This is a genomic window from Streptomyces sparsogenes subsp. cuspidosporus, assembly GCF_039532705.1.
GTDB lineage: Bacteria > Actinomycetota > Actinomycetes > Streptomycetales > Streptomycetaceae > Streptomyces > Streptomyces sparsogenes.
On sequence record NZ_BAAASD010000030.1, the window covers coordinates 55,566 to 111,959 of the forward strand.

General features: G+C 71.8%; 43 protein-coding genes and 2 pseudogenes (1 of these 45 cut by a window edge). 21 read left to right on the forward strand and 24 right to left on the reverse strand.

Features of this window, described 5'->3' with window-relative positions:
* Positions 1 to 760: the 3' portion of an RNA polymerase sigma-70 factor gene (locus ABFY07_RS28815; RefSeq protein ID WP_346177300.1), read on the forward strand. It extends 185 nt beyond the left edge of the window; 760 of the gene's 945 nt are visible here — the last part of the coding sequence; its start codon lies beyond the left edge, outside the window; it ends in the stop codon at positions 758 to 760.
* 75 nt (positions 761 to 835) lie between these two features.
* On the forward strand, positions 836 to 2,074 hold the full coding sequence (locus tag ABFY07_RS28820) for an NAD(P)/FAD-dependent oxidoreductase (protein ID WP_346177301.1): 1,239 nt from the start codon (positions 836 to 838) through the stop codon (positions 2,072 to 2,074).
* On the opposite strand, the gene ABFY07_RS28825 is transcribed toward ABFY07_RS28820, so the two are convergent.
* Positions 2,055 to 2,510: a GNAT family N-acetyltransferase gene (locus tag ABFY07_RS28825; protein WP_346177302.1), complete on the reverse strand. Its 456-nt coding sequence runs from the start codon at positions 2,508 to 2,510 to the stop codon at positions 2,055 to 2,057. The two genes, ABFY07_RS28820 and ABFY07_RS28825, sit on opposite strands and share 20 nt — an antisense overlap.
* A gap of 31 nt (positions 2,511 to 2,541) precedes the next feature.
* On the opposite strand from ABFY07_RS28825, the pseudogene ABFY07_RS28830 reads away from it, so the two are divergent.
* Positions 2,542 to 2,893, forward strand: a pseudogene (locus ABFY07_RS28830) (MBL fold metallo-hydrolase); the annotation flags it as partial.
* Positions 2,894 to 3,173: 280 nt separating this feature from the next.
* Here ABFY07_RS28830 and ribD read toward each other — a convergent pair.
* Both ribD and ABFY07_RS28840 read right to left on the reverse strand, forming a co-directional pair.
* Positions 3,174 to 3,923, reverse strand: a complete 750-nt coding sequence (gene ribD, locus ABFY07_RS28835) for a bifunctional diaminohydroxyphosphoribosylaminopyrimidine deaminase/5-amino-6-(5-phosphoribosylamino)uracil reductase RibD (protein ID WP_346177303.1) — start codon at positions 3,921 to 3,923, stop codon at positions 3,174 to 3,176.
* 33 nt (positions 3,924 to 3,956) lie between these two features.
* Positions 3,957 to 5,153, reverse strand: a complete 1,197-nt coding sequence (locus ABFY07_RS28840) for a helix-turn-helix domain-containing protein (protein WP_346177304.1) — start codon at positions 5,151 to 5,153, stop codon at positions 3,957 to 3,959.
* A gap of 177 nt (positions 5,154 to 5,330) precedes the next feature.
* On the opposite strand from ABFY07_RS28840, the gene ABFY07_RS28845 reads away from it, so the two are divergent.
* The 4 genes from ABFY07_RS28845 to ABFY07_RS28860 all read left to right on the forward strand — a co-directional run bounded on the left by ABFY07_RS28845 (position 5,331) and on the right by ABFY07_RS28860 (position 7,095).
* Positions 5,331 to 5,756 carry a hypothetical protein gene (locus tag ABFY07_RS28845; protein WP_346177305.1) on the forward strand — a complete coding sequence of 142 codons (426 nt, stop codon included), beginning with the start codon at positions 5,331 to 5,333 and terminating at the stop codon, positions 5,754 to 5,756.
* Positions 5,753 to 5,950, forward strand: a complete 198-nt coding sequence (locus ABFY07_RS28850; protein WP_346177306.1) for a hypothetical protein — start codon at positions 5,753 to 5,755, stop codon at positions 5,948 to 5,950. The genes ABFY07_RS28845 and ABFY07_RS28850 overlap by 4 nt, the downstream gene beginning before the upstream one ends.
* 455 nt (positions 5,951 to 6,405) lie before the next feature.
* Positions 6,406 to 6,531 carry a hypothetical protein gene (locus tag ABFY07_RS28855; RefSeq protein WP_346177307.1) on the forward strand — a complete coding sequence of 42 codons (126 nt, stop codon included), beginning with the start codon at positions 6,406 to 6,408 and terminating at the stop codon, positions 6,529 to 6,531.
* Between the two features lie 66 nt (positions 6,532 to 6,597).
* Positions 6,598 to 7,095, forward strand: coding sequence for a hypothetical protein (locus ABFY07_RS28860; protein ID WP_346177308.1), 498 nt, complete (start codon positions 6,598 to 6,600; stop codon positions 7,093 to 7,095).
* Between the two features lie 21 nt (positions 7,096 to 7,116).
* Here the strand turns inward: ABFY07_RS28860 and ABFY07_RS28865 are convergent, their stop codons facing one another.
* The 6 genes from ABFY07_RS28865 to ABFY07_RS28890 all read right to left on the reverse strand — a co-directional run bounded on the left by ABFY07_RS28865 (position 7,117) and on the right by ABFY07_RS28890 (position 14,520).
* Positions 7,117 to 8,382, reverse strand: coding sequence for an MFS transporter (locus ABFY07_RS28865; RefSeq protein WP_346177309.1), 1,266 nt, complete (start codon positions 8,380 to 8,382; stop codon positions 7,117 to 7,119).
* Entirely contained in the window at positions 8,379 to 9,548 is a 1,170-nt protein-coding gene (locus ABFY07_RS28870) for a PLP-dependent cysteine synthase family protein (protein ID WP_346177310.1), read from the reverse strand. Before ABFY07_RS28870 ends, ABFY07_RS28865 begins: the two co-directional genes overlap by 4 nt.
* Positions 9,549 to 9,679: 131 nt before the next feature.
* Positions 9,680 to 10,111 carry a hypothetical protein gene (locus ABFY07_RS28875; protein ID WP_346177311.1) on the reverse strand — a complete coding sequence of 144 codons (432 nt, stop codon included), beginning with the start codon at positions 10,109 to 10,111 and terminating at the stop codon, positions 9,680 to 9,682.
* Positions 10,112 to 10,270: 159 nt separating this feature from the next.
* Positions 10,271 to 11,050 carry a DUF4232 domain-containing protein gene (locus tag ABFY07_RS28880; protein WP_346177312.1) on the reverse strand — a complete coding sequence of 260 codons (780 nt, stop codon included), beginning with the start codon at positions 11,048 to 11,050 and terminating at the stop codon, positions 10,271 to 10,273.
* A gap of 142 nt (positions 11,051 to 11,192) precedes the next feature.
* The gene (locus tag ABFY07_RS28885; protein ID WP_428837023.1) at positions 11,193 to 13,226 is read right to left on the reverse strand and encodes an AfsR/SARP family transcriptional regulator; all 2,034 of its coding nucleotides are present in this window, start codon (positions 13,224 to 13,226) and stop codon (positions 11,193 to 11,195) included.
* Between the two features lies 1 nt (position 13,227).
* A complete protein-coding gene (locus tag ABFY07_RS28890; protein WP_346177313.1) occupies positions 13,228 to 14,520 on the reverse strand; it encodes a M18 family aminopeptidase in 1,293 nt (430 codons plus the stop codon).
* Between the two features lie 198 nt (positions 14,521 to 14,718).
* On the opposite strand from ABFY07_RS28890, the gene ABFY07_RS28895 reads away from it, so the two are divergent.
* Both ABFY07_RS28895 and ABFY07_RS28900 read left to right on the forward strand, forming a co-directional pair.
* The gene (locus ABFY07_RS28895) at positions 14,719 to 15,609 is read left to right on the forward strand and encodes a TNT domain-containing protein (RefSeq protein WP_346177314.1); all 891 of its coding nucleotides are present in this window, start codon (positions 14,719 to 14,721) and stop codon (positions 15,607 to 15,609) included.
* Positions 15,610 to 15,665: 56 nt separating this feature from the next.
* Positions 15,666 to 16,151 carry a hypothetical protein gene (locus tag ABFY07_RS28900; protein WP_346177315.1) on the forward strand — a complete coding sequence of 162 codons (486 nt, stop codon included), beginning with the start codon at positions 15,666 to 15,668 and terminating at the stop codon, positions 16,149 to 16,151.
* Positions 16,152 to 16,221: 70 nt separating this feature from the next.
* Here ABFY07_RS28900 and ABFY07_RS28905 read toward each other — a convergent pair whose 3' ends face one another.
* Positions 16,222 to 18,048: an acyl-CoA dehydrogenase gene (locus tag ABFY07_RS28905; RefSeq protein ID WP_346177316.1), complete on the reverse strand. Its 1,827-nt coding sequence runs from the start codon at positions 18,046 to 18,048 to the stop codon at positions 16,222 to 16,224.
* Between the two features lie 158 nt (positions 18,049 to 18,206).
* Between ABFY07_RS28905 and ABFY07_RS28910 the strand changes: the two genes are divergently transcribed.
* Positions 18,207 to 18,704, forward strand: a complete 498-nt coding sequence (locus ABFY07_RS28910) for an SseB family protein (protein ID WP_346177317.1) — start codon at positions 18,207 to 18,209, stop codon at positions 18,702 to 18,704.
* Between the two features lie 112 nt (positions 18,705 to 18,816).
* Positions 18,817 to 19,788, forward strand: a complete 972-nt coding sequence (locus tag ABFY07_RS28915) for a pirin family protein (protein ID WP_065962192.1) — start codon at positions 18,817 to 18,819, stop codon at positions 19,786 to 19,788.
* A 93-nt stretch (positions 19,789 to 19,881) separates the two neighbouring features.
* Here the strand turns inward: ABFY07_RS28915 and ABFY07_RS28920 are convergent, their stop codons facing one another.
* Together ABFY07_RS28920 and ABFY07_RS28925 are read right to left on the reverse strand one after the other, a co-directional pair.
* On the reverse strand, positions 19,882 to 22,341 hold the full coding sequence (locus ABFY07_RS28920; RefSeq protein WP_346177318.1) for an SdrD B-like domain-containing protein: 2,460 nt from the start codon (positions 22,339 to 22,341) through the stop codon (positions 19,882 to 19,884).
* 526 nt (positions 22,342 to 22,867) lie between these two features.
* A complete protein-coding gene (locus ABFY07_RS28925) occupies positions 22,868 to 25,294 on the reverse strand; it encodes an SdrD B-like domain-containing protein (RefSeq protein ID WP_346177319.1) in 2,427 nt (808 codons plus the stop codon).
* A gap of 543 nt (positions 25,295 to 25,837) precedes the next feature.
* On the opposite strand from ABFY07_RS28925, the gene ABFY07_RS28930 reads away from it, so the two are divergent.
* Positions 25,838 to 26,530, forward strand: coding sequence for a hypothetical protein (locus ABFY07_RS28930; protein ID WP_428837024.1), 693 nt, complete (start codon positions 25,838 to 25,840; stop codon positions 26,528 to 26,530).
* Positions 26,531 to 26,537: 7 nt separating this feature from the next.
* Here ABFY07_RS28930 and ABFY07_RS28935 read toward each other — a convergent pair whose 3' ends face one another.
* A complete protein-coding gene (locus ABFY07_RS28935) occupies positions 26,538 to 27,881 on the reverse strand; it encodes a right-handed parallel beta-helix repeat-containing protein (protein WP_346177321.1) in 1,344 nt (447 codons plus the stop codon).
* 66 nt (positions 27,882 to 27,947) lie between these two features.
* Between ABFY07_RS28935 and ABFY07_RS28940 the strand changes: the two genes are divergently transcribed.
* A complete protein-coding gene (locus ABFY07_RS28940) occupies positions 27,948 to 29,108 on the forward strand; it encodes a Dyp-type peroxidase (RefSeq protein WP_346177322.1) in 1,161 nt (386 codons plus the stop codon).
* Between the two features lie 118 nt (positions 29,109 to 29,226).
* On the opposite strand, the pseudogene ABFY07_RS28945 reads toward ABFY07_RS28940, so the two are convergent.
* Together ABFY07_RS28945 and ABFY07_RS28950 are read right to left on the reverse strand one after the other, a co-directional pair.
* Positions 29,227 to 29,592 (reverse strand): annotated as a pseudogene (locus ABFY07_RS28945) (hypothetical protein).
* 867 nt (positions 29,593 to 30,459) lie between these two features.
* Complete coding sequence (locus ABFY07_RS28950; protein WP_346177323.1) at positions 30,460 to 32,718, reverse strand: ATP-binding SpoIIE family protein phosphatase; 2,259 nt, start codon at positions 32,716 to 32,718, stop codon at positions 30,460 to 30,462.
* Positions 32,719 to 32,837: 119 nt separating this feature from the next.
* On the opposite strand from ABFY07_RS28950, the gene aspS reads away from it, so the two are divergent.
* Together aspS and ABFY07_RS28960 are read left to right on the forward strand one after the other, a co-directional pair.
* The gene (aspS, locus tag ABFY07_RS28955) at positions 32,838 to 34,685 is read left to right on the forward strand and encodes an aspartate--tRNA ligase (protein WP_346177324.1); all 1,848 of its coding nucleotides are present in this window, start codon (positions 32,838 to 32,840) and stop codon (positions 34,683 to 34,685) included.
* 98 nt (positions 34,686 to 34,783) lie between these two features.
* On the forward strand, positions 34,784 to 35,587 hold the full coding sequence (locus ABFY07_RS28960) for a L,D-transpeptidase family protein (protein ID WP_346177341.1): 804 nt from the start codon (positions 34,784 to 34,786) through the stop codon (positions 35,585 to 35,587).
* A gap of 105 nt (positions 35,588 to 35,692) precedes the next feature.
* On the opposite strand, the gene ABFY07_RS28965 is transcribed toward ABFY07_RS28960, so the two are convergent.
* The 4 genes from ABFY07_RS28965 to ABFY07_RS28980 form a co-directional block, all read right to left on the reverse strand.
* Positions 35,693 to 36,166: a carboxymuconolactone decarboxylase family protein gene (locus ABFY07_RS28965; RefSeq protein WP_065962214.1), complete on the reverse strand. Its 474-nt coding sequence runs from the start codon at positions 36,164 to 36,166 to the stop codon at positions 35,693 to 35,695.
* A gap of 103 nt (positions 36,167 to 36,269) precedes the next feature.
* A complete protein-coding gene (locus ABFY07_RS28970) occupies positions 36,270 to 36,716 on the reverse strand; it encodes a DNA-binding response regulator (protein ID WP_346177325.1) in 447 nt (148 codons plus the stop codon).
* 86 nt (positions 36,717 to 36,802) lie between these two features.
* Positions 36,803 to 38,560, reverse strand: coding sequence for a methionine--tRNA ligase (gene metG, locus ABFY07_RS28975; protein WP_346177326.1), 1,758 nt, complete (start codon positions 38,558 to 38,560; stop codon positions 36,803 to 36,805).
* Positions 38,561 to 38,815: 255 nt separating this feature from the next.
* Positions 38,816 to 40,891, reverse strand: a complete 2,076-nt coding sequence (locus ABFY07_RS28980; protein WP_346177327.1) for a vWA domain-containing protein — start codon at positions 40,889 to 40,891, stop codon at positions 38,816 to 38,818.
* 239 nt (positions 40,892 to 41,130) lie between these two features.
* Between ABFY07_RS28980 and ABFY07_RS28985 the strand changes: the two genes are divergently transcribed.
* Positions 41,131 to 43,206, forward strand: a complete 2,076-nt coding sequence (locus ABFY07_RS28985; RefSeq protein WP_346177328.1) for a PhoX family protein — start codon at positions 41,131 to 41,133, stop codon at positions 43,204 to 43,206.
* Positions 43,207 to 43,395: 189 nt separating this feature from the next.
* Here ABFY07_RS28985 and ligD read toward each other — a convergent pair whose 3' ends face one another.
* Positions 43,396 to 44,400 (reverse strand): non-homologous end-joining DNA ligase, encoded by a 1,005-nt coding sequence (gene ligD, locus ABFY07_RS28990; protein WP_346177329.1) that lies wholly within the window; start codon positions 44,398 to 44,400, stop codon positions 43,396 to 43,398.
* A 274-nt stretch (positions 44,401 to 44,674) separates the two neighbouring features.
* Between ligD and ABFY07_RS28995 the strand changes: the two genes are divergently transcribed.
* Positions 44,675 to 45,733: a LysR family transcriptional regulator gene (locus ABFY07_RS28995; protein ID WP_346177330.1), complete on the forward strand. Its 1,059-nt coding sequence runs from the start codon at positions 44,675 to 44,677 to the stop codon at positions 45,731 to 45,733.
* Positions 45,734 to 45,761: 28 nt separating this feature from the next.
* Here the strand turns inward: ABFY07_RS28995 and ABFY07_RS29000 are convergent, their stop codons facing one another.
* The gene (locus ABFY07_RS29000) at positions 45,762 to 46,820 is read right to left on the reverse strand and encodes an endonuclease/exonuclease/phosphatase family protein (RefSeq protein ID WP_346177331.1); all 1,059 of its coding nucleotides are present in this window, start codon (positions 46,818 to 46,820) and stop codon (positions 45,762 to 45,764) included.
* Positions 46,821 to 47,008: 188 nt separating this feature from the next.
* On the opposite strand from ABFY07_RS29000, the gene ABFY07_RS29005 reads away from it, so the two are divergent.
* Positions 47,009 to 47,668, forward strand: coding sequence for a 3,4-dihydroxy-2-butanone-4-phosphate synthase (locus ABFY07_RS29005; protein WP_346177332.1), 660 nt, complete (start codon positions 47,009 to 47,011; stop codon positions 47,666 to 47,668).
* 99 nt (positions 47,669 to 47,767) lie between these two features.
* On the opposite strand, the gene ABFY07_RS29010 is transcribed toward ABFY07_RS29005, so the two are convergent.
* A complete protein-coding gene (locus ABFY07_RS29010; RefSeq protein WP_346177333.1) occupies positions 47,768 to 49,306 on the reverse strand; it encodes an ATP-dependent DNA ligase in 1,539 nt (512 codons plus the stop codon).
* Positions 49,307 to 49,447: 141 nt separating this feature from the next.
* On the opposite strand from ABFY07_RS29010, the gene ABFY07_RS29015 reads away from it, so the two are divergent.
* Entirely contained in the window at positions 49,448 to 50,821 is a 1,374-nt protein-coding gene (locus ABFY07_RS29015) for a PP2C family protein-serine/threonine phosphatase (RefSeq protein WP_428837025.1), read from the forward strand.
* Here the strand turns inward: ABFY07_RS29015 and ABFY07_RS29020 are convergent.
* Positions 50,808 to 51,287, reverse strand: coding sequence for a DUF7144 family membrane protein (locus ABFY07_RS29020; protein WP_346177334.1), 480 nt, complete (start codon positions 51,285 to 51,287; stop codon positions 50,808 to 50,810). The two genes, ABFY07_RS29015 and ABFY07_RS29020, sit on opposite strands and share 14 nt — an antisense overlap.
* A gap of 162 nt (positions 51,288 to 51,449) precedes the next feature.
* On the opposite strand from ABFY07_RS29020, the gene ABFY07_RS29025 reads away from it, so the two are divergent.
* On the forward strand, positions 51,450 to 54,200 hold the full coding sequence (locus ABFY07_RS29025; protein ID WP_346177335.1) for a SpoIIE family protein phosphatase: 2,751 nt from the start codon (positions 51,450 to 51,452) through the stop codon (positions 54,198 to 54,200).
* 120 nt (positions 54,201 to 54,320) lie between these two features.
* On the opposite strand, the gene ABFY07_RS29030 is transcribed toward ABFY07_RS29025, so the two are convergent.
* The gene (locus tag ABFY07_RS29030) at positions 54,321 to 54,905 is read right to left on the reverse strand and encodes a TetR/AcrR family transcriptional regulator (protein WP_346177336.1); all 585 of its coding nucleotides are present in this window, start codon (positions 54,903 to 54,905) and stop codon (positions 54,321 to 54,323) included.
* A 280-nt stretch (positions 54,906 to 55,185) separates the two neighbouring features.
* Between ABFY07_RS29030 and ABFY07_RS29035 the strand changes: the two genes are divergently transcribed.
* Positions 55,186 to 56,394 (forward strand): sensor histidine kinase (locus ABFY07_RS29035; protein ID WP_346177337.1); only part of this gene is annotated, 1,209 nt, incomplete at its 3' end.

Here is a 56,394-nt window from a genome sequence, read left to right on the forward strand (position 1 = left end):
CACCAATCTCTGCCTCAATCAGCTCACCTCTGCGCGCGCCAGGCGTGAAACCTACGTGGGGCAGTGGCTCCCGGAGCCGGTCCTGGCCGGGGACCGGATGCTCGGCCCGGCCGACACCGTCGAGCAGCGCGAGTCGGTCTCCCTCGCGATGCTCACCCTCATGGAGCGGCTGTCGCCCAATGAGCGCGTGGTGTACGTGCTGCGCGAGGCGTTCGGGTACCCGCACCGCGAGATCGCGGAGATCCTCGACCTCACCGAGTCCAACTGCCAGCAGATCTACCGGCGTGCCAAGCAGCACCTCACCATCGACCGGCCCCGTACGGAGGTGGACGCGGCCGCCGCGCGGAAGATCGTCGAGGAGTTCCTCACCGCGGCCCTCAGCGGCGACACCGAGCCCCTGATCCGGCTGCTCACGGACGACGCGGTCGGCATCGCCGACGGTGGTGGCCGGGTCCGGGCCCGCAGGAGCCTGGTCGTCGGCGCGCTCGACCTCGCGCGATACCTGTCCGGGGTGCTCCGGCCGACCGAGTCCAAGCGAACACTCGTGGGCGGCAGCCTCGCCTTCCACGCCGCCGTCGTCAACGGCGGTCCCGCCGTGCTGGTGGAGGTCGAGGGGCGGGTCTACGGCGTCCTCGGCATCGAGGCGACCCCCGACGGCGTCGCGGCGATCCACATCCAGGTCAATCCCGACAAACTGGAGCGCATCACGCGTCAGTGGGTGGCCTCCGGCCCCCACCCCCCGCTCCCGGTCACATGGTGACCCACATCACGGTCCTCGCCTGTCAGGGTTCGCGCGGCTGTCCGGTTCAGGAGGTGAATCGGAGAGGAGCGAAACATGAAGCACCGCATTGTCGTCCTCGGAGCCGGGTACGCCGGAGCCGTCACCGCCGGTCGCCTCGCCAAGCGGCTGCACCGCGACGACGTCGAGATCACCCTCGTCAACGCGGACCCCGACTTCGTCGAACGCGTGCGCCTGCACCAGCTCGCGAGCGGGCAGGACCTGCCGCGCCGCCCGCTGCGCGAGGTCTTCGCGGGCACCGGCGTGCGGGTCAGGGCGGCGCGGGTCACGGCGGTGGACGTGGACCGCAAGACCGTCGAACTCGTCGATGAGCAGGGCGCGGGCACCCTCGCCCACGGCCCGCTCGCCCACGGCCCGCTCGCCCACGACAGCCTCGCCTACGACACGCTGGTGTACGCCCTCGGAAGCACCGTCGCCGACAACGGCGTCCCCGGTGTCGCCGAGCACGCCTACGACGTCGCCGGGAAGCAGTCCGCGCTGCGGCTGCGGGCGCGCCTGGCCGAGGTGGCGCCGGGCGGGACCGTGCTGGTCGTCGGCGGCGGCCTGACCGCCATCGAGGCGGCCGCCGAGATCGCCGAGGCCCACCCGGAGCTGCGGGTCGCCATCGCCGCGCGCGGCGGTGTCGGCGACTGGCTCAGCGACAAGGCCCGGCGTCACCTGCGCGGCGCCTTCGACCGGCTCGGCATCACGGTCCACGAGCGGGCCGACATCACGCGCGTCGGAGCGCACGGCGTGGTCGTCGGCGCGGCCGGGGAGATCCCGGCCCAGGTGACCGTGTGGACCGCGGGCTTCACCGCCCACCCGCTCGCGGCCGCCACCACGCTGGAGGTGTCCGACACCGGGCGGATCGTCGTCGACGACACCATGCGCTCGGTCTCCCACCCCGATGTGTACGCCGTCGGCGACGCCGCGTTCGCCCAAGGGGCGGGCGACAAGCCCCTGCGGATGGGCTGCGCCACGGCCAACCCGATGGCGTGGCTGGCCGCCGACGCCCTCGCCGCGCGCCTGACCGGCCGCAAGGTACCCCGGACCACGATCGGCTACGCCGCCCAGTGCGTCAGCCTCGGCCGCCGCGACGCCATCGTCCAGCGCGTGACCTCCGACGACCGACCCACCTCCACCGTCCTCACGGGCCGGACCGCCGCCCGCGTCAAGGAGTTCATCTGCGCGTCCACGGCCTGGGGACTTCACCACCCGACCATGTTGGTGCCGAGCCGCCGCCGGCACCTCGCGAGCGGCCGCGGATCGGAAGCGGTCACAGCTTCCGCGTCATGAACGTACTGTTCGGGTCGGGCCGGTAGTCCGCGAACGGCTCGCAGGGGACGAACCCGAACTTCTCGTACAGCTTCCTGGCCGGCAGGAAGAACTCGGCCGACCCGGTCTCCAGACTCAGCCTCGTGAAACCCATGCGCTCGGCCTCGGTGATGATGTGCTCCAGCAGCAGGGACGCGACCCCGCTCCGCGTGCGCGCCGCCTTGGTGCGCATCGACTTCAGTTCGGCGTGGCCCGCGTCCAGCTTCTTGAGCGCACCGCAGCCCACCAGGACGTCACCGTCCCGCACCACCCAGAACGTGATGTCGGGCTCGCGGAGGGCGTCGAGGTCGAGCGCGTGCTTGCTCTCCGGAGGCGAGAGGGACCGCATCTGCCGGACGTGCTCGTCGAGGAACTCGGCTGTCTCGGGTCCGGAGAGGTCGTCTGTCTCGATCTTCATGCTCACTCGCCCTACTCTCTGGACTCCCCGGATGACCGGTCTCCGTCTCACCGTCCTGGGATCCGCGACGCCCCTACGCGAGCGTGGACAACCCCTGCTCCGGCTATCTGATCTCCAGCGGCCACACCCGCCTCTGGGCGGACGCGGGCAGCGGCACGCCGGCGCAACTGCAGCGGTACGCCCGGCTCGACGAGGTGGACGCGATCTGGATCTCCCACCTGCACGCCGACCATAGCGCGGACCTGCTGACCGCCTACTACGCGGCGCTCTACGCGGACCTCCGGCTCGCCGCCCCCATCCCCCTCTACGGGCCGCCGGGCATCGCCGAGCGGCTGGCCCACTACCTGACCAACGGCCCGCGCCGCAGCCCGACCAGTGCCTCGGCCAGTTTCGGCAGGTAGGCCATCGGGCTCACCTCCGCGAGCACCCGATAGGCCTCGACCTGCCGGTCGACGCTCAGGTAGCCGGATCCGAGCAGGATTGAGCGGGCCCTGAGGACATCGTCCTGGTCAACCCTTTCGGCGGGATTCATGACGATGATTCTGAGAGCCGGAGAAGAGGCCGGACAAGGCCGCTGAGCTGTGCGATCGGTCCTACGAAAAAGGCCGCTGAGCTGTCATGATGGATATGAATTCAGTTTCCGGCGGCTGTTCGGACACTCGCCTACGGCGACCCCGACAGGGCCCCGCGATCGGCCGACCGCCGCGGGCGGGCGATCAGCCGGATGTCAGGGCCTGATCTCGCGACGTCCAGCAGTTCGCACCGCAAGATGTCGTCCATGGTCTCGATGGTGCCGCCCTGGAGCGCGCTCTTACCACGGCCGAGGAGCGCGGGCGCGATGTAGGCGATGATGCGGTCGACCAACCCGGCCGACACGAATGAGGCGGCGAGAGTGGGACCGCCTTCGAGGAACATCCCGCGCACCCCCCGGGAGGACAACTCCCTTAGCAGCGCGTCGAGGTCCAGGCCCTCCTTCGCGCGCGGGAGCTGGACGACGGTCGCGACGCCGTCGAGGTGCGTGGCGTCCGCGTCCTCCGCCACGGCGATGATCGTGGGCGCGGCGTCGTCGAGCACGCGGGCGCCTGCGGGCGTGCGCGCGTTGCTGTCGACGATGACCCGCCACGGCTGCTCGTCGACGGGTACGGCCACCCTCAGCTTGGGGTCGTCCACCAGCGAGCGCACGGCAAGGTGCGGATTGTCGGCCTGCTGTGTGCCGGACCCCACCACCGTGGCCTGACAGGCCGCGCGCAGGGAATGGACTTCGGCACGGGACTCCGCGCTGGTGATCCACTGGCTGGTGGAGTCCGCCGCGGCGATCCGCCCGTCCAGGGTGGCCGCGTATTTGTAGACAACGTAGGGGCGCCCCTCGACGGTGGTCCATTCGTCGGCGCCGACCAGCTCGCTGATGTTCATGGGTCCCTTCCCCGATGGTTGGTGTCGGTGAGCCTAGGCAGTGGTGATTGCTTCGGTCAGGCGCTGAACCATCTCGGTGCGCCTCCAGGGTGCAAGGCTGGTGACGACCCGACGCAGCTCTGCGGTAGTGCGGCGTGACTCCGTCTCCCGGGTGATCTCCACGGCTTCCATCGCGGTGGCGCAAGCCGCGTCGGGAGAACGGTTGGCGGCATGAGCGCCGGCGAGGCGTGCCAAGTGAAGCCCGCGCTCGCGTTGGTAGGTGTCGGGCCAGCTGTTGAGAGCCCGCTGGAAGGCGGCTAGGGCCTCGGCCGGCTTGCCCAGGCGGAGGTAGCAAGTGGCCCGTTGGGCCTCGACGTAGGAAGAGTTGCAGTAGCCCCCGAGCTGATCGGTCACCGCACCGTCTCCGCCGACGAGTGCCTCGGCGGAGTCGAGCGCGCGCAGGGCATCGCTCTCTTCGCCGACGATCGCGTGGCCGTGGGCCTCCTGGAGACGAGCGGAGGCCCGGATACGCGCGGGCACGTCGCCGCGAACGCGTAACGCGGCCGCTGCCAGACCAACTACCCGCTGCTGCTGCCTCAGGCCGGCGGACAGCTGGGATTTGCGCATCAGGATGAACGCTTGGCGCACGGGCTCGTCGGCTTCCTGCGCCCACTCCATCGCGCGGTCGGACCACCAAAGGCCTTTGCCAGGGTGGCCGAGATCCTCGTATAGCCGGCCAGCGAACTCTGCCCATTCGGAGGCGGTTTCGAGGATGCGACGGCGGAGGGCGCCGGTGGCTGCGGGGAGGAGTTGCTGCTCGATGACGGTGAGGTGGTCGTGGACAGCGCTGATGGCCGAGTGCGGTCCGTAAAGCCCGTCTGACTGGACCAGGGTGACGAGGAGGTGGCGGAGGTGGTCGACGACGGCTGGATTGATCGGGCGGCGAGTCGTGGAGCCGACCGGGGCGGGGAGTATGCCGAGGCCAACCGCCGTGCCCAGGAAGTTGCGACGGTTCACGTCAGACTTCTGGGCCGGACCGTCGGCCAGTCCGACATCGGCAGGGGACATTCCAAGCCGATCAGCGACGAGCGTCAGCACATCGATGTCCCGGGCGGACTGCCGACCACGCTCCAACCTGCTGATGGTGCTCTGGCTGTATCCGCACAGGTCGGCCAGTTGCTGCTGGGTCCACCCACGTCTGCGGCGGGCGGCCGCGATGGCCTCACCCGGGTGGTGTGCTGACTGCGCCATATCCGGTCCTGGTCTGCGATGGCGTGCCTGGACAAGGAATACCCACAGTAGCCGCCCCGTCGCACGCGTATGCATGTTCCGCATAGCACAGCGTCAGACGCATGCGCCCGGGACGGCCGCAAGGGCGCGACTGTTTTCTGGCTGCACTGGGAGAGACGCTCCGCCGGAGGCACCCTCATGACGTTCACTCAGCACGCCCCCACCCCATGGACACCACCGCGCGGCAACGACGTGGAGATGGTCGAGGTCGGCCACCACTGGGACGCTGTGCGCGCCCCCCAAGTCATCGGCGAGCGCGCTCTCGATCTCCTCGGTAAGCAGAGCGGCGCCGTCATCGCCGACTACAGCACCATGTACTGGCTCGTCTCGTCGGGCAGCGCCCACTACTGGCAGGTCATTCGCCAAGTGCAGGTCCTGACGACGACCACTGCCGAACTCACCTACATGGGGGTGCCACCCGGGCACTGCAGGAAGGGGCCCGGCCTGCACTGGCGCGTCCCGGTGGGCCCCAACCGGTACCTAACCGACGCCGAGCAGTTGCGCCAGGCTCTCCTCCTTGCGGCCGTTGTCGAGTGCGGCCCTGACCAGGAAGCCGACCAGTGACGTCCCAGGTCTGCGCGCGCTGCGACGCGAGGACCGGCAAGCCGGTCCTCGTCGGACACGTGCACTCCGCCAGCGCCGGTGGGCGCACCCTCTACTCCTGTCCCGAGCATGCCCTGACCTTCCCCCGGCCCATCGATCCGGTCGCCCAGATCGATGCCCTGCGCCGCGCCCGGAAGGAGGAAACAGCATCGTGACCACCTCGGCCAACGCGCGGCGGCTGTCCCCGTACTGCGCGCTGTACACCGCCGAGCCCGACACCACACCCGACGAGATCCACGCGTACTGCAAGGGCCCGGGTGAGGTCCGGGCCAAGCCCGTACCGCCCGCGACCCGTGGCGCGCTTCTCTTCACCGTCCGCTGCGACTGCGCCTGTCACCGCGCCCGAGGCCGTGACGTTGCGGTGAGTATCGGACAGCGACACGCCGACGCCACGGCGTGTCGCTGTCCCAAACTCACCGCAAACCCAGGCCCGAGCAGCGTAAAGCCCCCTGCCCACCCGAGGCAGGGCCGACTTCGGACCGCACAGACCACAGCGGCCGAAGTCCCGGAAAGCCTCGCCCCGGCCTCCCGCTTGCAGGCCAGTGGCCGGGACGAGGACCGCGCGACCGCGCGGGGGCACCCCCGCGCGAGTGAACTCGCAGGAGGCCCCATGCGATTACAGCATGTCGTCCGCCAGGACCCGGGCGACGGCGACACCATGCCGGACACCGACGCCCCCACACCCGGCGGCCAGACCCCCGGCGACTCGGACGACGGACGCCAGTACGCCCACTAGCCAGACGGCGGCCCCGCCCCCGGCCAGCCCCCCGCCACGAGGAGGGGCCGCCCGCAGGAGCCCCTCATGACAGCACCGCCCCCACCCCCGCCCGACCACTGGCACTGCTACCGCTGGACCGGAGACCGGCGCACCTACGACGACGAGTCCGCGCGCAGACCACCCCACCTCGTCGTCCACAACATCCCACCCAATGAGTGGAAACAGATCGCCGCCGCCAGCCCCGCCTTCACGGCCAGCGACGTACCCCCGCTCGAAGTGCCGCACTGGCTGCTGCGCCCCGCCAGGATGATCAAGGCCACCTTCCAGGAGCCGGACAAAGCCTCCGCCTGGTACCGCGACCAGGTCACCGACCTTACCCCCGCCTTCATGACCGACCACGACAGGGACCCCGCGCGCCAAGCCGAATGGCAGACCGCAGCAGAAGACCGGCTCGGCTGGGGCGGAGACGTCGTCGGCGGGTGGTATCTGCGCGGAACCGGATTCGCCTCCGTCCAGGTGGTCGCGTGCAGCGCGAACCGGATCCGCCCGACCATCCCCTGCCCGATGAGCCCCCAGCCGTAGCGGGGCAGGCGGGTGCGGAGGTCAGGCGGTGGCGGGCTGGGGGGTGGGGGTGGGGAGGCGGCCGGTGCGGGACAGGGCGGTGACTGCTGTGGCGCAGGCGGCTCCGGTGAGCGCGAGCGTGGTCCATACCAGCCAGGGGGCGGTGGGGTGGGTGACGTCCCAGAGGGCGCCGAGGGCGAGGTTGCCGAGGGTGATGCCGAGGCCGGAGACGGTGTTGTAGAGGCCGTAGTGGGTGGCGAGGAGGCTGTTGCCGGAGAGGGCGACGACGGTGTCCATCTCGAAGGGGTAGACGACCGCCCCGGCCGCGGCGAGGGCCGCGACGGAGGCGGCGAGGAACGCGAGTTGGGCGGTCGGGGAGTGGGCGGGGGCGAGGGTCAGAGGGATGAAGGCCGCGCCCATGGCGGACAGGCCGGTCACCAGGGCCTGGTGGGGGGTGAGGCGGCGCTTGGCCCAGTCGGTCAGCCGTAGTTGGCCGGCTACCGCCACCGCGGCGGAGACGACGAACAGGCCGCTCGTCGCCTTGGTGCCGTGGGCGCCGAGGGCGGCGTCGGCGGCCAGGGGAAGGAGGAGGTAGACCTGGAAGGTCAGCACGTAGGAGCCGGTCATGGCCGCGGAGAACAGCAGGAACGGGCGGTTGGAGGCGACCTGCCGCCATTGGGACCAGATGGATGGGGCGACATCGGTTCCAGCCGCCGTCGGGTGGGGCGTGGGGGCCTGGCGGGTGGGGAGGGCGCGGGACTGGAGCGCGCTCAGGGCGGCGAAGATCAGGGCGGCTGTCGTGCACACGGCGCGGAAGTCGGCGGTGAGCAGCGCCAGGCCGACCACCGGGCCGAGCAGCATGCCGGCCTGGTAGTAGACGTTGAAGGTGGCGAACGCGTCCACACGCCGCCCGCCGGCCTCGGCGGCGAGGTAGGCGCGGACGGCGGGGTTGAACAAGGCGCCGGCGAAGCCGGTCGCGGCGGAGGCGGCGATCAGCGCGGGGAGGGTGTCGGCCCAGCCCAGGAGGGCGAATCCGCCGGTGCGCAGCAGGCAGCCCGCCAGGATGGGGGCCTTGTAGCCGTAGCGGTCGGCGATGGTGCCACCGATGAGGAACATGCCCTGCTGGGAGAGGTTGCGTACGCCGAGCACCAGGCCGACGGTCCACGCCGCCAGGCCCAGGTCGCCCGCGAGGTGGGCGGCGAGGTAGGGCATGAGCATGTAGAAGGCCAGGTTGATGGCGAGCTGGTTCACCATCAGCAGTTGGGCGGCAGGGCTGAACGAACGGGTGCGCGCGAGGAGGTTTCTCATCGGGCCGCTCCCGCCAGGTCGGGACGGACCGCGCCGGTGGCGGCGGCGCGGGGGGTGGTGACGGTGCGGCAGCGGGTCCAGCGGGTGACCACCGCCTGGTCGGGGCGGGCGATCTCGTCGGGGGCTTCGGGCGGCTCGTGGCCCAGCAGCCGGTGGGCGCGGCAGTAGTCGTCGTCGAAGACGGTGGAGACGTAGCGGTGGGGGCCGTCGGGGAAGACGGCGGCGATGCGGTCCTCGGCCGGGCTGGTGCGCGCGAGCCACCGGGCGACCAGCGCGACCGCGCCCACGCTCCACCCGCCGGTGGCGTAGTGGGTGCGGGCCAGGGCGCGGGCGGCCCACACGGCCTCGGGGGCGGCGACCCAGTGCACCTCGTCGAACATGTCGTACGCGACGTTCCGGGGGTGGATCGACGAGCCCAGGCCGCGCATCAGCCGGGGGCCGGCGGGCTGCCCGAAGATGGTGGAGGCGCAGGTGTCCACGCCGACCACCCGCAGGGAGGGGAAGAAGACGCGCAGGACGCGGCCGATGCCGGCGGAGTGGCCGCCGGTGCCGACTGAGACGACCAGGGTGTCGATCCGGCCGAGCTGGGCGGCCAGCTCGTGCGCGAGCGGCCGGTAGGCGGCCACGCCGTCGGGGTTGTGGTACTGGTCCGGACACCACGCGTCGGGGTGCGCGGCCAGCAGCTCGGCGACCTTCTCGCGGCGCGCCCGCTGCCAGCCCCCGTCCGGGTGCGGGGTGGTGACGGTGTGGATCTCGGCGCCGTAGGCGCGCAGCAGGCCCGCGACCTGGGCCTCCATCCCGGGGTCGGTCACCACCGAGACGGGGTGGCCGAAGGTGATGCCGGCCAGGGCCAGGCCCAGGCCGAGGGTGCCGGAGGTGGACTCCACGATCCGGGCGCCGGGCGGCAGCGCCCCGCGCTCGCGGGCGGCGGCGACCATGTAGAGGGCGGTGCGGTCCTTGATGCCGCCGGGGTTGTGGCCTTCGAGCTTGGCCCAGAAGCCGCACCCGGCGGGGGTGAACGGCTCGCCCACCCACAGCACGGGCGTGTCGCCGACCAGGGCGGCCGGGGTGGCGGCCGACCGCGCCGGAGCGGCCGGCAGTTGGGCGGGGGAGGTGGGGGCGGGGGCCCGGACGGACAACAGGACGGATGACGCGAGGGGGTTCATGGTGGCGGCTCTCCCACCGCCGTCGCACGGCCGGCGGCCGGAACGGCGGTGTACGGGGTCGAGGTGACGGAACACGGCTCGCCCCGCCGCGCCGGCACGCGGAGCGTACGGACGCGGCGGGGCCGGCCGGGTCAGTTCCGCCAGACCTGCAACACGGCCCGTCGCGCGCCGCAAGGCCGTACCGCCTCCGGCTCCGGCGGTCCCCGGACGGGCATGACGGCTCGTACGGCCGCGTCGGCGGCCGGCAGCGCGGGCGGGGGGAGCGGCTCCCTGACGCAGCCGGGCTGTCCCAGCACCGGCTCGTCGACGCCCACGCAACTGCGGGGCCCGTGGTGACGGCCGTCGCACGCGCCTGACCGCTCCATGACCTGGCCGGTCGCGGCACGCGCCGCCGGCGGCCGGGCGGTGGTCTCCGTGGCCGTGAAGGTGTCGGTCCGCCAGGAACCGTCGCCCAGAGGACCATGGGCGCAGCCCATGACGTGGATCAGCGCGACCAGCACCAGAGCGAGCCACGGGCCTCGCGCCCCGGCTCGCCGTGTCGTCGGCCCCGCACTGATCGCCACGGAGCACAAAGTAACGGAGTGACTACGTAAAGTTCTTGTTAGGGGGTCGGCTTCGGAAAGCCGACGGCCCCCGCCGGGGGGATCGGCGGGGGCCGTCGGTGCGGGAAGCCGGGGGGAGGCGGCTCCCCGGGTCAGGGAGGACCCTCGGGTCGACGGTCGTCAGTCGAGGGCGTTGGACAGGTCGCTCTGCCAGTACGTGACCTGGGCGGTGCTGTCGAGGTAGAGGGAGCCGCCGGGCAGTTCCACCGACTTGGAGTCGTCGGAGTCCTGGAGGTAGACCTTGAGGGAGGTGGCCTTGTAGCCGTGCTTGCCGGAGCCGTCGGCGGCGGAGAGGCGGATGCCCGCGTACGCGGTCTCACCGGGGGCGAGGGTGACGACGGCCTGGGGCTTGGTGGCCTCGTTCACCGGGATGGGGGCCTGGGCGTCGTTGAAGTTCAGGATGGGGTAGCCGACGACATTGCAGTCCACGCCCGCGTGGTTGTTGACCTCGAGCACGGCGTAGTTGAGGGGGCGCTTGACCGTCTTGACGCCGATCGACAGCTTGTTGATGTCGCAGGGGCCGATCTCCTGCTCGGAGTTGTCGGAGCCGCTGGAGCCGCCGGAGCCGTTCGAGTGGCTGGAGCCCGCCGAGCCGCTGGAGTTGGCGGCACCGCCCTTCTCGCTGCCGCCCTTCCCGCTGCCGCCCTTCTCCGTACCGCCGTTCCCGCTGCCGCCCTTGTCGGAGCCGCCCTGGGGGGACCCGGCCTCGCCGCCGCCCTGGGAATCGGACGCCTGGTCGGCCGGGGCCGAGCTCGCGGAATCCGCCTTGCCCTCGCTCTTGGTGCCGGTGCCCTCGCTGCTGTTGCACGCGGTGAGGGTGAGGGCGGCGACGGCGGTCAGGCCGGCGGCGGCGAGGCGCAGGGCGCGGGCGCGGCGGGCGGTGACGGTGGTGATCGACATGGTGGGTTCCCCCCCGGGGAGACGTGGCCGTTTCCGGTGCGTTTTCCGGTACGGCTCCAGCCTGTCCTCACCCGCTGGTGTTCCACTGCCGTGCGGCTGGTGCCCGGCCGCCCGCCGCTAACGCCCGGCTAACGCCCCGTTGTCACCGCCCCTCCTGACGGTCTTTCCCGTCCCCGCTGTCCTGGGCGAAGAGCTTCACCAGGTCGCTCATCACATAGCGGTTGGTGGCCTCCTCGTCCAGCAGATGCACCTCCGCCAGCCGCTCCAGGCCGTCCTGGATGAGCTCGGGATCCGCCCCGGCCAGCGCGGCGGCCTCCGCCGTGTTGACCTCCCGGGCGAAGCCGGTGCCCAGGGTGCGCAGCAGCCGGGCGTCGTCGGCGGACAGCCTGGTCACCGAGTTCCGCAGCGCGGCCGCGACCCCGGCGTCCTCCGCCGACAGCAGCGTGAGCCGCCGCCGCTCGTCACGGAGCGCCGTGGCCAGCCGGGCCAGCCGCCAGCGCGGCCGGGCCAGCAGCTGTGCGGAGGCGGCGCGCAGCGCGAGCGGCAGCCCGTCGCACAGGGCCACCAGCTCGTGGGCGGCCTCCGGGTCCTCGGCGACCCGGTCGGGGCCGAGGAGGGCGCCGAGCAGGGCCACCCCGTCCTCGGGGCCGAGCGCGTGCAGCCGTACGGGGCGGGCGGCGTCGGTGGCGATGAGCCCGTCGAGCCGGCTGCGGCTGGTGACCAGGGTGGCGCACCGGGGCCCACCGGGCAGGAGCGGACGCACCTGTGCCGAGCTGCGGGCGTTGTCGAGCACCACCAGCAGCCGGCGGTCCGCCACGAGCGACCGGTACAGGGCGCCGGCCGCCTCCGGGGAGGGCGGGATGCGGTCCGCGGGTGTCCCTAAGGCGAGCAGGAATTCGCGCAGCACCTCGGCGGGGGCCGCCTCCTCGCCGCCGCTGAAGCCGCGCAGATCCACGAAGAGCCGCCCGTCGGGGAAGGCATCCGCGTGGGCGTGGCCCCAGTGCACGGCCAGACCCGTCTTGCCGACCCCGGCGGGGCCGGTGACGAGCGTGATGCCGCCTTCCGGGGGGAGGCCGGCGGGGGCGGGGCCGCCGGGTTCCGCGGCGGGCAGGGTGAGCCGGGTCAGCACGGCCAGCTCCCGGTCGCGGCCGAGGAAGCCGGCCGGGGGCCGGGGGAGGAGCTGTGGCCCGGGGGCGGGCGCGGCTGTCTGCGGGGCCGCCTGGTGGGGGGCCGCCTGCGGAGGGACGGCGGCGGGCCGGCCCTGGGCCTCGCCGTGGGCCTGCGGATGGGCCGGGGCCTGAGGGTGAGCCTGGCCCTGGGCCTGGGGGTGAGCCTGGGCGGGGGCGCCGGGGCGGCCCCGGTCCGGGAACTCCGTGAACTCCGGGTAGGCGTTCGCCGCGGCGGGCTCGGCGGCGGCGCGCGGGGCCGCGGCCGTCGGGGCGGCCCGCAGGATCTCCTCGTACGCGGCGCGCAGCCGCTCCCCCGGGTCCACCCCCAGGTCGTCGGCGAGGAGCTGCCGGGTGCGGTGGTACCAGGCGATCGCGTCCGACTGCCGTCCGATGCGGTACAGCGCCAGCATCAGGGCCGCGATGAGCCCTTCGCGCAGCGGGTTGGCCACGGCCACCGGGTGGAGCACGTCGGCCGCTTTCTCGTACTGGCCGAGCACCCCGTGGGCGCGCGCCAGCGCCTCGACGGCGGCCAGCCGCCGCTCCTCCAGGGCGTGGGCCGCGGCGGCGAACGGCGGGCTGGCCACCGTGCCGGTGAGGGCCGGGCCGCGCCACAGGTCCAGGGCGTGGCGCAGCAGCTCCACGGCCTCCTCGGGGGCGGCCTCGGGGCGGGCGCGGTAGAGCAGCTCGGAGAAGCGCTGGGCGTCGACGAGCCGTTCGGGCAGGCGCAGCTGGTAGGCGGAGCCGTGGGTGGTCAGCTCGACGCCGTGGGCGTCGGCGCCCGCCTCGGCGAGCGTGGCGCGCAGCCGGGAGACATGGCCCTGGATGACGGTGCGGGCGTGGGCGGGCGGCTCCTCCTCCCACAGGCAGGAGATCAGCTGCTCGACGGGGACGGCGGAGTTGGGCCGCAGGAGCAGCATGGCGAGCACGCTGCGCCGTTTCACCGGGCCGAGGGCGAGCTCTTCCGTTCCGGTGGTGACGGCGACCGTACCGAGCAGACAGAAGTGCAACTCAGCCCTCCAGGAAGGAGGTCATGGCCTTGGCAAGCAGCTGGGGGTCCTGGGCGCCGCACAGTTCGCGGGCCGAGTGCATGGACAGGATGGCGACTCCGATGTCGACGGTGGCGATGCCGTGCCGGGCCGCGGTGATCGGCCCGATCGTGGTGCCGCACGGCATGGCGTTGTGGGAGACGAAGGTCTGCCAGGGCACGCCCGCGCGCTCGCAGGCGGCGGCGAAGACGGCCCGGCCGCCGCCGTCGGTGGCGTACCGCTGGTTGACGTTGACCTTGAGGATCGGGCCGCCGTTGGGCACCGGGTGGTGGCCGGGCTCGTGGCGCTCCGCGTAGTTGGGGTGGACGGCGTGGCCGGTGTCGGAGGACAGGCAGACCGTTCCGGCGAGGGCCCGGGCCTTGTCCTCGTACGTGCCGCCGCGGGCGAAGACCGAGCGCTCCAGCACATTGCCGAGCAGCGGGCCCTCGGCGCCGGTGTCGGACTGGCTGCCGTTCTCCTCGTGGTCGAAGGCGGCGAGCACGGGGATGTACGGCAGGTCGGGGCGGGCGGAGACGGTGGCGAGCGCGGCGGTGCCGGCGTGGACGGACAGCAGGTTGTCCATCCGGGGCCCGGCGACCAGCTCCCGGTCCCGGCCGAGGTAGGCGGGCGGCTCGACGCTGTGGGCCATCAGGTCCCAGCCGGTCACCTCGGCGGCCGGGACCCCGGCCTCCTCGGCGACGAAGCGGATCAGGGCGCCCTCCTCGACGCCGCCGAGGCCCCAGATCGGGGTCATGTGGCGCTGCTTGTCGAGCTTGAGCCCCTCGGTGTTGACCGACCGGTCGAGGTGGACGGCGAGCTGGGGGACGCGCAGCAGCGGCCGGTCGACGGCCACGAGGCGGTGGGTGCCGTCCCGGAGGGTGAGCCGCCCGGAGACGCCGAGGTCGCGGTCGAGCCAGGTGTTCAGCAGCGCGCCGCCGTAGATCTCGACGGCGATCTGCCGCCAGCCGTGCGCCCCGGTGTCCGGAATCGGCTTGACCCGCAGATTGGGAGAGTCGGTGTGAGCGCCCACAATCCGGTACGGAGTCGAGGGTCTCGCCCCGCCGGGCACGTACCAGGCGATGATCGCGCCGCCCCGCAGGACGTACTTGCCGCCCGTCTCGCCGTCCCAGGCGGCGGTCTCCTCGACCTGCCGGAATCCCGCCTTCTCCAGCCGCTCGGCGGCGCTCGCCACCGCGTGGTACGGCGATGGGGCGCCGGCGAGGAAGGACATCAGGTCGTCGGTATGGCCGCGGTCGAAGCTGGCGTGCGCGCTCATGTGAACAGCATAGATACGTGAACCGCCCGGGTCCGCCTCCGTTCCGGGCAGATGTGCGGGCAGATGTGTGGGCGTCGGGTGCGTGCGTGGTGGCGCGGGCACTGCGCCTACTGGGCCTTCCGTGGGATCGCGCTGAGCCGATCAGATGAAGGACGGCCGTACGCCGATAGGGAGAACGTCATTCATCCCATATCCCTCATGACTGTGCACACCGCACTGAAGGGATACCGGATGCGTGCTCTTCGTCACCTCCTCGTCGTCCTCGCGGCGCTGCTGCTGCTCTCCGCGGGCGCCCCGGTCATGGCGATGCCGGGCACCCCGGCTCCCACCGCCGTACGGGCGGACACCAACCCCGTCGACGCTCCGGACCCCAAGGACCTGAAGGACCCGGACGACCTCGACAACCTCAACGATCTCAAAGACCCCAAAGACCCCAAGGACCCCAAGGACCCCAAGGACCTCAAGGACCTCAAGGACCTCAAGGACCCTGACGACCCCGGCCGTCCGAACGGCCCGGACGGCCGGGAGCCCGTGCCGTGCCCGACCACGGACCGGGTGGGGGCCAACACCCCTCCGCCCCCTCCGTGGCAGAAGTACTACCAGGACGACTGGCGGCTGGGCCCCGCGCAGCTCCCCCGCACCGGGCCGATCGCCCGGATGCTCGAGGGCTACGAGCGCCTTGACCACATGTCGTCCGCCGAGTTCCTCGCCTGCTACTGGGACGACGACACCTCCGGCTGGTGGTTCCCCTCCCCCGACGGCTGGGTCCTCATCAACGGGACGCCGCTGCATGTGACCGTCACCCTCCAGCCCGGGCAGAAGGTCGACCTCTTCGGAAGCGGCTTCGGCCACTTCCTCGCCCCGGCCGGTACGCCCTTCGCCGAGCGCGCCCTCCCGCCGAGCAACCTCAACACCCTCGACCCGGCCTACCCCTACGGCTACCACCTCTACGAGGTCGTGGAGCCCTTCCAGGTGGAGGCGGGGCCCATCAGGCCCTGGTTCGGCCAGCCGGGGATGGGACTGCAGTACCTCACCACTCCCTCGATCCCCCAACTCGTCGCCGCCGGTAAGCTCCGGTCCCTCAACTGACCGGCCGGGGCGGGCCGTCAAAGGCGGCGCAGCCCGGGTGGAGAAGGGACGGCGCGGTGGACAGGCGGGAACTCGTCCGGGCTCTGCGCGCCGACCGGGTCCCCGACGCCCTGTACGACATCCCGGGGGTGCACGACATCCCGGTGCAGCCGGACGCGTACTACTTCCTGCGGCCCGCGAGGGGCGGGTGGGAGGTGGGGCTGCGTGAGCGCTCGCGGGACCGGGACACGAGCTGGTTCGGCACGGAGGACGCGGCGTGCCGCGAGCTGCGGGCGAAGCTGACCGCGCTCCCGCCACCCCCCGGCGGCGGCCGGGAGCGCGTGGAGGACGTCCTCGCGCACGGCGAGGAGATCCGGCGGAGCGCCTGGCGGGACTTCGAGCGCGCCCTGCGGGAGCGGGGCGCGCAGGACGGCGGGAGCGGGCCCGGCGGGAAGCAGGACGGCGCGAACGGCCCCGGCGGGAAGCAGGACGGCGCGGAGGAGCCCGGCGCGGACGGCGGCGGCCGGCAGAACGGCGGGGACGCGCCCGGCGCGGGGCGGTGAAGGCACCGGGCCGGGCACCCCGTACGGGGCACCCGGCTCGGTCAGCGGGATCAGAGGCGGGCGGGTCGGCTCAGAAGGCCGCCTCGTCCAGGTCCATCAGGGAGCCGTCGACCGACTCCGCCACCGCGCGCTGGACCGCGACGCCCGGCAGCACCTCCTGGGCGAAGAACTTCGCGGCCGCGATCTTGCCCGCGTAGAAGGACTTGTCCTTGGCGGAGGCGCCGGGCAGCTTGTCGGCGGCGATCGCCGCGCCCTTGGTCAGCAGGTAGCCGATGAAGACGTCACCGGAGGCGAGCAGCAGCCGGGTGGCGTTGAGGCCGACCTTGTAGATGGAGGTGACGTCCTGCTCCGTGGCGGCGAGGTCGGTGAGCATGGCGCCCACGAGCCCCTCCAGGTCCGCGGCGGCCTTGGCGAGCGCGTCGCGGGTGGCGGCGAGCTCCTCCCCGCCGCCGGCCTCGGCCAGGAACTTCTTGATCTCCTCGGAGATGGTGGTCAGCGCCTTGCCCTGGTCGCGGACGATCTTCCGGAAGAAGTAGTCCTGGCCCTGGATGGCGGTGGTGCCCTCGTAGAGGGTGTCGATCTTGGCGTCCCGGATGTACTGCTCCAGCGGGTACTCCTGGAGGTAGCCGGAGCCGCCGATGGTCTGGAGGGACTGCGCCAGCTGCTCGTACGCCTTCTCCGAGCCGTAGCCCTTCACGATGGGCAGCAGCAGGTCGTTGAGGGCGTGGGCGGCGGAGGCGTCCTCGCCGGCGGCCTCCAGGGTCTGGATCTCGTCCTGGACGGAGGCGGTGTAGAGGACGAGCGAGCGCAGACCCTCCGCGTACGCCTTCTGGGCCATCAGGGAGCGGCGCACGTCCGGGTGGTGGGTGATGGTGACGCGCGGGGCGCTCTTGTCGGTGAAGGCGGCCAGGTCCGGGCCCTGGAAGCGCTCCTTGGCGTACTCCAGCGCGTTCAGATAGCCGGTGGACAGGGTGGCCATGGCCTTGGTGCCGACCATCATCCGCGCGAACTCGATGATCTTGAACATCTGGCGTATGCCGTCGTGCTTCTCGCCGAGCAGCCAGCCCTTGGCCGGGCGGTCGGCGCCGAAGGTCAGCTCGCAGGTGTTGGAGACCCTCAGGCCCATCTTGTGCTCGACGTTGGTGGCGTAGACGCCGTTGCGCTCGCCGAGCTCGCCGGTCTCCCAGTCGAAGTCGTACTTGGGGACGACGAAGAGGGACAGCCCCTTGGTGCCGGGGCCCGCGCCCTCGGGGCGGGCCAGCACGAAGTGGATGATGTTCTCCGAGAGGTCGTGCTCGCCGGAGGTGATGAACCGCTTCACGCCCTCGATGTGCCAGGAGCCGTCCTCCTGCCGGACCGCCTTGGTGCGGCCGGCGCCCACGTCCGAGCCCGCGTCCGGCTCGGTGAGCACCATGGTGGCGCCCCACTGCCGGTCCACGATCTGCCGGGCGATGGCCAGCTGCTCCTCGGTGCCCTCGTCGTAGAGCACCCCGGCGAAGGCGGGGCCGCAGGCGTACATCCAGATCGGGGTGTTGGAGCCGAGGATCTGCTCCGCGCAGGCCCACAGCAGCGAGCGCGGGCAGGCGGTGCCGCCGAGGTCCTCGGGGACGCCCAGGCGCCACCACTCGGCGTCCATGTACGCCTGGTAGCTCTTCTTGAAGGACTCGGGCAGCGGCGCGGTGTGGGTCTTCGGGTCGAAGACCGGCGGGTTCCGGTCGGAGTCGGCGTAGCTTTCGGCCAGCTCGTTCTCGGACAGCCGGGAGATCTCGGAGAGCACGCTCTTGGCGGTCTCGACGTCCATCTCCTCGAACGGGCCCGTGCCGTACAGCTTGTCGCGCCCGAGCACCTCGAAGAGGTTGAACTCGATGTCGCGGAGATTCGACTTGTAGTGCCCCATGGCGAACGGCTCCGTAAGGCTCGGGAGGCGGGACCTCTTCAATGGCATCGCGTATCGATCGGCCGATCGCCATGATGCTACCCGTGGGTAATAAAGGGCAACCCTCAAACGGGCAACTGTGACTCACCACGCTTCGGCGACTCAGTACGCTTCTGTGCATGTACGGCTACGACCAGAGCGCGACGGCAGGGCAGGGTTACGCGGCTCCCCCGCCCCCGCCGCAACAGCAGCCGCATCTGTCCCACCATCCACAGCCGGGGGCCGGGTACGGCGAGCAGCCGCTGTACCCCGAGCCCTCCCCGCCCTCCCTGGCGGACGCGGTGCGCGCCTTCACGACCGGCTCCATGTCGGCGGAGGACTTCCAGCAGATCTTCGCGACCTCCAAGGTGTACTGCCCGCGCGGCGACAACCCGGGCTTCCTCGCGCTGCACAACACCCAGCAGCCGGTGATCCCCATGTTCACCTCGCTCAAGGAGCTGCGCCGCTACGCGGGCAAGGAGTCGAAGTACTTCGTGATCACCGGTGCCGAGGTGATCGACCTACTGCCCACCGGCTACGGCTTCGTCCTCGACATGGAGGGCGACCACCGGATGGTCTTCGACGCCAAGGCGGTGGAGCAGATGGTCGACTTCGCGATGCGGCGGATGTATGGCTGAGCGCTACTAGCGTCTCACGCTGAGTGCCCGGCGAGGGCCGGGAAATAAAGCCCCTCTTGCGAGTCGTTCATCCTTCAACTAAGTTGAATCCTGAACGACCGAGGAGGCCGTCATGCCAGCTGTGACCGTAGACAACCCGCTGACCCTGCCGCGTGTCGCGGCACCCGCCGACGCCCAGCAGCGCCGTGTGCTCGCCGTCACCACCGCTCCCAGCGGTTTCGAAGGTGAGGGCTTCCCGGTGCGGCGCGCCTTCGCTGGCATCGACTACAAGCACCTGGACCCGTTCATCATGATGGACCAGATGGGCGAGGTGGACTACGCGCCGGGCGAGCCCAAGGGCACCCCCTGGCACCCGCACCGCGGCTTCGAGACCGTCACTTACATCATCGACGGCATCTTCGACCACCACGACAGCCAGGGCGGCGGTGGCACCATCACCAACGGCGACACCCAGTGGATGACGGCCGGCGCGGGCCTGCTCCACATCGAGGCGCCGCCGGAGCACCTCGTCATGTCCGGCGGCCTCTTCCACGGCCTCCAGCTGTGGGTGAACCTCCCGGCGAAGGACAAGATGATGCCCCCGCGCTACCAGGACATCCGCGGTGGCCAGGTCCAGCTGCTGACCTCCCCCGACGGCGGCGCGCTGCTGCGCGTCATCGCCGGTGAGCTGGACGGCCACGCCGGTCCCGGCATCACCCACACCCCGATCACGATGGTGCACGCCACGCTCGCCCCGGGCGCGGAGATCACCCTCCCGTGGCGCGAGGACTTCAACGGCCTCGCGTACGTGCTCGCGGGCCGCGGCTCGGTCGGCGCCGAGCGGCGCCCGATCCGCCTGGGCCAGACCGCCGTCTTCGGAGCCGGGTCCGCGCTGACCGTGCGCGCGGACGAGAAGCAGGACTCCAACACTCCGGACCTGGAGGTCGTCCTCCTCGGCGGCCGGCCGATCCGGGAGCCGATGGCGCACTACGGGCCGTTCGTGATGAACACCCGGGCGGAGCTCCAGCAGGCCTTCGAGGACTTCCAGAAGGGCCGCCTCGGGACGATTCCGGCGGTGCACGGGATGTCCGAGGGCGGGCTGTAAGGCTCGCCGGAAGCACATGCGAACGAGCCCCGTCCGGGTGTGGACGGGGCTCGTCGGCGCTTACGGGCGGATCACCCGTCTTTCAGGGTTGTCTCAGTGTTGCCTGGCTCGGCGCTTGCGGGCCGCGAAGGCGACTGCGGCGCCCGCGCCGACCAGCAGGGCGCTGAGGGAGACGATGGTCAGCACCTGTGTACCGGTGTTGGCCAGTGAACCGCCGCCTCCGCCGGTCTGGTCACTGCCGCCCTGGGGGCCGGGCTGGTTGGGCGGCTCATGGGTCGGCGGCTGGTGGGTGGGCGGTTCGGAGGACGGCGGCGTGGGAGTCGGCGTGGGAGTCGGCGTCTTCTTGACGATGTACACGCCCGCGTCGATGGTGTGGTCGACCCCTCCCGGCTTTTCGGGTGCCGTGACGGGTGCGTATCCGTTGCACAGCCGTCCGGTCCTCGGCGGGGTCACATTCGAGTCGTGTGCCCGGTTGGCACCGGCTCGGGGGAGGGTGAAGCGCAGTTCGTCGGCCGTCGGCTGGGTGGGTACGTCGCTGGTGTCCGCGGTGCACACGTTGAACTGGACCGTGTACTTGGCGCCGGGCTTCAGTTCGTAGGCGGCGCCGACTCCGCCGAAGTAGTACTCGCCGGCGGCGTCGGTCTTGGTCGTGGCGACCTGCTTGCCGGTGGAGTCCAGCAGGTTGACCGTGGCGTCCGGCAGCGGCACCTCGTTGACACCCTCGGGGTCCTGGATGCCGTTGTGGTCGCCGTCGAACCACACCCGGTTGCCGATCTGGATCGGCGCGTTCGCCGCCTCGTACGCGATATCGCCGAGCCCACCGGCCTTACCGAACCCGTTGTCGGTCGAATCGACGAACTGGTAGGCGTTGGCGGAGTGGTTGTTACCGGGGCCCTGGCCGGTCTCGATGTTGTAGTAACCGGTGCCGTCGGTCCCGTAGTTGTCGGTCGGGTCCATCTGCGTGCTGATGACCCACTGCTGCTGCGGAATGTAGGCGACCGCTCCTTGGGCGGCTTCGTTGTGCACGCCTTGGATCTGCTCCGGGTTGGCCCTGTTCCGCACGTAGTCGCCCGGGAAGTATTCGACGACGCCGCTCTTCTGGCCGCCGTCGGTGGCGGGTTCGGCGTGGTTCGGGCAATCCCCGGTGCCTTCCCACGAGTATCCACCGGTGGGATTGGCGCAGGCCATGTTGATGTCGCCACCGGACATGCCCACTTCCGCGGTGTCATTGCCCGGCCGGGGGTCAAGACCGCCCCCACTGACCACGTCCATGAACCGGTCGCGGAAACCGAGGATCATCGACCCGTCACGCGCGAAGGCGAGGGTGGAGAGCTCCGGTTGCGGATTGACGAGGAGATTTCCTCCGTTGACCCTGAATTTGTCCCAGGTCGCCAGGTCGGTGTTCCACGGGTTCCAGTGGGTGGCCTGGTCATTCCCTTCGGTACCGCCATAGACGGTACCGCGCTCGGCGGTGAGCGGCTGGGTCAGCACCGTGTCGAACCGGTCGCCGTCGTAGGCGTAGACGACGGCTTTCAGGTCGTCGCGCTTCTGGGTGCTCTCCGCGCTGCAGACGCCGCCGACGTAGAGCTTGTTGTCGTGCGCGGACAGCGCGAACGGCCGCCAGTCGGCGGACACCGCGCAGCCCGGGTCGGGGATGCGCACCGTCGCCTTGGGCGCGGACGCGGTGGTCCCGGTCGCGTCGAAGCTGACCAGGCGCCGGGTCAGCAGGTTCACCGCGTAGAGCGTCGAGCCGTCCTCGGACAGCGCCAGGCCGCCGATGCTCTCCTTGCCCGGCGCGTTGGTGAACCCGGCGTCCTTGATCATGTTGGAGGCGTCGTGCGGCGTCACCGCCGCGCCCGGCACCTTCGCGAACAGGGTCGTCTCGCCACCGTCGGCCGGCACGGTGTAGATGGCGTTCCCGCCCTCCGGCCCGTACGGGGTGTACCGTCGGGCGAACGCGCCCTGGAACAGCCGCTTCCGGTGCTTGTCGTAGGCCAGCGCGAACGTGGTGCCCACCTGCGCCTGGGTGTTGAGCGCGGTGGGGCACTCCGTCTGGCCGGGGCACGTACCTCGTTTGTCCGTCCCGAACGCCACCAGGGCCCGGGTGTCTTTCCCGGTGGAGGCGTTCTGGATCGGCACGAAATACCGGGTGTCCGGCAGCGCGTAGTCGGCCGGGTTCCAGACGCCGGTAATCACCGAGTCGTCCTTGCCGTCCGACACGTTCACGAAGGTCGTGAAGCTGTCGAAGTGGTTCTCGGCCGTGGAGGCCGGCGCCGCCTGAAGGTACTTGTTGTACGGAGCCGGGATGGTGACGTCGACCCGGTACTGACCACCGGTCAGCTCAGTCGACGGTTCGACCACCACCTTTCCGGTGGCGTCCGTGGTGCCGGTGACCCGATGGCCCTCGGAGTCCGATACCGCGACCTTCATGCCGCGCTGCGGCACATCCATGGTCGTGTTGAGAATGCCGGTGCCGAAGAAATCCCGCAGCACCTGGACTGTCAGTGTGCCGTCGCCGGTCGCGGCGGTGGCCGTCCCGGTCGTCGCGCCCATGGCACTGCCCGACAGCGCGAGAACGCATAAACCCACTCGCACCATCGGGCCCGTACGCTTTCCGGCTGTCCGGCGTAGCCTGCTACCCGCTTTTCCCACAGCCATCACGCTCCCATCGTCATGTGAACCGAACAGCCGTTCAGGCCGCACATTCGCTTTCCGGCTCGGGTGATACGCAGGCCATGAAAAAGCGCCCACCGGTGTTTCGGTGGGCCCGGTCGCGCGTGGTCGTCTTGGGATCGCTTTTTCATGGAGTCCCTGTGCAAGGAAACGCTATGCCCCCCGTAACGATCACGGCCAACGTCTCCGTGGAAACAGCACAAAAGTCTGAATAGTCACCCTGAACCGCTCTATCAGCGACGATACTGTAGCGGGTGGTTGCCAAGATCGGGGGAAACAGAAGGCGATCGGCGGAACAAGTTACCAATGCGTCACATGCGGCATATGAGAAAAGTGATCCGCCCGCCCGCGCTACTGCGATAGCGCGGGCGGGCGGATCACTCGTTTTTCAGTTTTCGGTGTTGTCTCAGTGTTGCCTGGCTCGGCGCTTGCGGGCCGCGAAGGCGACTGCGGCGCCCGCGCCGACCAGCAGGGCGCTGAGGGAGACGATGGTCAGCACCTGTGTACCGGTGTTGGCCAGTGAACCGCCGCCTCCGCCGGTCTGGTCACTGCCGCCCTGGGGGCCGGGCTGGTTGGGCGGCTCATGGGTCGGCGGCTGGTGGGTGGGCGGTTCGGAGGACGGCGGCGTGGGAGTCGGCGTGGGAGTCGGCGTCTTCTTGACGATGTACACGCCGGCGTCGATGGTGTGGTCGACCCCTCCCGGCTTTTCGGGTGCCGTGACGGGTGCGTATCCGTTGCACAGCCGTCCGGTCCTCGGCGGGGTCACATTCGAGTCGTGTGCCCGGTTGGCACCGGCCCGGGGCAGGGTGAACCGCAGCTTGTCGGCCGACGGCTGGGTCGGCACCTCGCTGGTGTCCGCGGTGCAGACGTTGAACTGCACCGTGTACTTCGCGCCCGGCTTCAGCTCGTAGGCGGCGCCGACTCCGCCGAAGTAGTACTCGCCGGCGGCGTCGGTCTTGGTCGTGGCGACCTGCTTGCCGGTGTCGTCCAGCAGGTTGACCGTGGCGTCCGGCAGCGGCACCTCGTTGACACCCTCGGGGTCCTGGATGCCGTTGTGGTCGCCGTCGAACCACACCCGGTTGCCGATCTGGATCGGCGCGTTCGCCGCCTCATAGGCGACATCGCCCAGCCCGCCGGCCTTGCCGAACGCGCTCTGTGCCTGACTGACGAACTGGTACCCGTTCTTGGTCGGCGCGTTGCCCGGACCCTGGCCGGTCGTGACGTCGTAGTAGCCGGTCCCGGAGGTGGCGACGTTGACGACCGGGTCGAACTCCGTGCTGATGACCCACTGCTGCTGCGGAATGTAGGCCACCGAACCCAGCGCGGTCTCCGCGTGGACTCCGTTGCCGAAGTAGTCGCCCGGGAAGTACTCGACGACACCGGGGTCCTGGGTGCCACCGGTGGCGGGACCGGCGTGGTTCGGGCAGTCCCCGGTGCCTTCCCACGAATACCCACCGGTGGGATTGGCGCAGGCCATGGTGATGTCACCGCCGGCCATGCCGCTTTCCGGGGTGTCGTTCCCCGGCCTCGGGTCCAGTCCACCCCAGGCCACGACGTCCATGAACCGGTCGCGGAAACCGAGGACCATCGAGCCGTCGCGGGTGAAGGCGAGGGAGGCGAGCTCCGGCTGCGGATCGATGAAGACGTTGCCCACCTTCCGCTCGTCCCACGTGGCCAGGGAGGTGTTCCACGGGTTCCAGTGGGTGGCCTGCTCGACGTCGTTGGAACCGAAGACGGAGCCGCGCTTGGCGGTCAGCGGGTGGTCCAGCACCGTGTCGAACCGCTCGCCGTCGTAGGTGTAGACGACGGCTTTCAGGTCCTCGCGCTTCTGGGTGCTCTCCGCGCTGCACACCCCGCCGACGTACAGCTTGTTGTCGTGGACCTGAAGGCCGAACGGCCGCCAGTCGCCGGAGCTCGCGCAGCCCGGGTCCGGGATGCGCACCGTCGCCTTGGGCGCGGACGCGGTGGCCCCGGTCGCGTCGAAGCTGACCAGGCGCCGGGTCAGCAGGTTCACCGCGTAGAGCGTCGAGCCGTCCTCGGACAGGGCCAGGCCGCCGATGCTTTCCTTGCCCGGGGCGTCGGTGAACCCGGCGTCCTTGATCAGGTTGGAGGTGTCGTGCGATGTCTCCGTGGCGCCCGGCACCTTCGCGAACAGGGTCGGCGTCCCGCCGTTGGTCGGCGTGGTGTAGATCGCGCCACCGCCCTCCGGCCCGTACGCGGTGTACCGCCGGGCGAACGCGCCCTGGAACATCCGCTTCTCGTACTTGTCGTAGGCCAGCGCGAACGTCGTGCCCACCTGGTCCTGCGTGTTGAGGACGGTCGGGCAGTCCGCGTCGCCGGGACACGTACCTCGTTTGTCCGTCCCGAACGCCACCAGTGCCCGGGTGTCATTCCCGCCGGCGCCGTTCTGGATCGGTACGAAATACCGGGTCTCCGGCAGCGCGTAGTCGGCCGGGTTCCAGACCCCGGTAATGACCGAGTCGTCCTTGCCGTCCGACACGTTCACGAAGGTCGTGAAGCTGTCGAAGTGGTTTTCCGCCGTCGAGGCCGGCGCCGCCTGAAGGTACTTGTTGTACGGCGCCGGGACGGTGACATCGACGCGGTACTGACCGCCGGTCAGGTCGTCCGACGGTTCGACCACCACCTTTCCGGTGGCGTCCGTGGTGCCGGTGACCCGATGGCCCTCGGGGTCCGACACCGCGACCTTCATGCCGCGCTGCGGCACGTCCATGGTCGTGTTGATGACGCCGGTGCCGAAGAAGTCCCGCAGCACCTGGACGGTCAGTGTGCCGTCGCCGGTCGCGGCCGTGGCCGTCCCGGCCGTCGCGCCCATGACGCCACCTGACACCAAGAGAACGGACAAGCCCACTCGTGCCAGCGGGCCCGTACGCTTCCCGGCTGTTCGGAGTAACGTCGTATACGTACTTTTCACAGCCATCACGCTCCCCTCATCATGTGAACCGAACACCCGCTTCCAGTGGCACATCGGCTTCCCGGCCCCGGGTGACACGTCGGCCGTGAAAAGGGCCCACCGCTGATTCGGTGGACCCGTTGTTTTTGGTCGTCCTGGCGGATGTGGAGAATTCAGGGAGTCGGGAGTGCGTCCCCCATGCCAATCGCACTCGGCCTCGCTTCCCCACGCGGAAACAGCACAAGAGTCTGAATAGTCATGCTGAACCACCCCACCAGCGACGATACTGTAGCGGGTGGGCGCCAAGATCGGGGCGAGTAGCGGATGAGTGAGCGGAACAAGTTATCAATGCGTCATGTGCGGCGTACGAGAAAAAAACAAGGCCCCTTACAGCGCGCACCCGGCCGGCGCCGATGGCCGCGGCCGCTCTGGGCGGCGGTCGGCATCGGCGGGGCGGCCGTCGCGGTGGCCACGGTCCTGGTCGCGACCAGCGGCTCGGACGAGCCCACCGACCCGAAGGAGTTGACCTCGGATCAGGCGAACCGTCTGGCGGTCACCCGGTTCCGCAACTACCAGGCGGGCGGGCGCGCCGTGACGATCAAGGTGCCCGGCACCGCTGGTGAGTTGGTCGTCACCGGGTCCATCGACTACCGCGGCAAGGTCGGTTACGGCGCGGTGCACGGCACCGGGCGCGACAGGTCCAGCGACGGGCTGATCCAGTGGACGGCCACCACCGTGTACGTCCACCCGATGACGAAGGCCCCGGCGAAGGCACCGGCACGGCCGCCGAAGTCGGGCTGGTACAACCGTCCGCTGCAGAAGTACGGCAGTTCGCTGGACAGTTCGCTGACCATCGCGCTGAAGCTCGGGAGCGACCGGCCGGACAACGCCGAACTGCTGCCGCAGAACGGTGCCGCCTGGGTGGGAGAGGACCGGTTGCACGGCCATCAGGTGGACATCATGACCGGCCCGAAGGCCGCCCGGGCCACGGCCGGCCCGGCGGGAGAGGCCGCCGTGCGCTACTGGATCGGCTCGGACGGCACCATGTACCGCGTGCGCGTCGGCGTGGCCTCCGCGCCGGAGCCGGTGGTCATCGATTTCGACACCCACACGTATGTGCCGGTCCGGAAGGCCCCCGGAGTCGCCCCGAAGCGGTAGCCGCCGCTCAGGACGTCAGCACCCGCGCGGCCGCGGCAAGCAGTGACACCGACGGCAGCCCGATGTCCGCCGGGTCCGGCAGCGCCGGAGCGGCCGGAACGGCGGTGGCGCCCGTGGTTTTGGCGTTCGGGAACTGCGGCTGCCGCTTGACCGCCGCCACCTCGGTGAACGGGATGCCGCCGGGTGCCGTCGGCTTCGTCCAGGTGCCGGAGGGCGAGGACGATCGGGCGGGGCGCGGGCAGGACGCGGTCGTCGCGAGCCGGGCGGGCACCGTCTTCCGCAGCTCGTTGCCGCGCAGGCAGTTGCCCCGGCCCTTCGTGGCGGTGGGGAACGTCCAGCCGACGTCCACGCCGTTGCGGGAGAAGGTGTTGTCCAGGACCTGATTGCCGTCCGGCTTGATGTCGGCGGTCGCGGTGATCACCAGTCCGGCGTTGGTGTTGCCGGAGATCCGGTTGCGGATGAACCGGTTGGCGGAGCCGCCGTCGACGCCGACCCCGATGCCCCATCCGCCGTCGGCCTGTTCGGGGGTGGCCGCCTGCTGGTTGTCCGCGATCAGGTTGCCCGCGATGACGGCGTCCTTCTGCGGGAGCAGCTTCTCCTGGTGGTCGGAGTTGGTGGTGAGCCCGACCCGGTTGCCGACGAGGCGGTTGCCGACCACGTACATGTCGCCGCTGGCGTTGGTGCCTTCGTAACCGACCGCGTTGAGTTCGGCGATGTTGTCCCGCACCACGATGCGGCAGGGCTTGCACTGGCCGACATAGATCCCCGAGTCGGCCGAGCCCGAGGTGTACGAGTGCTCGATGACCCCGTTCTGCGCGGAGAACGCGTAGATGCCGTACAGCCCGTTGCGGGTCGCGGTCACATGGGAGACCAGGAACGACTTCAGGAAGGTGACGGGCTCGTCGCCGGTGTCGTAGCCGCCGGACTGGCCCGGCAGTCCGGCGGCCGCCTTCGCCGAACCGGTGACCAGGACCCCGTTCTGGGTGTTGTTCCGCACGGTCAGGTTCTCCACGGCCACCCCGGGAGCGGAGACGACCACGCCGTTCGGCTGCTGGAGCCGTCCGTCGATGACGACCTTGTCCCGGGACTCGCCGCGCAGGGTGACGCGGGCCTTGGAGATCTTCACCGACTCGTGGTAGACCCCCGGCGCGACCAGCACGAGGTCGCCAGGCTTGGCCAGGGACACCGCGGCCGAGATGGTCGGGGCGTCGGCCGGCACCTTGATCGTCACATGCTCACCGGACGGTCGCCGGCCGTCGTCCGAGTCGTCGTCGCCCCCGCCGCAGCCGACCAGTACGGGGGCCAGGGTGCCGAGCACCGCGGCCATCAGGCGAAGACGGAGACGAGGCATGGCCCCATCCTGGCACGGACGTTGACGGGTCGCAGGCGCTGATACGGATATGGCACAGTTCACACTGTGCGCAAAGCCGACTCCCGCCCGTCACGCCGCGCGTTTCTCGGTGCCACCGGCACCGTGACCGCCGTCGGCCTCTCCGCCGGGTGCCAATCGCCTTCCGCCCGGCCCGACCGGGCCGACCGGTCGGATGCCCCCGCGCCGACCCCGTCGGTGTCACCGACCGGCCGGTACCAGGCGGGCATCACGCTGCCGCAGCCCGCCCAGCGGCACCTGCTGGCCGTGGTGGCCGACCTCGTCGACACCAAGTCCGTCGGCCCGTTGCTGGCCGAACTCGGCGAGGTGGTCCGCACCCTGACCAAGGGGACCGACGCGCGGCTGATGGGACTGGAGCCGGGCGATCTGACCGTGACGATCGGGGTGGGCCCCCGACTGGTGCGCATGGCCGATCCCGGTCTGCCCGGCGCCAAGGACCTGCCACGGTTCTCCCGCGAGCAGATCTCCCCCCGGGCGCGCGGCGGCGATCTGCTGATCCAGATCTGCGCCAACGACGCCGTGCTGTTGCCGGTCGTGGCCGCCGCGCTTCTGGAGCAGGCCGGTGACCGGATACACGAACGCTGGCGGCAGTCCGCGGGCCGCGGTGCCAACGTGCCCGTGGAGAAGGGCGTCGCCGCGCCACGCAACCTGTTCGGCTTCGTCGACGGCATCGTGGGCCCCCACACGAAGGCCGAACAAGAACGCCACCTGTGGCTCGCCGGGCCGGCCCCGGTCGCCGGCGGCACCCTCGCCGTCCTGCGGCGCATGGAACTCGACCTGCCGCGGTTCGCCAAGCTGTCCGTCGCCGAACAGGAAGCGGTCTTCGGCCGGCGCCGGGACACCGGCGTGCCGCTCTCCGGCGGCACCATCGCCTCGGGCCCGGACCTCGGCGCCAAAACCCCGGACGGACGCTACCTCGTCCCGGCGGACGCCCACGCCCGCAGAGCGCACTCCACCGCGGTCGGCGTCGGCCTCATGCTCCGCCGCTCCTACAGCGTCGACGCGCCCGCCCCCGGACTGCTCTTCATCAGCTTCCAGAACGACATACGGACCTTCACCAACACCCTCACCCGGATGGACAACTCCGACGCCCTGCTGGAATTCACCACCACGACCGCGAGCGCGACCTTCCTGATCCTCCCCGGCTTCGACGAGGAACACCCGCTCGGATCGCGGCTCTTCCGCTGAACGGCCCGGCCGCCCGGCGGCCCTCCCTGCCGGAGTGGGCCGATCTCCGATGTCAGGCCCCGTTTCCCGGTCGGAACCGGGGTGTGCGTCACAGAGAGCTGAGCGGTCCCGGCGGGCCTCAGTTCAGAGACTTCTCGATGGCTACGAAGATGTCTGCGTCGGTTTCCTTCTGCCACTCCGGCAAGTCCGGCCAATCGGCCACGTACGAGGGCTTCGGATCCTCGAAGTGCTTGAAGATCTACGTCGTCCAGCATGTCGCGACGAAGCGTCCCTTCTGCTATCGCGACAGGCGTGACGCGTGGCCGTCACTCAGCTTGAGGAACTGGCACACCTGCTCGTACACGGAGCCAGCTGCTTGGCGCTCCCACTCCGGGGTGTCGTCCCAAGGCGTGACATAGCTGGGCTTCGGTTCGCCGGGAAAGTGCTTCCGCACACCGGCGATCCACGCCTCGCGAAACACTCGTGCACCTTCAGTCTGGGACATGCCTGCCTCTCTCGTCACGTCTTGCCCAAGGGTGATCTCCGTCTCCAGCTCGGCCACCCGGCCATCGCGGGCCAGTGGGCCGAACTCAGCTCGCAGCGCCCGGAGCCTACGGGCGACATAGCCCGAAGCGGACTCCTGCGCAAGCCGCAGGGCCTTACGGCCGAACGCCACGACCCGGTCTACGTCATGGTGCTTTGCTCCGATGACGGCGAGGCCCATCAGTACAGCCCCCCGGTGGCGGAAGGAGTGCCCCGGAGCGAGGGCGCCGCCTCACCCGCCCCACCGGCCTCGAATGGCGGGCGCATTGCGGCTCGGTGCGCCCCGCCACGGCGTACGAGCGGCGGCAACTACGGGCCATCGCCAGGCTTCACGCCCAGCGCCTGCGAGGCGTGGCCCCCTCGTAGACCCCGCGCCCTGCGAGCACTCCGCCGGAGTGATTCTCCCCATGGCAGATGGCCCCTGGCACGCCGAATGGACGTTCATCAGCGCATCCGGCGTCACCACAGAATCCGCTGACCGTCCTCGGTATGTCGACATCCGTACAGCCGTGCTCAGGGACGCCGACAAGTCTCTGCGTGATCTGTCACGCGACGGTACCCACGCCAGGTCTGAGTCGTGGAAGCTCCTGGTCGGAGCCCTGTACTCGGAGGCAATGCTCTCGGCCGACGAAACCGGCACATGGCGATACGTGAGCCCGGACGGCTGGGCGAGCGTAACGATCCGCTTCAGTCCGTAGCGGGGCCTCTCCTGTGGCGGGACGAGGCGGTCGGCCTCGTCGATGAACTTGCGGGCGATGAACTTGCGGTGGATATGAGACAGCGACACGCCGACATCACGGCGTGTCGCTGTCTCATATCCACCGCAAACTCAGGCGCCGTCCGGCCCCGCCTCGTACAGCTCGTACCAGATGCACTTGCCGTCGCCGCGCGGATCCACCCCCCACGCGTCGGCGAGCACCTCCATCAGCATCAGCCCGCGCCCGGAGGAGGCCAGTTCGCCCGGGCGGCGGCGGTGCGGGAGTTCGTCGCTGCCGTCGGCCACGTCCAGCCGCAGCCGCCTGGACCCGGGCCGCCCGCTGACCTCGGCGACCAGCAGGGCGTCGCCGTCGGTGTGCACCAGGACGTTGGTGACCATCTCGGAGAGCATCAGCACCGCCGACTCCACCTGGTCCCGGTCGGCCCAGTCGTGGAGCATGTCGCGGAGCTGCTGCCGGACCTCGGCTATGCGCTCCGGCTCGGCCTGGGCGACCGTGGCGGCCGTGCGCCGCACCGGGGCCGAGCCCGGGCCGACCAGGCACACCTCGGCGTCGCGGCGGATCAGCAGCAGCGCTATGTCGTCCTCGCGGCGGTCGGCGAGATGGCCGGTGGTGTGGTGGGAGGGCGGCCCGTGCACCGCCTGGACCAGGGCCTCGGCGAGCGCGTCCAGGTCGTCCGGGACCACGGCGGTCACGGCGGTCATCGCCGCCATCGCGGCGGCCATGGCGGCCGGGGTGTCAGGCGCGCCCAGGGTGTCCGGTGCGGCGGGGGCGTCCGGGGCGCCCGGGGCCGCCACGGTGTGCGGGGCCGTCCGCTCGAAGACCGCCCGGATCCGGTCCCAGCCCGTCTCCACGTCGTGCCCGCCGGTCTCGATCAGCCCGTCCGTGCACATCAGCAGCGTCTCGCCGGGCTCGAGCACCACCCGGGTGGTGGGGTAGTCGGTGTCCGGGTCCACACCCAGCGGCAGCCCGCCCGCGGTGGGGCGGATCATCATCGTGCCGTCGGCGAGCCGGACCGCCGGGTCGGGGTGGCCCGCCCGGGCGATGTCCAGCGTGCCGGCGACCGGGTCCACCTCGATGTACAGGCAGGTCGCGAAGCGCGGATCGTACGCGGCCTCGCCGCCGGCGCCCGGCGGCTCGGTCAGCCCGGCAAGGAAGCGGGAGGCGCGGGAGAGCACCGCGTCGGGGTGGTGGCCTTCCGAGGCGTACGCGCGCACCGCGATCCGCAGCTGCCCCATGATCCCGGCCGCGCGCACGTCATGGCCCTGCACATCGCCGATGACCAGCGCGGTACGCCCCGAGGGCAGCCCGATCACGTCGTACCAGTCGCCGCCCACCTGGAGCCCGCCGCCCGTCGGCACATACCGCGCGGCCACCGTGAGCCCGGGGATGTCCGGCTTGTCGGCGGGCAGCATCGAGCGCTGCAGCCCGTCCGTCAGCTCGCGCTCCGTCTCCTGGAGCGAGGCGCGCGACAGCGCCTGGGCGAGCATCCGGGCGACCGTGGTGAGCACCGAGCGCTCGTCGGGCGAGAAGGACACCGGGTGCGCGAAGCTCGCCATCCATGCGCCGATCGTGCGGCCCGCGTCGATCAGCGGCAGAAAGGCCCAGGCCCGGCGGCCGGCCGTGCCGGCGCGCGCCCAGGAGCCGGGGAACCGCTCCCGGTACACCTCCGGGCCCGGCAGATAGATCGCCCGGCCGGTGCGGATCACCTCGGCGGCCGGGCAGTCCGCGTCCAGCGGCTGATCGGCGAACGGGCGGTCGTCGCCCACCGGGTCCCCGTGGTGGCCGATCAGCGAGACCCGGTCGCCCCTGACCCCGAAGACCGCCAGCCCGTCCGGCGAGAAGCCCGGCATCGACAGGCCCGCCGCCACCCGCAGCACCTCGGCGGTCGAGGGCGCCTCGGCCAGCGCGCGCCCCGCGTCCAGCAGGAACGCCTCGCGGCCCCGCCGCCAGTCGCCGGTGACCGGGCGCAGCGTCGCGGCGGAGGTGCCGGGCAGCGTCTCGGGCACCTCCTGGAGGGTGCCGACCAGGTCGTAGCCGTTCTCCGCGCCCCGCCTGCCGGGGTCGCCGTCCTGGACCACGGGCCGGCACCGGCTGCGCACCGTACGCAGCACCCGGCCCTTCTCGTCCACGACCCGCACCCGGGCCTCGGCCAGCGTGCCCTCGGCGACGGCGAGGTTCACGATCGACTTGATCTCGACCCAGTCCACCGGGTGGAAGCAGGCGCGGGCGGCGGACTCGGGGAGGGTGACGGGCTCGGCCGGCAGTCCCACCAGCCGGGCCGCCTCCGCGTCATAGCTCACGGCGCCCGAGACACTGTCCCAGCGCCACAGTCCGGTCGCGATGGCGGCGAGCAGGTCCTCGGTGCGCATTGGGCCACCATATGGGGATATGCAGCGGCCTTACCAGTGGAGGGCGCGGCGCCGGTAGGCTTGCCCAGAAGCTTCGCGAGGGTACGTACGCCTCCCCGACCAGACGACTTGGATGAACGATGCATCGGTACCGGTCCCACACCTGCGGCGAGCTCCGCGCCGCTGACGTCGACACCGACGTGCGGCTCTCCGGCTGGCTGCACAATCGGCGGAACCTGGGCGGCATCCTCTTCATCGATCTCCGTGACCACTACGGCCTGGTCCAGCTGGTCGTGCGCCCGGACACCCCGGCGAACGAGGCGCTCAGCTCGCTGTCCAAGGAGACGGTCGTCCGCGTGGACGGCAAGGTGATCGCGCGCGGCGCGGAGAACGTCAACCCGGACCTGCCCACCGGCGAGATCGAGGTGGAGGTCACCGAGGTCGAGGTGCTCGGCGGCGCCGACCCGCTGCCCTTCACCGTCTTCCCCGAGGACGGGGTCAACGAGGAGCGGCGCCTGGAGTACCGCTTCCTGGACCTGCGCCGCGAGCGCATGCACCGCAACATCATGCTGCGCTCCGCCGTGATCTCCGCGATCCGGCAGAAGATGACCGCGCAGGGCTTCAACGAGCTGGCGACCCCGATCCTGTCCGCCACCTCGCCCGAGGGCGCCCGGGACTTCCTGGTGCCCTCCCGGCTGCACGCGGGCAAGTTCTACGCGCTGCCGCAGGCCCCGCAGCAGTTCAAGCAGCTGCTGATGATCGCGGGCTTCGACCGCTACTTCCAGATCGCGCCCTGCTTCCGCGACGAGGACGCCCGCGCCGACCGCTCGCCGGGCGAGTTCTACCAGCTCGACGTCGAGATGAGCTTCGTCGAGCAGGAGGACGTCTTCCAGGTCATCGAGAAGGTGATGACCGAGCTGTTCGAGGAGTTCGGCAACGGCCGCCACGTCACCTCGCCGTTCCCGCGGATCCCGTTCCGCGAGGCCATGCTGAAGTACGGCTCCGACAAGCCGGACCTGCGGGCCAAGCTGGAGCTGGTGGATGTCAGCCACGTCTTCGCCGAGTCCGGCTTCAAGGCCTTCGCGGGCAAGCACGTGCGGGCGCTGGCCGTGCCGGACACCGCCGACCAGCCGCGGAAGTTCTTCGACCAGATGGGCGAGTTCGCCGTCGAGCAGGGCGCGAAGGGGCTGGCCTGGGTCCGGATCGGCGAGGACGCCAAGCTGACCGGGCCGATCGCGAAGTTCCTCACCGAGGAGGACGTCGAGAAGCTGATCGCCGAGGTCCAGGGCAAGCCGGGCACGGCCGTCTTCTTCGGCGCCGGAGAGTTCGACGAGGTCTCCAAGATCATGGGCGCGGTGCGGGTCGAGGCCGCGCGCCGGGCCGGGCACTTCGAGGACAACGTCTTCCGCTTCTGCTGGATCGTCGACTTCCCGATGTTCGAGCGGAACGAGGACACCGGCCAGATCGAGTTCTCGCACAACCCCTTCTCCATGCCGCAGGGCGGCCTGGAGGCGCTGCGGACCAAGGACCCGCTGGACATTCTGGCGTGGCAGTACGACATCGTCTGCAACGGCGTGGAGCTGTCCTCGGGCGCCATCCGGAACCACGAGCCGGACGTGATGTACAAGGCGTTCGAGATCGCGGGCTACTCCCGGGAAGAGGTCGAGCGTGAGTTCGGCGGCATGCTGCGCGCCTTCCACTTCGGCGCCCCGCCGCACGGCGGCATCGCGCCCGGCGTGGACCGCATCGTGATGCTGCTGGCCGACGAGCCCAACATCCGCGAGACCATCGCCTTCCCGCTCAACGGCAACGCGCAGGACCTGCTGATGGGCGCGCCCAGCGAGGTGGACGAGGCGCGGCTGCGGGAGCTGCACCTGTCGATCCGCAAGCCGCAGATCAAGCAGGCGGAGAAGGCCGGAGCGGAGAAGACCGGAGCGGAGAAGGCCGGAGCGGAGAAGACCGGCAAGGCTGACGAGGCCGGAAAGTAGTGCGGGCAGGCCCCGCGTCCGCTTCCGGCGGATCGCGGGGCAACCAGGTCCCGGGCCCAACGGGTTCCCTGAATGTGAATGACAATCTGAAGGTCGTCATGGTGCGCACGGCCCTCGCCGCGGCCCTCGCCGTCGCCGTGCTCGCCGGCTGCGGGGCTTCCGCGGGGACCCCGTCCGGTGGAGCCGAGCCCAGGGCAGGCGCCGCCGCGGACGCCGAGAAGCGCGGCGGCGCGCCGGGCCCCGGCGACCAGGCCCGCCGCCCCGCCTCCCCCGCGCTGCGGGACCGCCTGCTGCCCGGGCTCGGCCCCCGCACCCTCGCCCAGGTGCCCGGCGACGCCCGTCAGGTGGTGGTCGTGACCGGCGAGGGCCGCGACTCCTCCCGCTCCACCGTCGTGGTCTACCAGCGGCGCAACCCCGACGGCGACCCGGACATGGCCGCGGGCGCCGACTGGCGGGCCGTCGCCACCTGGGACGCCCACAACGCCCGCAAGGGCTGGACCGACCACCACGTCGGCGGCGACCTGCGCTCCCCGATCGGCGTCTTCCCCCTCACCGACGCGGGCGGCCGCCTGCCCGACCCCGGCACCCGGCTGCCGTACGACCACTCGGCCGGCGGCTTCACGATCGGCGGCACCGGCTTCGAGGGCGAGCCGCTCGCCGGGTCCTTCGACTACGTCGTCGCCATCAACTACAACCGCAAGGCGGGCACCTCCCCCCGCGACTGGACCAGACCCCGGGGCCAGAAGCGGGGCGGCGGCATCTGGTTCCACGTGGACCACGGCGGTCCCACGCAGGGTTGCGTCAGCATCTCGAAGAAGCACATGAAGAAGCTCCTGCGCGTCCTGGACCCGGAGCGGCACCCCGTCGTGGTGATGGGCGACGCGGCGTCCCTGGCCCGCTGAGCCGGATCCTGGCCGTCCCCCGGCCGTCCCCGGGTCGTCGCCGGGCCGTCCCCGTGCCGTCACGGGCTGTCCCAGATCGTCCCCAGGCCGTCCCCGGGCCCGCCGTCAGCCGAACTGGCCGGGCTGGTAGTCGCCGGCGGGCTGCTGGATGATCACGTTCATCCGGTTGTAGGTGTTGATGAGGGCGATGAGGGAGACCAGGGCGGCGAGCTGGTCCTCGTCGTAGTGCTTGGCGGCGTCGGCCCAGGCCTCGTCGGTGACGCCGCCGGCCGCGTCGGCGATACGGGTGCCCTGCTCGGTCAGCTCCAGGGCGGCGCGCTCGGCCTCGGTGAAGACCTTGGCCTCCCTCCAGGCGGCGATCAGGTTGAGGCGCACCGAGGTCTCCCCGGCGTGCGCGGCGTCTTTGGTGTGCATGTCGGTGCAGAAGCCGCAGCCGTTGATCTGGCTGGCGCGGATCTTCACCAGCTCCTGGGTGGCGGCCGGCAGGGTCGAGTCCGACAGGACCTTGCCCGCCGAGTTGATGAACTTCGCGAACTTGGCCGCGACGGGGTTGCCGTAGAGGTTGAGACGGGCGTCCATGGTGATCTCCTTCGCCGTTCCGACGGTTACACAGCACTGACGGGCCGGCCGCGGGAGATGTGACATCCGGACGGGTGAAGGGGATGTGACCTGCGTCTCGCCCTCAGGGTTGCTGGACGAAGTGCTCGGTCAGCCGCTGGTCCACCCCGCACGGGTCCGTGCGCGCCGCGCGGGCGGCCCGGTGCACGGCCCGCAGCAGACGCCTCGGGGTGGCCCGGTGCTGCCAGAGCACCGCCCGTACGCCGTACTCCACGACCGCCATCAGCTCCGTCTCGCGCAGCTCGCCGGTGACCAGCACCACCCGCTGCTCACCGCCCCGCACCAGGCGGCGCAGCTCGGCGCCCGCGCGCGCGTCCAGGCGCTCGGCGAGCATGACGGCCACGGTGCCGCGCGGCTCGTCGCCGAACGCGTCGCCGAACGCGTCGCCGAAAGGGCGCGGCCGGTCGATCAGTTCGATGGTGGGCTCGTGCCGCAGATGACGCACGACCCCGGCCCGCGAGAGCGGGTCGGGGCCGTGGACCGTCACCGTGACACGTGGTGCGTCGGGCACTGCGCTCCTCGACCTCCTATGGATGGACTCCACAGGCTGGTCGAACGCGCTAAACGAACGGTTGTCGGGCGATCAACGGCCGCCCGTCACCCGACGGGCTTGCCCTCGGCCTCCACACCGCCGCCCGCCTGCGCCTCCGTGCCGCCGAAGCGCTCCCGGTAGGCCTCCAGGTCCTCCTCGCCGATCTTTGCGAAGAGCACCGGCGGCACGGTGAAGGCCGTGCCGGCCGGGACCGACGCGAGCGCCTTGGCCTCCTCCTGGCTCACCCACCGCGCCGTGTCGTCCGCCAGCGAGAACGCCGACCGCATGGCCCGCGCGGAGGCCGGGATGAACGGCTCCGAGACGACCGCGTAGAGATGGATCAGGTTCATCGCCGTACGGAGGGTGAGGGCCGCGCCCTCCTGGTCGGTCTTGATCTCCAGCCAGGGCGCCTTCTCCTCCAGGTAGGAGTTGCCCGCGCTCCACAGGGCGCGCAGCGCGGCCGCGGCCTTGCGGAACTGCAGCGCGTCCATGTGCTCCTCGTACTCCGCGAGCAGCCGCGCGATCTCCTCGCCCAGGCGCGCCTCGGCCTCCCCGGCGGCCTTCCCGGCCGGGACCTCGTCGCCGAACCGCTTGCGGGAGAAGGACAGCACGCGGTTGACGAAGTTGCCGAGGGTGTCGGCCAGGTCCTTGTTGACCGTGGCGGCGAAGTGCTCCCAGGTGAAGGACGTGTCGTCCGACTCCGGGGCGTTCGCCATCAGGAAGTAGCGCCAGTAGTCGGCCGGCAGCACGTCCAGCGCGGCGTCGGTGAACACCCCGCGCTTCTGGGAGGTCGAGAACTTGCCGCCGTAGTACGTCAGCCAGTTGAACGCCTTGACGTAGTCGACCTTCTTCCACTTGTCGCGGGTGCCCAGCAGCGTCGCCGGGAACATCACGGTGTGGAACGGGACGTTGTCCTTGGCCATGAACTCCGTGTAGCGGACCGTCCGGTCCACGTCGTACCACCACGACTTCCAGTCGCGGTTCGCCGGGTCCTGGTCCGACCACTCCTTCGTCGCGCCGATGTACTCGATCGGGGCGTCGAACCACACGTAGAAGACCTTGCCCTCGGCGGCGAGGTCCGGCCAGGTGTCGGCCGGCACCGGCACGCCCCAGTCCAGGTCACGGGTGATCGCCCGGTCCTGGAGCCCCTCGTTGAGCCACTTGCGGGCGATCGACGACGCGAGCGTCGGCCAGTCCTTGCCGTGCTCGTCCACCCACGCCGCGACCTCGCCCGCCAGCTTCGACTGGAGCAGGAACAGGTGCTTGGTCTCCCGCACCTCCAGATCGCTGCTGCCGCTGATCGCCGAGCGCGGATTGATCAGGTCGGTCGGGTCCAGCACGCGGGTGCAGTTCTCGCACTGGTCGCCGCGCGCCTTGTCGTAGCCGCAGTGCGGGCAGGTGCCCTCGATGTAGCGGTCGGGGAGGAAGCGGCCGTCGGCGTTGGAGTACACCTGGCGGATCGAGCGCTCCTCGATGAAGCCGTTGGCCTTCAGCTCGCGCGCGACGGTCTGGGTGATCTCCACGTTCTGCGCGGAGGAGCTGCGGCCGAAGTAGTCGAACGCCAGGCCGAAGCCGTCGTAGACCGCCTTCTGCGCGTCGTGCTGCTGCGCGCAGAACTCGTCCACCGGCAGGCCCGCCTCCTTGGCGGCCAGCTCGGCGGGGGTGCCGTGCTCGTCCGTCGCGCAGATGTAGAGGACGTCATGGCCCCGCTGGCGCATATAGCGGGCGTAGACGTCGGCCGGGAGCATGGACCCCACCATGTTGCCCAGGTGCTTGATCCCGTTGATGTAGGGAAGGGCGCTGGTGATGAGGTGTCGAGCCATCGCGGGCTGCTCCCGGGTCGATGCAGTGGGTGACATGTCGCTCTGCGAGCAGCATTCTGTGAGTTCTGTGAGCTCTGTGCCGAGCTGCTCTGCGAGCCGCCATTATCGTATCCGAGCGGCGGGGGCCACCCGCGCGGCGTTTTCCGCGCCGCGCGGGTGGCCCCCGCGTCGTTGTCCGTCCCCGGTTCGCTCGTTCCGCTTACGCGGTGTTCCGCTTACATGGTCTTCCGCTTACGCGGTGTTCCGCTTACGCGGTCAGCTCAGCACGCCCGCCTCGCGCGCCTCCCGCAGCCACTCCGGGAACTCGACCATCAGCTGCCCGTACAGCTCCGCGTCGGACAGCGCGCGCGGGTCCTGGCCCGCGTGGAAGAACCCCGCGTTGTCCACCACCCGCTTCTCCGGCACCGCCAGCTCGTCCAGCTTCCGCAGGAAGTCGAACCCCTTCGCCGCCGGGTCGCCGAACCCGATGAACTGCCAGAAGATCGGCAGCCGCGCCGCCTCGCACAGCGCCTTCTCGGCGGCCGGCTTGCTGGTGGGCGCGCCGTCCGTCTGGAAGATCACGAACGCGGGGTCGGTGGTGCCGGACGCCTCGTAGTGGTCGATGACCGCCTTGATCGCGTGGTGGTAGTTCGTACGGCCCATGTGGCCGAGCGAGGAGTGCAGCTCCTCGATCCGGCCGCCGTAGTTGGCCAGGTCGATGTCGGCCGTGCCGTCGATGTCCGTGGAGAAGAACACGACCGGGACGGTGCCGTCGTCGTCCAGGTTCGCGGACAGGGCGAGGGCCTGCTCGGCGAGGTGCTGGACGGTGCCGTCCTTGTAGTAGTTCCGCATCGACCCCGACCGGTCCAACACGAGATAGACGGCCGCCCGCCGCCCGGCGAGCCCCTTCTCCGTCAGGGCCTCGGCGGCGGACTTGTACAGACTCACCAGCCCCGGCGCGCGGCTCTCCACATCGGCGAGCGAGATCGCGGCGCCGGCCGCGTCGGTGGCCTTCGCGGTTTCGGGGGTGGGGGTGGGCGCGGGGGCGGTCTCGGGCTCGGCGGAGTCGGTGGCGTCGGCCGCGTCGGTGGCGGGCGCGGGGGCGGTCTCGGGCTCGGCGGAGTCGGTGGCGTCGGCCGCGTCGGTGGCGGGCGCGGGGGCGGTCTCGGCCGCGTCTGCCGCGTCGGCCTTGGCCGGCTCGGCGGGCTCCGGGTCCTTTTCCGGTCCGGTCTTGGCCGACTCGGCGGTGGCGTCGGCTTCCGCTTCGGCGGCGGGCTCCGGGGCCGTCTCGGGCTCGGCCGCGTCGGCAGCGCCGGCGGCTGGGGTGTCTTGCGCGTCGGTCTTGGTCGGTGCGGCGGAGGCGTCGGCCTCGGCGTCGGTGTTCGCCGTGTCGGTCTTGGCGGGCTCGGTCGCGTCTTCGGTCGCCTGCTCCGCTTCCGTGGCGGGGGTCGGCTGTGCCTCGGCCTCGGCGGGCTCGCTGGCGGTGTCGGCCTGGGCCTCGGTCTCCGTCGCGTCCGGCTCGGTGGCGGTTTCCGTCTCCGCCTCGGCCGTCTTGTCGGTCTCCTGCTGCGGCTCGGCGGCGGCCTCCGGGGCGGCCTCGCCCTCGCCCTCGGCCTCGGCGTTCGGGGCGGGGGCCGGCTCGTCGGCGGCTTCCTGTTCCGCTTCCGAGGGGGCGCTCGGGGCGGCCTCGGCCTCGGTGGTCCCGGCCTCGGCGGTCTCGGTCTTGGCCGCGTCCGGCTCGGCGGGGGCGTCGGCCTCGGGTTCGGTCTTGGCGGCGTCCGGCTCGGCGGGCTTCGCTGCGGGTTCCGCTTCGGCGGCGGCTTCCTGCTTCGGCTCGGCGTCGGCTTCGGCCTTGGCGGTCTCGGCTGGGGTGTCCGCCTCCGGCTCGACAGGCTCGGCTTCGGCGGCGACCGCCGGCTTCTCGTCGGCGGTGTCCCGCTTCAGCTCCGCTTCCACGGCCGCCTCGGCCGGCGCCTCCTCCTTGGAGGCCGACGTCGAGGCCGACATCGAGGCCGACGCCGACTCCGGCGTGGCGGAGGACTCCAGGATCTCGTCGAGCGTCTTCAGCGGTTCGGTGAGGGAGGGGTGGTGGGCCACGAGGTCCTCGTCCTCCGACTGGGTGGAGGAGGCGGACGGGGCCGAGGCCGCCGGGGCGGGCTCGGGCTCAGAGGCGGGCTCGGGCTCTGGCTTGGGCTCAGAGGCAGGCTCGGGCTTGGGCTCGGGCTCGGGGGTGGAGGCGGGCGGCTCCTGGGCGGTGTCCGGGACAACCGCCCCTTCCGGCGCAGCCGAATCGTCGACCCGTGGCTTGCGGGAGCGTCCGAAAACTTTGCGCAGTAGATCCCGTATGGCCATGGGAGATACCTCTCACGTGTCGAGTGCCGGGGCATGGCGGTAGTACATGTCCGTGGTGCGGAAAGGCTAGCGGGCCGCTCAGCGGTCCTCCGCTGCCGATTCCGGTTACCCGTCGTTCACTCCCGGTTCAGGCGACCGTCGTCGGCTCGCGGCTCTACGCCCATAGCTTCGCCGCGGATGGCTTCTGAGGCCGTGGTGGCGCGGGCTGCGCGCCGGTCAATCCGTACGGAGGGAAAGACGTGCGCAAGCTCCTGCCGCTCATCGGCTCGCACCCGGGCGGTCGTTCCGCGCTGACCTGCCGGTACCGCTGTGGGGACGCCTGCTTCCACGAGGTGCCGAACACCAGTGGGAACCCCTACATCGGGGATGTCATAGCCGGTGCGCTGTCGCGCCGTTCGGTGCTGCGCGCCGGCGCGGTGGTGTCGGTGGCGGCGGCGGCCGGGGTGACCGCGGTGGGGCGGGCGCCGGAGGCCGTCGCGGCCGAGGGGCAGGCCGGGGCGCGGGGCGCCGGCAAGGGCGCGGGGAAGGCGGCCCGCGGCCTGCGGTTCTCGCCGGTCGCGCCCAACACCACGGACGCCGTCGTGGTGGCCGAGGGCCATGACCAGAACGTGGTGATCCGCTGGGGCGACCCGATCCTCCGCGGGGCGCCCGCGTTCGACCCGGCCAACCAGTCCGCGAAGGCGCAGGCGGGCCAGTTCGGTTACAACAACGACTACATGGCCGTGCTGGACGTGCCGCGTGAGCGCGGTCGTCAGCTGCTGGTGGTCAACCACGAGTACACCGACGAGGTGCTGATGTTCGCCGGGTACGACGCGGCGAACCCGACCCGTGAGCAGGCCGAGGTCGCCTGGGCGGCGCACGGTCTGTCGGTGCTGGTGACGGAGGAGGACCGCAGGCTGGGCAAGTTGACCGCCGTGCCGCGGCACCGCCTCAACCGGCGGATCACCGCGACCACGCCGTTCGAGGTGACGGGCCCGGCGGCGGGCAGCAAGCTGCTGCGGACGTCGGCGGACCCGACGGGGAAGCGGATCCTGGGGACGCTGAACAACTGCGGTGGCGGGATCACCCCGTGGGGCACGGTCCTGTCGGGCGAGGAGAACTTCAACCAGTACTTCGCCAACGGCGGCTCGGTGACGGACCCGGCCACCGCCGCCCGGCTCAAGCGCTACGGCATCGCGGGCGCGGCCACCGAGCGCAAGTGGGAGCGTTTCGACAAGCGCTTCGACGTGGCCCAGGAGCCCAACGAGCCCCACCGCTTCGGGTGGGTCATCGAGATCGACCCGTACGACCCGGAGTCCACCCCGCGCAAGCTGACCGCGCTGGGGCGGTTCAAGCACGAGGCGGCCGAGCCCCGGCTGACCGCGGACGGCCGGCCGGTTCTCTACATGGGCGACGACGAAAAGTTCGACTACTTCTACAAGTTCGTCTCGTCGAAGCGGATGATGAAGGGCGACAGCCGGGCCGCGCGCGAGCACAACCGGACGCTGCTCGACGAGGGCACGCTGTACGTCGCCAAGTTCACGGGCGACAGCCCGGCCGGGGAGATCGACGGCAGCGGGAAGCTGCCGGAGGACGGCGAGTTCGACGGCTCGGGCGAGTGGATCCCGCTGGCGAGCGGCACGACCTCGTACGTGGAGGGGATGACGGCCGAGGAGGTCTACGTCTTCACGCGGCTGGCCGCCGACAAGGTGGGGGCGACGAAGATGGACCGCCCGGAGGACGTCGAGCCCAGCCCGCGCACCGGCAAGGTGTATGTCGCGCTGACCAACAACAGCGACCGCGGCAAGGCGGGCAAGGCCCCGGCCGATGAGGCGAACCCGCGCAACGGCAACAAGCACGGCCAGATCCTGGAGCTGACCGAGCGCTGGGGCGACCCGGCGGCCCGCCGGTTCGGCTGGCGACTGTTCCTGGTGTGCGGCGACCCGGCGGACCCGAGCACGTACTTCGGCGGCTTCCCGAAGGACCAGGTCTCGCCGATCTCCTGCCCGGACAACATCACCTTCGACGCGCACGGCAACCTGTGGATCTCCACCGACGGCAACGCGCTGGGCAGCCACGACGGGCTGTTCGGGGTGGCGACGGCCGGCAGCAGGCGCGGTGAGGTCAAGCAGTTCCTGACCGTGCCGACCGGCGCCGAGACCTGCGGGCCGATCGTCCAGGACCGGCGGGTGCTGGTGGCGGTGCAGCACCCGGGCGAGGTGGACGGCGCGAGCGTGGAGAAGCCCGCGTCCACCTGGCCCGACGGCCCGGGCAAGCTGACCCGTCCGTCGGTGATCAGCGTGTGGCGGCGCGACGGCGGGAACATCGGCGTCTGATCGCCGGCGTCCGAGCACTGGCGTCCGAGCACTGGCGTCCGAGCACTGGCGTCCGAGCACTGGCGTCCGAGCACTGGCCTCTGATCACCGGCCTCTGATCACCGGCCTCTGCTCTTCCGGTCCGCCGGAATATCGGGTAATTCATCGCGGCGGAAATTGTCCCGGAGATTAATTCAACTGGCGTCCGGGTCAGTTTCCGTTCCTGCGGGAATCCCCGTCGTCCGGAAGCGTCTCGCGGGACAATTCCGCCAATCGCCGCCGCGGTGCGTTCAGCGAGCGGCCCCTCGTGCCGGCGCCCGCCCAGGGGTCGCGCTCCAGCCGCTCGCCGATCGTGCGCAGGGTCCAGCGGTCGGCCCTCAGCTCCGGGTCGTCCAGCTCCTCGGCGGCGATCGGCGTGGCGACCGGGGCGCCGGGGCGGGCGCGCACGGCGTACGGGGCGACCGCGGTCTGCGCGTAGCCGTTGCGCTGGGTGTCGAGGTAGAGCCGGCCGGCCCGCTTGGCCTTGCGCGGCTCGGTGGTCAGCCGGTCGGGGTGGCGGGCGGCGAGCAGGTCGGCCGCGTCCCGCGCGAAGTCCCGTACGGAGTCGAAGTCCTCGCGGCGGTCGAGGGCGACGACCACGTGCAGCCCGCGCGAGCCGGTGGTCATCAGCAGGCCGGGCAGCCCGACCTCGCCCAGCAGCGCGCACATCCGCCGGGCCGCCCAGCGGACCTCTTCGAAGCCCGCGTCCGGGGGCGGGTCGAGGTCGAAGACGAGGCGGTCGGGGTGGTGCGGCCGGTCCGCGCGGGAGAGCCAGCGGTGCGGGGTGACGCAGGCCTGGCCGGCCAGGTAGACGAGGGTGGCGATGTCGTCGCAGACCACATGGGTGACCTCGCCGCCCTCCTTGGGCATGACGGCGCGGTGGATCCAGTCCGGGAAGTGGTCGGGGGCGTTCTTCTGCATCAGCGGCCGGCCGCGGATCCCGTCCGGATGACGTTCCATCATCAGCGGGCGTCCGCGCAGGTGCGGGAGCATGAGGCGGGAGACCGCGCGGTAGTGGTCGACGAGATCGGACTTGGTGATTCCGTCGCCGGAGTGGTCCGGGCCGCCGGGGCCGCCGGGGCCGCCGGGGAAGAGCACTTTTTCCGGGCGGCTGATGGGGACGGTGCGCCGACCGGCCCTGACCTCGGTCTTCGAACGCTCCTTCGTATCACTCATATCCTCGGCGAGTAACCCGGCCCGCCGCGCGTAAACGGGATCGGCTCGCCGTACGCGCATGGGGACGGTAAATCCGCGCTTATCCGGAATGAGCCGCCGGTGAACCCGGGCCGATAAAAAGTCGACCGCCTGATCAAGCATCCCGGGGCTAAACTCGTGAGTCCACAAATCAGGAAGAGTTGGAAAGCGAGACGGATTCATGGCTGGACCCGGGCCGGTCGGACCGCCGACGGCCAACGGGCGAAGCAGGCTGCTGCAGAGCCCGCTCGCGCTCATGGACACCACGATGGACCAGCTCCGCACGCTGATCGTGGTGCATGAGGCGGGTACCGCGCTGGGCGCCGCGCGGGTGCTCGGCCGGGAACAGTCGAGCGTGCAGAAGCAGCTGGACACGATGAACCGCAACTTCCGGGACCTGTGCGGCGAACCGCTCGTCCTCAAGCAGGGCCGCGGCAAGGACGTGCTGTTCACCGGCACCGGAGAGGCCCTCGTCGAACTGGCGCGGGGCACGCTCGGCGACTGGCTGGAGGGCATCCACGAATCCCGGCGCCGCCTGGGCAGAACCCTGATGGTGGGCACCACGCGATTCACCCTCGGCTATCTCGCGGGGGCCGGCGAGCGGGTGGCCGAGGAGTTCGGGCGGCGCGGCATCGAGCTCAAGGTCGGGCATGTCCGCACCCGCGACGTGCTGGCCAAGCTGCGGGCCAAGGACGTGGACCTGGTCTGCGGGTCCGTGGTGACCAGCCCCCAGGCGGACGCCGGCCACGACGAACTCGACGCCTTCGACGTGATGGAGTGGCGCCGCAGCGGGGTGTCGCTGCTGACCAATCTGCCGCCCTCCCGGCTGCCCGGCCCGACCGTCGAGAGCAGCGAGCTGCGCACGCTTCCGCTCGTCGTCTCGGCCAGTGGCCTGATGGCGGGGGTGCTGCACACCTGGTTCGGCGCCGACTACCGCAACAGGCTGCACATCGCCGCCGAGATCGACACCGTGACGTACGGCTTCGAGCTGTTGCGCTCGGGCCTGCTGCGCGGCTGCATGCTGGTCACCAAGGGCGTGGCCGACGCGGCCGGCGACCCCCGGGCGGCGTACGGGCGCGGGCTGCGGGCCGTCGAGCTGGTCAACGACACCGGGCCGCGGCTCGAGGTGCTGCTCGGCGCCTTCACCCGGCGCGGGGAGCGCGCCCACTACGACCCGAGCCACCCGCTCAATCTGCTGTGGGACGCGCTGGCGCTGGAGAACGAGCAGTGGCGGCGGGAGCAGCGCTGGCCGACCGAGGGTCTGGAGCCGGACCCGTTCGAGCTGGCCAACTCCTACCACCCGAGCGAGAGCTGAGCCCGGGCCCCTGAGCCGCGCCTGTGGGTCAGTGCAGGTCCAGGTCGACCAGCAGCGCCCGGTGGTCGGTGTCCGGCAGGTCCAGGAAGCGGGCGGCGCGGGGCCGCAGCGCGTCGCTGACCAGCACGTGGTCGATCTGGGCGCCCAGCGCCGGGGTCGTCGCGCTCGGCCAGCTCGGCGTCCGCGAGCGGCCCACCGCCGCCGCGCTGTCCCGCATTCCGGTGTCGAGGAGGGACCGGAAGGCGGCGTGGTCCTGGGTGGCGTTGAAGTCCCCCGCGATGAGGGTGGGCTCCGGGCCCCGCCCGGCGGCGTACGCGCGCAGCCGCCCCAGCTCGGCGCGCCACACGTCCAGCTCCCCCGGCAGCGGCGGCATCGGATGGGCCACCTGCACGTGGACCCGCCGGTCCGCGATCCGCACGACGGCCCGCGGCATGGCCAGCTTCCCGGGGACCCCGGGCTCGGCGGTCAGCGGGTACTTGCTGAGGATCGCCGAGCCGTGGGCCGCGTCCCCGGGGACGGCGATCACCTTCCGGTACGGGTAGCTCTTGCGTACGGCGGCCGAGTCCAGCGCCGTACCGCAGCGGGTGTCGCACTCCTGGATCGCGACCAGGTCGGGCTCCTCCCGGCGCAACGCGCCGAGCAGCCCCTTCGTCGCCCCGCCGAACTCCAGGTTGGCGGTCAGCACCCGCACCCGGGCCACCACCGGGCCGCTCGGCGCGCCCGGGGGGCCGCCGGCGGCGTCGTACGGCTGGCTGAACCAGCCGGTCACGGCGGCGGCGACCAGTGCCCATACGCACCCCAGTGGCCAGCGCGCGGCCACCGCGAGCACCAGTCCGAGCAGCGCGGGGACCAGCAGCCAGGGCAGAAAGGCCAGCAGTTGGGGGACGGGCGTGATCCCGTCGGTATCGGCCGCCCGGCAGCCCAGCACCGCGCTCACCTGGGCCAGCGGCAGCGCCGCGCAGCACGCGGCCAGCCGCCGGGCCCGCCCGCGCGGGGGCCGGGCGAAGCGGCGCGCGAGCCGTATCAGGCGGTGCGCGGGGTGCCCGGGCCCGGCGGCCCGGTCCTCCGCGACTGTCGTCGTCCGCACGCTTCTCCCTCGTCGGGGCTCGGCTCCCGCCCTGCTGCCGCCGGGCGGCGGGGACCTCATTCTCCCGTGCGCCCTCCCCGGGCGCGGACGCCCTGGGGAGCGCAGGTCACCGGCGGTGTGCCGGTCTCCTCCACGTGTGAGGATTGACACGTCGTCAGGTCCACTGGCATGTGCCAAACTTGCTCCCCATGGCAGTGGTTGGACAGACGGTCGCCCCCGAGCGCCTGCTGGCGGTCGAGCAGGCGATCGACGCGTTCGCCGAGGGCGGCTTCGTCATCGTCTACGACGCCTTGGCCAAGGAGCACAGGGGCGCCCTGCTGCTCGCCGCGGAGTTCGCCCACGAGGGGGCGCTGAAGCAGCTGCTGGACCACACCTCCGGCATGGTCTGCGTGGCGCTGCCGCACGACCGGGCGGACCGGCTGCGGCTGCCGCGGCTGGTGGTGGACGAGGAGCACACCGGGCTGCTCAACACCGCCTTCACCGTCCCCGTCGACCTGCTGGGGCCCACCACCACGGGCCTGTCGGCCCTGGACCGCTCGCGCACCGTCCGGGCGCTGGCCGATCCGCAGACCACCCATGACCAGCTGGGGCGCCCGGGGCATGTCTTCCCGGTGTGCGCGGTGCCGGGCGGGGTGCTGGAGCGGGAGGGCCACGCGGAGGCGGCCGTGGACCTGTCGCGGCTGGCGGGGCTGTCCGGGGTGACCACGCTCGGCGCGGTCGTCACGCCGGACTGGGAGCTGGCGCGCCACGACGACCTCAGCCGGCTCGCGGCCAGCCGGCTGCTGCCGCTGATCTCGGTGGCCGACCTGGCGGCCTACCGGCTGGCGCGCAAGGCCCTGGGCCGCTGATCCCCGCCCGGGCACTCTGCCGGAACGCCTGGGCGCTCTCCCCGAACGCCTGGGCGCCCTCCCCGAACGCCAGGGGCGCGGCCGGTACGGGGCCGCGGCTCACCCGGCGCGCAGCGCCAGCACCGCCTCGACCGTGTCGGCCTCCGTCGCCGGCTTGTCCTCGCGGTAGCGCAGCACCCGCGCGAAGCGCAGCGTCACCCCCGCCGGATAGCGGGACGACCGCTGGAGGGAGTCGAAGGCGATCTCGACGACCAGCTCGGGCCGCACCCGCACCACCCATCCGTCGTCGCTGACGGCCAGCCGCAGCAGCGCCTCCGTCTGCCAGGCGAGCAGCTCGTCGGTCAGGCCCTTGAAGGTCTTGCCGAGCATGGCGAAGGTGCCGTCCGGCCGGCGGGCGCCCAGATGGAGGTTGGAGAGCTTGCCGGTGCGGCGGCCGTGGCCCCACTCGGCGGCCAGCACGACCAGGTCGAGCGTGTGCACCGGCTTGACCTTCAGCCAGGACGCGCCGCGCCGGCCCGCGCTGTACGGGGCGTCGAGGGACTTGGCCATGACGCCCTCGTGGCCGCGGGCCAGCACGTCGGCGGCGAACTCGCGCGCCGCCCGCCGGGTCGCCTCGTCCCGCGGCTCCTCGGCCACCAGCCGGCGTACCCGCCGGGGGCCGGGCGCGATCCGGGCCAGCTCGGCGTGGCGGTCCCGCGCGGGCAGGTCGAGCAGGTCCCGGTCGTCCACGGCGAGCAGGTCGAAGAAGACGGGGTACAGCGGCAGCGCGGGGCTCGCCCCGGCCATGCCCGGGCGGGTGCCGACCCGGCCGGAGAAGTCCTGGAAGGGCAGGGGCCGGCCGTCGGCGCCGAAGGCGATCACCTCGCCGTCGAGGACCGCCCGCTCGACGGCCAGCTCGCGGGCGGCCGCGACCACCTCCGGCACCCGGTCGGTGATCTCGTCGAGGGTGCGGGTGTAGACGCGTACCGTCTCGCCGTCCCGGTGCACCTGCACCCGGATGCCGTCCAGCTTCTCCTCGACCGCGCAGGGGCCGAGCCGGTCCATGGCCTCGTCCAGGTCGCGCGCGCTGTGGGCGAGCATCGGCAGCACCGGCCGCCCGACCTCCAGCCGGAAGCCGGCCAGCGCGGCCGGCCCGTGTTCCAGCAGGGCCTGGGCGACCGCGCCCAGTGAGCCGCCCAGCATCACGGCGCGGCGCACCTCGGCGGGGGGCGCGCCGACCGCGGCGGACAGCCCCTCCACGGCGAGCGCGTCCAGGGCGCCCTGGCGCAGCTCGCCGCCGATCAGCCCGAGCAGGAAGCGCTGTTCCTCCTCGGTGGCGGCGGACATCAGCCGGGACACCAGCCGCTTGCGCTCGGTGGTGGCGCCGGTGCCGGAGACGGCCGCGACCCGGTCCAGGGCGTGGTGGACGTCGAGCACCCCGAGCCGGGGTCCGTCGGCCGGCTCGGGGCGTACCCGCAGACCGGCCCAGCCCACTCCGACGCGGCGCTGCGGCAGTCTGCCCGCGAGATAGGTGATCACCACCGGGGCCTCGGCGGGCTCGGTGCGGCTGAGCAGCCGGGCCAGGGCCTCGATCTTCTCCGAGCGGGCGGGGGTGGCCGCGACCTCGCGCGAGGTGCGGGCGACTTCGGCCAGCAACATGGCTTCAGCCTCGCTCTTCCCGCGCGCCCCCGCTACCCCTGTCCCCCCGCTGCCTCTGCCCCCGCGCTCCCCGCCGCCGGACGGTCTACAGTGGGCTTGAACACGCGGTTCGCGCCGCGGGCGCCGCGTGGCAGGGGCACGATCAGGGAGCGGGCCACGGGACTGGAGATCGATTACCAGGCACTTTTCGAGTCCACGCCGAGTCCGAATCTGGTGCTGGGTCCCGATCTGGTGATCGTCGCGGTCAATCAGGCGTATCTGAACGCCACCCAGTGCACGCGCGAGGACCTGCTCGGCCGCCATATCTTCGACGCCTTCCCCGACAACCCGGCGGATCCGAACGCCACCGGGACCCGCAATCTGCGGGCCTCCCTGGAACGGGTCCTGGAGACCGGCGAGCGGGACAGCATGGCGCTGCAGAAGTACGACATTCCCGTACCCGGGAAACCCTGTGCTCCGTACGCCGGTGCTCCGGAGGACGCGGACGACAGGGATGACGGGGACGACGGGGACGACTGCGCCGACGGCGCGGGCGCGGGCACGGGCGGGGACGGGGGAGGGGGCCGGGGGCGCCGGGACGGCGGGCGGTTCGAGGAGCGGTACTGGAGCCCGATCAACACCCCCGTCCTCGGCCAGGACGGCTCGGTCCGGTGGATCATCCACCGGGTGGAGGACGTGACGGACTTCGTCCGGGGACGCGCGCGGGCCCCGTCCGCCCCCACCGACGCGATGGACGCCGACCTCTACACCCGCGCGCTGGAGCTGCAGGAACTCAACGAGCGGCTGCGGGAGGCGCACGCCCGCGAGCGGGCGACGGCGCTGGCGCTGCAGCAGGCGATGCTGCCCGCGCTGGTCCCCGGGCTGCACCTGCGGGTGGCCGTGCGCTACCGGCCCGCCATCGGCTCGCTCAACGTCTGCGGCGACTGGTACGAGGTGGCCGAGCTGGCCGACGGCCGGATCGCGGCGGCGGTCGGCGATGTGGTCGGCCAGGGCCTGGCGGCCGCCTGTGTGATGGGGCAGCTGCGCAGCGCGCTGAGCGCGGCCATCCGGGCCGTCGGCGGGCCGGCGGAGGCGCTGGAGGCGCTCGGCCTGTACGCGCGCTCCGTCGACGGGGCGCTGGCCGCGACGGCCGTGCAGGCCGTCATCGACCGGTCGGAGCGGACGATCGTCTACAGCTGCGCCGGCCATCCGCCGCCGCTGCTGCTGCGGGCCGAGGGTGATGTCGTACCGCTGGACCAGGCCACCGACCCCCCGCTGGGCGCCCGCCCCGACCATGTGCGCCGGCCCCAGGCCACCTGCCCCTACACCCCGGGCGGCACCCTGGTGCTGTACACCGACGGGCTCATCGAGCGCCGGGACGAGGACATCGACGTCGGGCTCGGGCGGCTCGCCGAGAGCCTGTTCCGGCACCGGGAGCTGGACCCCGAGCCCCTGGCCGACGCGCTGCTGGTCGACCTCGGCGTCACGGGCGGCACCGTCGCCGACGACACCGCGCTGGTGGTCATCGGCCTGTGACGTGCGGGTCGGTGGTCTGCGCCCCGCGGGGCGGTTCCGCTGTCCGCTCGCTCATCCCCGGCCCGGCGCACAGCGCCCAGATGACGAGGGCGTCGACGACGAGCAGCGCCACGGCCCACACCGGGTAGTACGGCAGCCACAGGAAATTGGCGATCAGGCTCAGCCCCGCCAGCACGACCCCCGTCACCCGGGCCCACATGGCCCCGGTGAACAGGGCCAGACCGGCGATCACGGCGACGGCGCCGAGGATCGCGTGGACCCATCCCCATCCGGTGAGGTCGAACGAGAAGACGTAGTTCCTCGTGACCAGGAAGACCTGGTCGTTGCGGATGGCCGAGATTCCCTGACCGAGGCCCATCAGCCCCGCGAACAGCAGCATGACGGCCGCGAAGACGAGCCATCCGCTCACCGCCCGGTGCGGATGCCGGGCGGCCTCCGCCTGAACTCCACCGACATGACTGGCCATGGCGGGCTCCTTCGTCCCTGCCGACCGACGGCCGAATGGCCGACGAATTTCGGCAAATGTAGCGAGTACATCTATTTCAGGCTTGCACAGGCCGCCGATGTCGGCACCCGCTCCACGCGGGGTGGCTCGCCTTTCAGGAAGGCGCGGTGTACATCTAGGGGTATGGCCCGGTTTATGGGCCGATCGTGGGCACTGGCTGCCCGTATGTTCCCCGGTCGGCGCCCACGGAGTCGGCGGCGTGAGCGCTCAGAGGCAGCGGTGCGGCGCCCTGGTTCCTGGCTGAGCGCGCGCAGCGTCGCCGGCCAGGTCTTTCTGCTGCAGCTGGTGATCGTGCTGCTCCTGGTCGCGGCCGCGTCCATCGCGCTCGTCCTCCAGGTGCGCCACGACGCCACCGACGAGGCCCGCCGCCGGTCGCTCGCCGTCGCCGAGACGTTCGCCGACTCGCCGGGCGTCGCCCCCGCGCTGCGCTCCACCAACCCGACGGCGGTGCTCCAGCCGCGGGCCGAGGAGGCGCGCAGGGAGTCCGGGGTCGACTTCATCGTGGTCATGGACCGGAACGGGATCCGCTACACCCACCCCCTGCCCGACCGGATCGGCAAGCGGTTCGTCGGCAACATCTCGGGGCCGCTGGCCGGGCGGCCCCTCACCGAGACCGTCCAGGGCACCATCGGCGAGGTGGTGCAGGCGGTGGTTCCGGTCACCGACTCCCGGGGCCATGTCGTCGGCCTGGTGTCCTCCGGGCTCACGGTCCGCAAGGTGAGCGGCCTGGCCGACCGCCAGGTGCCGCTCCTCCTCGGCGCGGCCGGAGCCTCCCTCGCCCTGGCCACGGGGGGCACGGCGCTGGTCAGCAGACGGCTGCGGCGGCAGACCCACGGGCTGGACCCGGCCGATCTGACCCGGATGTACGAGCACCACGACGCGGTGCTGCACTCCGTACGGGAGGGCGTGCTCATCCTCGACGGCGACGGGCGGCTGCTGCTGGCCAACGACGAGGCGCGCCGCCTGCTCGAGCTGCCCGAATACCCGGAGGGCCGGGCCGTCACCGACCTGGGCCTGGAGCCGCAGACGGCCGAGCTGCTGGAGTCCGGGCAGGTGGTCACCGACGAGGTGCTGGTGGCCGGGGACCGGCTGCTGGCGGTCAACATCCGCACCACGGACCGGGACGGCGGACCGGCCGGCAGCGTGGCGACCCTGCGGGACTCCACCGAGCTGCGCGCCCTGTCGGGGCGGGCGGAGGTGGCCCAGAAGCACCTCAAGCTGCTGTACGACGCCAGCGTGGAGATCGGCACCACGCTCGACGTCGCCCGGACCGCCCAGGAGCTGGCCCAGGTCGCGGTGGAACGATTCGCCGACTTCGTCACCGTCGATCTGGCGAGCCCCGTGCTGCGCGGCGAGGAGCCGCTGGCGGTGAGCGGCATCGAGATGTGCCGCGTGGCGGTCCGCGGCATCAGCGACGAGCACCCGTTCTATCCGGAGGGCACCCGCTTCTCGTTCGTCTCCTCCACTCCGCAGGCCTCGGGTTTCGGCAGCGGACAGGCGGTGGTGGAGCCGGACCTGAGGGAGGCCGACGGGTGGCGGGCCCAGGACCCCGGGCAGACCGGCCTGGTCGTCGCCTACGGCGTCCGGTCGCTGGTGACCGTGCCGCTGCGGGCCCGGGGCGTTCTGCTGGGGATGGTCAGCTTCTGGCGCATGGAGAAGCGCGCCCCCTTCGAGGACGACGAGGTCTCCCTCGCCGAGGAGCTGGCCTCCCACGCCGCCGTGTGCATCGACAACGCCCGCCGCTACACGCGCGAGCACACGATGGCGGTGACCCTGCAGCACAGCCTGCTGCCCCGCGCCCTCCCCGAGCAGAGCGCGCTGGACGTGGCGTACCGGTATCTGCCGGCGGAGTCGGGGGTGGGTGGTGACTGGTTCGATGTGATCCCGCTGCCGGGGGCGCGGGTGGCGCTGGTGGTGGGTGACGTGGTCGGGCACGGGCTGCACGCCGCGGCCACGATGGGGCGGCTGCGGACGGCGGTGCACAACTTCTCCACCCTCGACCTGCCGCCCGACGAAATCCTCTCCCACCTCGACGACCTGGTCACCCGGATCGACCAGGAGGAGGACGCGGCGGGCCTGGAGGGGGTCGAGGGCGGCGGCGAGGGGATCACCGGCGCCACCTGTCTGTACGCGATCTACGACCCGGTCACGCGGCGCTGCGCGATGGCCCGGGCCGGGCATCCGCCGCCCGCCGTGGTCGCCCCCGACGGCACGGTGGAGTTCCCCGACCTGCCCGCCGGGCCCCCGCTGGGCCTGGGCGGGCTGCCGTTCGAGACGGCCGAGGTGGAGCTGGCCGAGGGCAGCCAACTGGCGCTGTACACCGACGGGCTCATCGAGGACCGCAGCCGGGAGATCGACGCCGGGCTGGAACTGCTGCGCGAGGCCCTCGCCCACCCCGGCCGTACGCCCGACCAGACCTGCGCGGACGTGCTGGACGCGGTGCTGCCCGCGCGCCCCGCCGACGACATCGCGCTGATCGTGGCCCGCACCCGGGTGCTGGGCGCCGACCGGGTGGCCGGCTGGGACGTCCCCTGCGACCCGGCGGCGGTGGCCGAGGTGCGGGCCATGGTCATCCGGAAGCTGGCGGAGTGGGAGCTGGAGGAGACGGCGTTCACCGCGGAGCTGGTGCTCAGCGAACTGATCACGAACGCGATCCGCTACGCGGCGGGGCCGATCCGGGTGCAACTCCTACGCGATCGCAATCTCATCTGCGAGGTGTCCGACACCAGCTCCACCTCGCCGCACCTGCGGTACGCGGCGACGACGGACGAGGGGGGCCGCGGGCTGTTCCTCGTGGCGCAGTTCGCGGAGCGCTGGGGCACGCGCTACACGGCCGAGGGCAAGGTCATCTGGGCCGAGCTGGCCCTGCCGTGACCTTTCCGTCCGCCGGACCCGACCTTTCCGTCTGCGCCCCTCGCACCGCTCGGCCCCGGGGGGCCTCGCGGGCTTCGGGACGCTGCGCCGGACTCCGTCCGGCGGCGCCCTGTGCCGCCGTCAGCCCGTTTCCGGGGGCGCGAACCGCTCGACGAGGAGGTCCAGCCGATCTCCCTGGTACTGGGCCGGCATGCGCGAGCCGTGCACCAGGACGGCGATGCCGTGCAGCGCGCCCCAGAACACCTCCGCGTACAGCCCGTACAGCTCCTCGTCGTCGTGCGGACCGACCACCGCGACGATCTCGGCGAAGGCGGCACGCAGCGCGGAGGGGGTGTCGTCGCTGGCGAAGGGCAGGACGGTCGGCATGACGAACATGGCCTCGTACAGCGCCGGGCGGTTCGCGGCGAAGTCGAGGTAGGCCCGGCCCAGGGCGCGCAGGGCCTCCTTCCGGGAGATCTCGGCCAGCCGGGCCCTGCGCATCTCGGCGGCGAGGTCCTCGAACCCCTCGAGGGCCACCGCGCGGATGATGGCGTCCTTGCCCTTGAAGTGGCTGTAGAGGACGGGCTGGCTGTACTCGACGCGCTCGGCCAGCCGGCGGGTGGTGACCGCGTCCCAGCCCTCGGCCTCGGCCAGCTCGCGCGCGGCCGTGATGATCAGTTGGTGGCGTTGTGCTCGTTCGCGTTCGCGACGTTCGGTGGCAGACATGAGTTCATTCTAGCAGCGCTAGACGCTCTAGCGTCGACAGGAAGCGCGCCATGCGGGTGGACGGGCGGAGCGGAGCGGCTCATTCTGGGGCCCGGCGTACGACGGGGGTCCGGTGGTCGTCGTGCGGGGGATGCCCGGGGTTCGTTTTCCCTCAGCTGACGAGATGTCAAGGTCCGATTGGCGGGCTGGGCCGGTCAAAAGCCTGTGAGCGGTACTACCATGTGCCGCCCATGGCCAGAAACAACCTCAACCCTCGATCGCGCCCCTGAGGACCTGAGAGATGTCAGCACATATATCCAGCCAACCCGTCAAAGGGCTCTCAACGACGCGGCGGACCTGGGCCGTACCGCTGCTGGCGGCCCTCGTGGTCGGTGGCGCGGGGGCGTGGGTGACGGCCGAAGTGCCCGCCGGCAGCCAGGCGTCCGTCGGCCTGTTCTGCGGCCTGGCCGCCGTTCTGCTGTGCGTGACCGCCGCCGTCGCGGCCTCGCGCGGGCAGGCCGTGCGCGGGCTCAAGCAGCGCGTGGCGGCCGCGGAGGCCGAGGCCGCCCGGCGGGCGGCGATGCTGGAGGCCGAAGCCTCCCGGCGGGTGGCCGCGTTGGAGGCCGAGGCCGCGAAGCTCGCCGATGAAACGATTCCTCAGGCGGTGAAGCAGCTGCGCGAGGGCGGCTCGGTGGACACCGTGCTCGCCTCGGTGCCCGCGCCCGCCGGCCGGGCGCACGCGCGGGTCCTCAAGACCCTGGTGCGGGAGATAGCCACCGGTGAGCGCATGCGCGCCTCCGCCATGGCCGCCTGCGCCAACGCCGCGGGCCGCGTGCAGGCGCTGGCCACCAGCATGCTCGCCGACCTGCGCGAGATGGAGAACCGGCACGACGAGTCGGTCCTCGGCGACCTGCTGAAGCTCGATCACACCACCGCGCAGGCGGGCCGGATCGCGGACAGCATCGCGGTCCTCACCGGCGCCCGCTCCGGGCGCCGCTGGACCAAGCCGATCGTCATGGAGAGCGTGCTGCGCGGCGCGGTCGGCCGGATCAGCGCCTACCAGCGGGTCCGGATCCACTCGGCCAGCACCGCCGCGGTCGCCGGCTACGCGGCCGAGGGCGTCATGCACGCGCTCGCCGAACTCATGGACAACGCCGCCAGCTTCTCGCCTCCCACCGAGGAGGTGCACGTGTACGTCCAGGAGACGCACACCGGCGTCGTGGTGACGATCGAGGACGGCGGCCTCGTCATGAGCCCGGCCGCGCTGGCCCGCGCCGAGAAGGCCGTCTCCGCCGAGGCCCTGGACCTGACGAAGCTCTCCGGCACCCGGCTCGGCCTCCCCGTCGTCGGACAGCTCGCCCGCAAGCACAACCTGACGGTCTCTTTCCGGCCCTCCTCCCGCGGCGGCACCGGCGTGGTCGTCCTGATCCCGCAGCAGTTGATCGTCCACGCCGGCCAGGACGCCATGACCCCCTCCGCCCGGTCCGCCCGCCCGGCCGCCACCGCGCCC

What these genes read in the sequence shown, in the direction of transcription:
- ABFY07_RS28820 (WP_346177301.1), top strand. Translation starts at nt 836, where the DNA reads ATGAAGCACCGCATTGTCGTCCTCGGAGCCGGGTACGCCGGAGCCGTC.
- ABFY07_RS28825 (WP_346177302.1), bottom strand. Translation starts at nt 2,510, where the DNA reads ATGAAGATCGAGACAGACGACCTCTCCGGACCCGAGACAGCCGAGTTC.
- ribD (WP_346177303.1), bottom strand. Translation starts at nt 3,923, where the DNA reads ATGAACATCAGCGAGCTGGTCGGCGCCGACGAATGGACCACCGTCGAG.
- ABFY07_RS28840 (WP_346177304.1), bottom strand. Translation starts at nt 5,153, where the DNA reads ATGGCGCAGTCAGCACACCACCCGGGTGAGGCCATCGCGGCCGCCCGC.
- ABFY07_RS28845 (WP_346177305.1), top strand. Translation starts at nt 5,331, where the DNA reads ATGACGTTCACTCAGCACGCCCCCACCCCATGGACACCACCGCGCGGC.
- ABFY07_RS28855 (WP_346177307.1), top strand. Translation starts at nt 6,406, where the DNA reads ATGCGATTACAGCATGTCGTCCGCCAGGACCCGGGCGACGGCGACACC.
- ABFY07_RS28860 (WP_346177308.1), top strand. Translation starts at nt 6,598, where the DNA reads ATGACAGCACCGCCCCCACCCCCGCCCGACCACTGGCACTGCTACCGC.
- ABFY07_RS28865 (WP_346177309.1), bottom strand. Translation starts at nt 8,382, where the DNA reads ATGAGAAACCTCCTCGCGCGCACCCGTTCGTTCAGCCCTGCCGCCCAA.
- ABFY07_RS28870 (WP_346177310.1), bottom strand. Translation starts at nt 9,548, where the DNA reads ATGAACCCCCTCGCGTCATCCGTCCTGTTGTCCGTCCGGGCCCCCGCC.
- ABFY07_RS28880 (WP_346177312.1), bottom strand. Translation starts at nt 11,050, where the DNA reads ATGTCGATCACCACCGTCACCGCCCGCCGCGCCCGCGCCCTGCGCCTC.
- ABFY07_RS28890 (WP_346177313.1), bottom strand. Translation starts at nt 14,520, where the DNA reads ATGAGCGCGCACGCCAGCTTCGACCGCGGCCATACCGACGACCTGATG.
- ABFY07_RS28895 (WP_346177314.1), top strand. Translation starts at nt 14,719, where the DNA reads ATGACTGTGCACACCGCACTGAAGGGATACCGGATGCGTGCTCTTCGT.
- ABFY07_RS28905 (WP_346177316.1), bottom strand. Translation starts at nt 18,048, where the DNA reads ATGGGGCACTACAAGTCGAATCTCCGCGACATCGAGTTCAACCTCTTC.
- ABFY07_RS28910 (WP_346177317.1), top strand. Translation starts at nt 18,207, where the DNA reads ATGTACGGCTACGACCAGAGCGCGACGGCAGGGCAGGGTTACGCGGCT.
- ABFY07_RS28915 (WP_065962192.1), top strand. Translation starts at nt 18,817, where the DNA reads ATGCCAGCTGTGACCGTAGACAACCCGCTGACCCTGCCGCGTGTCGCG.
- ABFY07_RS28920 (WP_346177318.1), bottom strand. Translation starts at nt 22,341, where the DNA reads ATGGGCGCGACGACCGGGACGGCCACCGCCGCGACCGGCGACGGCACA.
- ABFY07_RS28925 (WP_346177319.1), bottom strand. Translation starts at nt 25,294, where the DNA reads ATGGGCGCGACGGCCGGGACGGCCACGGCCGCGACCGGCGACGGCACA.
- ABFY07_RS28935 (WP_346177321.1), bottom strand. Translation starts at nt 27,881, where the DNA reads ATGCCTCGTCTCCGTCTTCGCCTGATGGCCGCGGTGCTCGGCACCCTG.
- ABFY07_RS28950 (WP_346177323.1), bottom strand. Translation starts at nt 32,718, where the DNA reads ATGCGCACCGAGGACCTGCTCGCCGCCATCGCGACCGGACTGTGGCGC.
- aspS (WP_346177324.1), top strand. Translation starts at nt 32,838, where the DNA reads ATGCATCGGTACCGGTCCCACACCTGCGGCGAGCTCCGCGCCGCTGAC.
- ABFY07_RS28960 (WP_346177341.1), top strand. Translation starts at nt 34,784, where the DNA reads ATGGTGCGCACGGCCCTCGCCGCGGCCCTCGCCGTCGCCGTGCTCGCC.
- ABFY07_RS28965 (WP_065962214.1), bottom strand. Translation starts at nt 36,166, where the DNA reads ATGGACGCCCGTCTCAACCTCTACGGCAACCCCGTCGCGGCCAAGTTC.
- metG (WP_346177326.1), bottom strand. Translation starts at nt 38,560, where the DNA reads ATGGCTCGACACCTCATCACCAGCGCCCTTCCCTACATCAACGGGATC.
- ABFY07_RS28980 (WP_346177327.1), bottom strand. Translation starts at nt 40,891, where the DNA reads ATGGCCATACGGGATCTACTGCGCAAAGTTTTCGGACGCTCCCGCAAG.
- ligD (WP_346177329.1), bottom strand. Translation starts at nt 44,400, where the DNA reads ATGAGTGATACGAAGGAGCGTTCGAAGACCGAGGTCAGGGCCGGTCGG.
- ABFY07_RS28995 (WP_346177330.1), top strand. Translation starts at nt 44,675, where the DNA reads ATGGACACCACGATGGACCAGCTCCGCACGCTGATCGTGGTGCATGAG.
- ABFY07_RS29005 (WP_346177332.1), top strand. Translation starts at nt 47,009, where the DNA reads ATGGCAGTGGTTGGACAGACGGTCGCCCCCGAGCGCCTGCTGGCGGTC.
- ABFY07_RS29010 (WP_346177333.1), bottom strand. Translation starts at nt 49,306, where the DNA reads ATGTTGCTGGCCGAAGTCGCCCGCACCTCGCGCGAGGTCGCGGCCACC.
- ABFY07_RS29020 (WP_346177334.1), bottom strand. Translation starts at nt 51,287, where the DNA reads ATGGCCAGTCATGTCGGTGGAGTTCAGGCGGAGGCCGCCCGGCATCCG.
- ABFY07_RS29025 (WP_346177335.1), top strand. Translation starts at nt 51,450, where the DNA reads ATGGCCCGGTTTATGGGCCGATCGTGGGCACTGGCTGCCCGTATGTTC.
- ABFY07_RS29030 (WP_346177336.1), bottom strand. Translation starts at nt 54,905, where the DNA reads ATGTCTGCCACCGAACGTCGCGAACGCGAACGAGCACAACGCCACCAA.